At 70.9% G+C, this 56,558-nt stretch carries 51 protein-coding genes (2 of these 51 cut by a window edge); 25 read left to right on the top strand and 26 right to left on the bottom strand.

All coding sequences use genetic code 11. The features are described 5' to 3' along the window. The 15 genes from OK345_RS12335 to OK345_RS12405 form a co-directional block, all read left to right on the top strand. Positions 1-1,169: the 3' portion of an MMPL family transporter gene (locus tag OK345_RS12335; protein ID WP_265128280.1), read on the top strand. Its footprint begins 1,162 nt before the window's first position; 1,169 of the gene's 2,331 nt are visible here — the last part of the coding sequence; the start codon falls outside the window, past its left edge; its stop codon occupies positions 1,167-1,169. Further along, positions 1,166-2,107 (top strand): class I SAM-dependent methyltransferase, encoded by a 942-nt coding sequence (locus tag OK345_RS12340; protein ID WP_265128281.1) that lies wholly within the window; start codon positions 1,166-1,168, stop codon positions 2,105-2,107. Before OK345_RS12335 ends, OK345_RS12340 begins: the two co-directional genes overlap by 4 nt. Positions 2,108-2,141: 34 nt before the next feature. Continuing rightward, positions 2,142-3,383 carry an NAD(P)/FAD-dependent oxidoreductase gene (locus tag OK345_RS12345; RefSeq protein ID WP_265128282.1) on the top strand — a complete coding sequence of 414 codons (1,242 nt, stop codon included), beginning with the start codon at positions 2,142-2,144 and terminating at the stop codon, positions 3,381-3,383. Continuing rightward, the gene (locus OK345_RS12350) at positions 3,371-3,919 is read left to right on the top strand and encodes a DUF3261 domain-containing protein (RefSeq protein ID WP_265128283.1); all 549 of its coding nucleotides are present in this window, start codon (positions 3,371-3,373) and stop codon (positions 3,917-3,919) included. The genes OK345_RS12345 and OK345_RS12350 overlap by 13 nt, the downstream gene beginning before the upstream one ends. Positions 3,920-3,924: 5 nt before the next feature. After that, positions 3,925-5,103 (top strand): beta-ketoacyl-[acyl-carrier-protein] synthase family protein, encoded by a 1,179-nt coding sequence (locus OK345_RS12355; RefSeq protein WP_265128361.1) that lies wholly within the window; start codon positions 3,925-3,927, stop codon positions 5,101-5,103. A 2-nt stretch (positions 5,104-5,105) separates the two neighbouring features. Beyond that, on the top strand, positions 5,106-5,558 hold the full coding sequence (locus OK345_RS12360; protein ID WP_265128284.1) for a hotdog family protein: 453 nt from the start codon (positions 5,106-5,108) through the stop codon (positions 5,556-5,558). Further along, positions 5,555-6,289 (top strand): 3-oxoacyl-ACP reductase FabG, encoded by a 735-nt coding sequence (gene fabG, locus OK345_RS12365; protein WP_265128285.1) that lies wholly within the window; start codon positions 5,555-5,557, stop codon positions 6,287-6,289. The genes OK345_RS12360 and fabG overlap by 4 nt, the downstream gene beginning before the upstream one ends. A gap of 5 nt (positions 6,290-6,294) precedes the next feature. Beyond that, complete coding sequence (locus OK345_RS12370) at positions 6,295-7,530, top strand: beta-ketoacyl-ACP synthase (RefSeq protein WP_265128286.1); 1,236 nt, start codon at positions 6,295-6,297, stop codon at positions 7,528-7,530. Between the two features lie 46 nt (positions 7,531-7,576). Continuing rightward, positions 7,577-8,020: an excinuclease ATPase subunit gene (locus OK345_RS12375; protein WP_265128287.1), complete on the top strand. Its 444-nt coding sequence runs from the start codon at positions 7,577-7,579 to the stop codon at positions 8,018-8,020. A 197-nt stretch (positions 8,021-8,217) separates the two neighbouring features. Continuing rightward, on the top strand, positions 8,218-8,484 hold the full coding sequence (locus OK345_RS12380; RefSeq protein WP_265128288.1) for a YcgL domain-containing protein: 267 nt from the start codon (positions 8,218-8,220) through the stop codon (positions 8,482-8,484). Further along, positions 8,477-11,800: an ankyrin repeat domain-containing protein gene (locus OK345_RS12385; protein ID WP_265128289.1), complete on the top strand. Its 3,324-nt coding sequence runs from the start codon at positions 8,477-8,479 to the stop codon at positions 11,798-11,800. Before OK345_RS12380 ends, OK345_RS12385 begins: the two co-directional genes overlap by 8 nt. Positions 11,801-12,083: 283 nt before the next feature. Continuing rightward, entirely contained in the window at positions 12,084-13,454 is a 1,371-nt protein-coding gene (gene mgtE, locus OK345_RS12390; RefSeq protein ID WP_265128290.1) for a magnesium transporter, read from the top strand. 91 nt (positions 13,455-13,545) lie between these two features. Further along, a complete protein-coding gene (locus OK345_RS12395; protein ID WP_265128291.1) occupies positions 13,546-16,242 on the top strand; it encodes a bifunctional acetate--CoA ligase family protein/GNAT family N-acetyltransferase in 2,697 nt (898 codons plus the stop codon). 259 nt (positions 16,243-16,501) lie between these two features. Then, positions 16,502-17,380, top strand: coding sequence for a LysR substrate-binding domain-containing protein (locus OK345_RS12400; RefSeq protein WP_265128292.1), 879 nt, complete (start codon positions 16,502-16,504; stop codon positions 17,378-17,380). 28 nt (positions 17,381-17,408) lie between these two features. Then, on the top strand, positions 17,409-18,197 hold the full coding sequence (locus tag OK345_RS12405; protein WP_265128293.1) for an alpha/beta fold hydrolase: 789 nt from the start codon (positions 17,409-17,411) through the stop codon (positions 18,195-18,197). Between the two features lie 54 nt (positions 18,198-18,251). On the opposite strand, the gene dkgB is transcribed toward OK345_RS12405, so the two are convergent. Next, positions 18,252-19,055 carry a 2,5-didehydrogluconate reductase DkgB gene (gene dkgB, locus OK345_RS12410; RefSeq protein WP_265128294.1) on the bottom strand — a complete coding sequence of 268 codons (804 nt, stop codon included), beginning with the start codon at positions 19,053-19,055 and terminating at the stop codon, positions 18,252-18,254. An 84-nt stretch (positions 19,056-19,139) separates the two neighbouring features. Further along, on the bottom strand, positions 19,140-20,354 hold the full coding sequence (locus tag OK345_RS12415) for an MFS transporter (RefSeq protein WP_265128295.1): 1,215 nt from the start codon (positions 20,352-20,354) through the stop codon (positions 19,140-19,142). Between the two features lie 124 nt (positions 20,355-20,478). On the opposite strand from OK345_RS12415, the gene OK345_RS12420 reads away from it, so the two are divergent. Further along, on the top strand, positions 20,479-21,381 hold the full coding sequence (locus OK345_RS12420) for a LysR family transcriptional regulator (RefSeq protein ID WP_265128296.1): 903 nt from the start codon (positions 20,479-20,481) through the stop codon (positions 21,379-21,381). Positions 21,382-21,545: 164 nt separating this feature from the next. Here OK345_RS12420 and OK345_RS12425 read toward each other — a convergent pair whose 3' ends face one another. Together OK345_RS12425 and OK345_RS12430 are read right to left on the bottom strand one after the other, a co-directional pair. Beyond that, the gene (locus OK345_RS12425) at positions 21,546-21,845 is read right to left on the bottom strand and encodes a hypothetical protein (protein WP_265128297.1); all 300 of its coding nucleotides are present in this window, start codon (positions 21,843-21,845) and stop codon (positions 21,546-21,548) included. A gap of 78 nt (positions 21,846-21,923) precedes the next feature. Next, positions 21,924-22,883, bottom strand: a complete 960-nt coding sequence (locus tag OK345_RS12430; protein WP_265128298.1) for an aldo/keto reductase — start codon at positions 22,881-22,883, stop codon at positions 21,924-21,926. A gap of 176 nt (positions 22,884-23,059) precedes the next feature. Here OK345_RS12430 and OK345_RS12435 point away from each other — a divergent pair, with 176 nt between their 5' ends. Both OK345_RS12435 and OK345_RS12440 read left to right on the top strand, forming a co-directional pair. Then, positions 23,060-23,923 (top strand): class I SAM-dependent methyltransferase, encoded by an 864-nt coding sequence (locus OK345_RS12435; RefSeq protein ID WP_265128299.1) that lies wholly within the window; start codon positions 23,060-23,062, stop codon positions 23,921-23,923. Between the two features lie 75 nt (positions 23,924-23,998). Beyond that, positions 23,999-24,538 carry a pseudouridine synthase gene (locus OK345_RS12440; RefSeq protein WP_265128300.1) on the top strand — a complete coding sequence of 180 codons (540 nt, stop codon included), beginning with the start codon at positions 23,999-24,001 and terminating at the stop codon, positions 24,536-24,538. Positions 24,539-24,557: 19 nt separating this feature from the next. Here OK345_RS12440 and OK345_RS12445 read toward each other — a convergent pair whose 3' ends face one another. Further along, positions 24,558-24,935: a mitochondrial import receptor subunit TOM20 gene (locus tag OK345_RS12445; RefSeq protein WP_265128301.1), complete on the bottom strand. Its 378-nt coding sequence runs from the start codon at positions 24,933-24,935 to the stop codon at positions 24,558-24,560. Positions 24,936-25,622: 687 nt separating this feature from the next. Next, the gene (gene hrpB / locus OK345_RS12450; protein WP_265128302.1) at positions 25,623-28,127 is read right to left on the bottom strand and encodes an ATP-dependent helicase HrpB; all 2,505 of its coding nucleotides are present in this window, start codon (positions 28,125-28,127) and stop codon (positions 25,623-25,625) included. Positions 28,128-28,231: 104 nt separating this feature from the next. Between hrpB and OK345_RS12455 the strand changes: the two genes are divergently transcribed. The 3 genes from OK345_RS12455 to OK345_RS12465 all read left to right on the top strand — a co-directional run bounded on the left by OK345_RS12455 (position 28,232) and on the right by OK345_RS12465 (position 33,265). Then, entirely contained in the window at positions 28,232-29,032 is an 801-nt protein-coding gene (locus OK345_RS12455; protein WP_265128303.1) for a TatD family hydrolase, read from the top strand. A 79-nt stretch (positions 29,033-29,111) separates the two neighbouring features. Further along, positions 29,112-30,209: an efflux RND transporter periplasmic adaptor subunit gene (locus tag OK345_RS12460; RefSeq protein WP_265128304.1), complete on the top strand. Its 1,098-nt coding sequence runs from the start codon at positions 29,112-29,114 to the stop codon at positions 30,207-30,209. Continuing rightward, positions 30,206-33,265, top strand: a complete 3,060-nt coding sequence (locus OK345_RS12465) for an efflux RND transporter permease subunit (RefSeq protein ID WP_265128305.1) — start codon at positions 30,206-30,208, stop codon at positions 33,263-33,265. The genes OK345_RS12460 and OK345_RS12465 overlap by 4 nt, the downstream gene beginning before the upstream one ends. An 839-nt stretch (positions 33,266-34,104) precedes the next feature. Here OK345_RS12465 and OK345_RS12470 read toward each other — a convergent pair. Continuing rightward, positions 34,105-34,323 carry a TonB-dependent receptor gene (locus OK345_RS12470; RefSeq protein WP_265128306.1) on the bottom strand — a complete coding sequence of 73 codons (219 nt, stop codon included), beginning with the start codon at positions 34,321-34,323 and terminating at the stop codon, positions 34,105-34,107. A gap of 110 nt (positions 34,324-34,433) precedes the next feature. Then, positions 34,434-35,378: a 2-dehydropantoate 2-reductase gene (panE, locus tag OK345_RS12475; RefSeq protein WP_265128307.1), complete on the bottom strand. Its 945-nt coding sequence runs from the start codon at positions 35,376-35,378 to the stop codon at positions 34,434-34,436. 175 nt (positions 35,379-35,553) lie between these two features. On the opposite strand from panE, the gene OK345_RS12480 reads away from it, so the two are divergent. Further along, positions 35,554-36,444, top strand: a complete 891-nt coding sequence (locus OK345_RS12480) for a hypothetical protein (protein WP_265128308.1) — start codon at positions 35,554-35,556, stop codon at positions 36,442-36,444. A 109-nt stretch (positions 36,445-36,553) separates the two neighbouring features. Further along, positions 36,554-38,404 carry an XVIPCD domain-containing protein gene (locus OK345_RS12485; protein WP_265128362.1) on the top strand — a complete coding sequence of 617 codons (1,851 nt, stop codon included), beginning with the start codon at positions 36,554-36,556 and terminating at the stop codon, positions 38,402-38,404. Positions 38,405-38,416: 12 nt separating this feature from the next. Here OK345_RS12485 and OK345_RS12490 read toward each other — a convergent pair whose 3' ends face one another. The 18 genes from OK345_RS12490 to OK345_RS12575 all read right to left on the bottom strand — a co-directional run bounded on the left by OK345_RS12490 (position 38,417) and on the right by OK345_RS12575 (position 53,743). Next, entirely contained in the window at positions 38,417-38,935 is a 519-nt protein-coding gene (locus tag OK345_RS12490; RefSeq protein ID WP_265128309.1) for a hypothetical protein, read from the bottom strand. 112 nt (positions 38,936-39,047) lie between these two features. After that, entirely contained in the window at positions 39,048-39,722 is a 675-nt protein-coding gene (locus tag OK345_RS12495; protein WP_265128310.1) for a TadE/TadG family type IV pilus assembly protein, read from the bottom strand. Then, a complete protein-coding gene (locus tag OK345_RS12500) occupies positions 39,719-40,105 on the bottom strand; it encodes a DUF192 domain-containing protein (protein ID WP_265128311.1) in 387 nt (128 codons plus the stop codon). Before OK345_RS12500 ends, OK345_RS12495 begins: the two co-directional genes overlap by 4 nt. After that, on the bottom strand, positions 40,102-40,992 hold the full coding sequence (locus tag OK345_RS12505; protein ID WP_265128312.1) for a type II secretion system F family protein: 891 nt from the start codon (positions 40,990-40,992) through the stop codon (positions 40,102-40,104). The genes OK345_RS12500 and OK345_RS12505 overlap by 4 nt, the downstream gene beginning before the upstream one ends. Further along, positions 40,989-41,840 (bottom strand): type II secretion system F family protein, encoded by an 852-nt coding sequence (locus OK345_RS12510; RefSeq protein ID WP_265128313.1) that lies wholly within the window; start codon positions 41,838-41,840, stop codon positions 40,989-40,991. Before OK345_RS12510 ends, OK345_RS12505 begins: the two co-directional genes overlap by 4 nt. Then, entirely contained in the window at positions 41,837-43,540 is a 1,704-nt protein-coding gene (locus OK345_RS12515; protein WP_265128314.1) for a TadA family conjugal transfer-associated ATPase, read from the bottom strand. The genes OK345_RS12510 and OK345_RS12515 overlap by 4 nt, the downstream gene beginning before the upstream one ends. A gap of 8 nt (positions 43,541-43,548) precedes the next feature. Then, a complete protein-coding gene (locus tag OK345_RS12520) occupies positions 43,549-45,009 on the bottom strand; it encodes a type II and III secretion system protein family protein (RefSeq protein WP_265128315.1) in 1,461 nt (486 codons plus the stop codon). Positions 45,010-45,039: 30 nt separating this feature from the next. Continuing rightward, positions 45,040-45,819: a Flp pilus assembly protein CpaB gene (gene cpaB / locus OK345_RS12525; protein WP_265154896.1), complete on the bottom strand. Its 780-nt coding sequence runs from the start codon at positions 45,817-45,819 to the stop codon at positions 45,040-45,042. 5 nt (positions 45,820-45,824) lie between these two features. After that, the gene (locus tag OK345_RS12530) at positions 45,825-46,019 is read right to left on the bottom strand and encodes a hypothetical protein (RefSeq protein WP_265128317.1); all 195 of its coding nucleotides are present in this window, start codon (positions 46,017-46,019) and stop codon (positions 45,825-45,827) included. 1 nt (position 46,020) lies between these two features. After that, complete coding sequence (locus tag OK345_RS12535; protein ID WP_265128318.1) at positions 46,021-46,683, bottom strand: hypothetical protein; 663 nt, start codon at positions 46,681-46,683, stop codon at positions 46,021-46,023. Further along, complete coding sequence (locus tag OK345_RS12540) at positions 46,667-47,485, bottom strand: TadE/TadG family type IV pilus assembly protein (RefSeq protein ID WP_265128319.1); 819 nt, start codon at positions 47,483-47,485, stop codon at positions 46,667-46,669. The genes OK345_RS12535 and OK345_RS12540 overlap by 17 nt, the downstream gene beginning before the upstream one ends. Next, complete coding sequence (locus tag OK345_RS12545; RefSeq protein WP_265128320.1) at positions 47,482-48,267, bottom strand: hypothetical protein; 786 nt, start codon at positions 48,265-48,267, stop codon at positions 47,482-47,484. The genes OK345_RS12540 and OK345_RS12545 overlap by 4 nt, the downstream gene beginning before the upstream one ends. Before the next feature lie 11 nt (positions 48,268-48,278). Next, positions 48,279-49,805: a pilus assembly protein TadG-related protein gene (locus OK345_RS12550; RefSeq protein WP_265128321.1), complete on the bottom strand. Its 1,527-nt coding sequence runs from the start codon at positions 49,803-49,805 to the stop codon at positions 48,279-48,281. Between the two features lie 162 nt (positions 49,806-49,967). Beyond that, positions 49,968-50,237 (bottom strand): pilus assembly protein, encoded by a 270-nt coding sequence (locus tag OK345_RS12555; protein ID WP_265128322.1) that lies wholly within the window; start codon positions 50,235-50,237, stop codon positions 49,968-49,970. A 212-nt stretch (positions 50,238-50,449) separates the two neighbouring features. Continuing rightward, positions 50,450-51,487: an OmpA family protein gene (locus OK345_RS12560; RefSeq protein WP_265128323.1), complete on the bottom strand. Its 1,038-nt coding sequence runs from the start codon at positions 51,485-51,487 to the stop codon at positions 50,450-50,452. Between the two features lie 33 nt (positions 51,488-51,520). Next, positions 51,521-51,859: a hypothetical protein gene (locus OK345_RS12565; RefSeq protein WP_265128324.1), complete on the bottom strand. Its 339-nt coding sequence runs from the start codon at positions 51,857-51,859 to the stop codon at positions 51,521-51,523. A 133-nt stretch (positions 51,860-51,992) separates the two neighbouring features. After that, positions 51,993-52,787 carry an ABC transporter permease gene (locus OK345_RS12570; protein WP_265128325.1) on the bottom strand — a complete coding sequence of 265 codons (795 nt, stop codon included), beginning with the start codon at positions 52,785-52,787 and terminating at the stop codon, positions 51,993-51,995. Next, positions 52,784-53,743, bottom strand: coding sequence for an ABC transporter ATP-binding protein (locus tag OK345_RS12575; protein ID WP_265128326.1), 960 nt, complete (start codon positions 53,741-53,743; stop codon positions 52,784-52,786). The genes OK345_RS12570 and OK345_RS12575 overlap by 4 nt, the downstream gene beginning before the upstream one ends. 98 nt (positions 53,744-53,841) lie before the next feature. Between OK345_RS12575 and OK345_RS12580 the strand changes: the two genes are divergently transcribed. Together OK345_RS12580 and OK345_RS12585 are read left to right on the top strand one after the other, a co-directional pair. Further along, on the top strand, positions 53,842-54,591 hold the full coding sequence (locus OK345_RS12580; protein ID WP_265128327.1) for a ferredoxin--NADP reductase: 750 nt from the start codon (positions 53,842-53,844) through the stop codon (positions 54,589-54,591). A 735-nt stretch (positions 54,592-55,326) separates the two neighbouring features. Beyond that, positions 55,327-56,558: the 5' portion of an alpha/beta hydrolase gene (locus OK345_RS12585; RefSeq protein WP_265128328.1), read on the top strand. The gene runs 277 nt beyond the window's last position; 1,232 of the gene's 1,509 nt are visible here — the first part of the coding sequence; the start codon lies at positions 55,327-55,329; the stop codon falls past the right edge of the window.

Genomic DNA, 56,558 nt, shown 5'->3' on the forward strand with positions numbered 1-56,558 from the left:
CGGCGTTCCTGACGGTGATCTTCTGGTTCCCGTGGCTGGACGGCGGGCAGATCCGCAGCACCGGCTTCTCGCGCTGGCTGGGCGGCAGCCTGGAGCGCTGGCCGCGGCTGCAGGGCCGGCGTGCGCCGCTGGCGTTCTTCGTCGTGGTCGCGCTGGTGGCCGGTGCCGGGTTGTCGCAGCTGCGCAGCGACGACGACCTGCGCAGCCTGCAGTCCTCGCCGCCGGCACTGGTGGCGCAGCAGCTGCGCATCGGCCAGATGCTGGGCATGCCCAGCCCGGCGCAGTTCTACCTGGTGCAGGGCGCCGACGCCGAACAGCTGCTGCAGCGCGAGGAGGCGCTGGTGGCGAAACTGCAGGGACTGGTGGACCAGCAACGCATCGGCGGCTATCGCGCGATCAGCGACTGGCTGCCGTCGCAGCGGCGGCAGCAGGCCGACGCTGCGCTGACCGCGGCGGTCGAGCCGCCGGTACTGCGGCAGGTGGGCGAGGTGGTGGGCGAGGAACTGCCGCGTCCGGATTTCGTGGCGGCGCCGTTGCAGGCCGCCGCGTTCCTCGCCGCGCCGGTCTCGCAACCGTTCCGCCACCTGTGGCTGGGCCGGATCGGCGACGGCCAGGCCTCGGTGGTGATGGTCGACGACCTTTCCCGCGCCGACGCGCTGGCCGTGCTGCAGCAGCAGGCCGACGGCCTGGAGGGCGTGCGCTGGGTCGACCGCACCGCCGATTTCTCGCAGTTGCTCGGGCACTACCGCAAGCTGATGGGCGCGCTGCTGCTGGTCGGCATCGTGCTGGTGTTCGCGGTGCTGTACTGGCGCTACCGCGCGCAGGCGTGGCGGGTGTTCGCGCCGACCGTGGCCGCCGGCGTGCTGACCGTCGGCCTGCTCGGCCTGGCCGGGCAACCGCTGCAGCTGTTCAACGTGCTGGCGCTGCTGCTGCTGCTGGGCATGGGCATCGACTACGGCATCTTCCTGATCGAACACCGCGGCGATGCCAGTGCCTGGCTGGCGGTCTGCGTGGGCGCGGCCAGCACCTGGCTGTCGTTCGGCCTGCTGGCGCTGTCGGCCACCCCGGCGCTGCGCGCGTTCGGCCTGACCCTGCTGTTCGGCATCGGCCTGGTGTGGTTGATCTCGCCGCTGTTCCGGCCGTCCGCGGCCGCCACGGAGGTGCCGTGAACGGGCAGCCGGACCTGCAGCCGCATCGCGCGCCGCGCGGATCCGCCGCGCTGCGGATCGAAGCGTGCCAGGCGGCCGGCTCCGACGCGGCGGCCAATGCCGATGCGATCGACTGGGCCGCCGCCGAACTGCCGCGCGCCTGGCCCGACGCCGCGCCCTGGTGGCGCCCGGCGATGCTGCGGCAGGTGCTGCCGCGCTTCCTCGGCCGCCGTCGCGGCAAGGTGCGGCTACCGGCCGGGCTGCCCGGGCTGCAGCCGATTCCCAAGTACCTGCTGCAGGAATTCCACAACCTGCCCAACGGCAACTACTCCGACTGCGTCACCGGCGGCTACATGACCGGCTTCGACCGGGTGATGCTGGGGCACATGGCGCACGGCCGCCGGCGCGTGGCCGAAAGCCTGCGCGGTGCGGCGCGCGCGCTGGACGTGGGCAGCGGCGGCGGGCACCTGGCCGCGGCGATGAAGCAGGCCGGCATCGCCGAGGTATGGGCGCTGGAACCCTCGCCCTACCTGCTGCGCCAGGCCGCACGCCGCCATGCCGGCTCCGGCATCCGCTGGCGGCAGGGGCTGGCCGAGGACACGCGATTGCCCGACGGCCACTTCGACGCGGTCGGGGTGAGCTTCGTGCTGCACGAGATCCCGCCGCACTACCTGCGCCGCTTCTGCGCCGAGCTGCGCCGCATCACCCGCCCGGGCGCGCGGTTGGCGGTGCTGGAACCCTCGCCGCTGCAGTGGCGCCACGGTGCCGGCTGGATGCTGCGGCGCTTCGGCTGGCGCGGCCTGTACTTCCGCTGGTTGGCCGGGTTCGTGCACGAGCCGTTCCTGGCCGCCTGGCACAAGCTGGATTTCCCGGCGCTGCTGCGCGAGCACGGCTTCGAGCCGGTGATCGACGAGAGCGGCTGTCCTTCGCGCTTCCTCCTCGCCCGCCGTGGCGATTGATTCCCCTACGACCCCGACAAAAGGAAAGGTACGCATGACCGTTGCCATGGAAAGAACCGAAGTGCTGATCATCGGCGCCGGCCCGGCCGGCTCGGTGGCCGCGGCGATGCTGCGCCAGCAGGGACGCCAGGTGCTGATGCTCGAGCGCCAGCAGTTCCCGCGCTTCTCCATCGGCGAGAGCCTGCTGCCGCAGAGCATGGAGTACATCGAGGCGGCGGGGCTGCTGCGCGACGTGGTCGAGGCCGGCTTCCAGTACAAGAACGGCGCCGCCTTCGTGCGCGGCGAGCGCGCCACCGAGTTCGATTTCCGCGACAAGTTCTCCCCCGGCTGGGGCACCACCTACCAGGTGCAGCGCGCCGACTTCGACAACGTGCTGGCGCGCGGCGCCGAGCGCATGGGCGCCACGCTGCGCTTCGGCGACGAGGTGCTGGCGGTGGAGCCGGGCGCGCAGCCGCGGGTGACGGTCCGCCGCCCCGACGGCAGCGAGTACCTGATCGAGGCCGACTTCATCCTCGACGCCAGCGGCTTCGCGCGGCTGCTGCCGCGGCTGCTGGACTTGGAATCGCCGTCCAATTTCCCGGTGCGCGGCGCGATCTTCTGCCACGTGCGCGACCACATCCCGGCCGACGCCGGCTTCGACCGCAACAAGATCCTGATCACCACCCATCCCGAGCACGTGGACGTGTGGTACTGGACCATCCCGTTCTCCAACGGCTGCTGCTCGCTGGGCGTGGTCGCCGAGCCGTCGTTCTTCGAGCGCTACGAGGGCGACGACCTGCAGAAGCTGCAGGCCATCGTCGGCGAGGACCCGAACCTGACCCGGCTGCTGAAGGACGCCGAATGGGCGGTGCTGCCGGTGCGCCGCATCACCGGCTACTCGGCCAACGTCAAGTCGCTGTGGGGCGAGGGCTATGCGCTGCTGGGCAACGCCGGCGAATTCCTGGACCCGGTGTTCTCCTCCGGCGTCACCATCGCCTTCAAGTCGGCGCAGCTGGCCAGCGAATGCCTGGCGCGCAGGTACGCCGGGCAGCAGGTGGACTGGGAGGCCGAGTTCGCGATCCCGCTGCGCGCCGGGGTCAAGACCTTCCGCCGCTTCGTCGAGGCCTGGTACGCCGGCGGCTTCCAGCAGATCATCTTCCACCCCGAACAGCAGCCGGACGTGCGGCGCATGATCAGCTCGATCCTGGCCGGCTATGCCTGGGACACCAACAACCCCTACGTGGCCGACGACAGCGGCCGCCGCCTGCGCGTGCTGGAGCAGCTGTGCGCCGGCTGATCGCGCTGCTGCTGACCTGCGTGCTGGCGGCCTGCGCCAGCACCCGCGCGCCGGCTCCGGCGGTGCGGCTGCCGACCCTGCAGCTGCCGCCGGCGGCGTTGCCGCAGCCGTTGCAGCTGCAGCAGAAACTGCATTTCAGCTTCGGCCGGCACCAGCGCGAGCTGGATGCGCTGCTGGAAGCCGACGCCGGGTCGGTGCGGCTGGCGGTGCAGGCGATGGGCCAGACCGGCGTGCGCCTGCAGTGGGACGGCCGCGAGTTGACCCAGCAGCGCGCGCCGTGGCTGCCGCCGCAGGTGCGTGGCGAGCGGGTGCTGGACGACCTGCAGTTCGCGCTGTGGCCGGCCGCGGCGATCCGCGCGGCACTGCCGGCGGACTGGGAACTGCGGGAAGACGGCGGCGTGCGCCGGCTGCAGCGCGACGGCATCGCCTGGCTGGTGCTGGAAGCCGGCGAAGACGGCGTGCTGCGGCTGCGCAACCTGGCCGAGGGCTACGAACTGGAGATCGAATCGGTGGCGATGGACGGAAACGGACCGTGAACGGCATGGCGGTCTATCTGGGAGAACCGGGCATCGTCTGCGCGCTGGGCGCCGACCGCGCGCAGGTGCGCGACACCCTGTTCGCCGACGTGCCCGGCGGGCTGCGCGACAACCCCGACCTGCTGCCGGGGCGCACCCTGGCGCTGGGCGAGGTGGCTGGCGCGCTGCCGTCGATGGACGACCTGGCGCTGCCGCTGCGCGGCCGCAACAACGCGCTGCTGCGCGCCGCCTGCCGGCAGATCCTGCCGCAGGTACAGGCCGCGGTGGCGCGCTACGGCCCGGCGCGGGTGGCGGTGGTGGTGGGCACCAGCACCTCGGGCATCGGCGAGTCGGAGAACGCGCTGCGCCACCACCGGCGGCAGGGCGACTGGCCGCAGGACTTCCACTACGGGCAGCAGGAAATGGGCACGCCGGCCGAGTTCCTGCGCCGCGAGATCGGCGCCACCGGGCCGGCCTGGACCCTGTCCACCGCCTGCTCGTCCAGCGCCAAGGCGCTGATGTCGGCGGCGCGGCTGCTGCGCTCCGGCGCGGTGGACGCGGTGCTGGCCGGCGGTGCCGACTCGATGTGCCGCTTCACCGTGGCCGGCTTCAGCGCGCTGGAATCGGTATCGGCCGCGCGCTGCAACCCGTTCTCGCGCAACCGTTCCGGCATCAACATCGGCGAGGGCGCGGCGCTGTTCCTGATGACCCGCGAGCCGGCCGCGGTGCGGCTGGCCGGTTGGGGCGAATCCTCCGACGCCCACCACATGTCGGCGCCGGACCCGCAGGGCCGCGGCGCGATCGATGCGCTGCGGCAGGCGCTGCAGCGCGCCGGGCTGGTGGCCGCGCAGATCGACTACCTGAACCTGCACGGCACCGCGACCCCGCACAACGACGCGATGGAGAGCCGGGCGGTGGCCGAAGTGCTGGGCACGCAGGTGCCGGCCAGTTCCACCAAGCCGCTCAGCGGCCATACCCTGGGCGCTTCCGGCGCGATCGAGGCCGCGCTGTGCTGGCTGACGCTGGCCGACAACCCGGAGCGGCGGCTGCCGCCGCACTGGTGGGACGGCCAGGCCGATCCGGAACTGCCGGCGCTGGCGCTGGTCGCCCCCGGTGCGCGCGCGGCGCGCCCGCCGCGGCATGCGCTCAGCAATTCTTTCGCTTTCGGAGGCAGCAACGCGGTGCTCGCGTTCGCACGGGAATGAACATGCAGCAGTACGACATCGACAGTGTGGTGCCGCATCGCGGCACGATGCGCCTGGTCGACCGGGTGCTGGCGTGGGACGACGAATCGGTGGCGGTGGAAGTGACCGTGCCGGGCGACGGCCTGTTCGCCGGCGAGGCCGGCACCCCGGCCTGGGTGGGCGTGGAGTACATGGCGCAGACCATCGCCGCCTGGGCCGGCTGCCGCGCCCGCCGTGCCGGGCGCGAGCCGTCCATCGGCTTCCTGCTGGGCACCCGCCGCTATGTCGCCGAGCAGCCGCATTTCCGTGCCGGCGCGCGGCTGCGGGTGGAGGCGCGCTGCGAGCTGTTGGGCGAAAATGGGCTGGGAATGTTCGCCTGCCGGATCCTGGAAGGCGAAAACGTATTGGCGGTCGCCAACGTGTCGGTGTTCGAACCACCGGACGCGATGGCTTATCTGGAGAGTGGACAGGCATGACAGGGAATCTCACCGTGCTGGTGACGGGGGCCAGCCGCGGCATCGGCCGCGCCGTGGCGCTGCGCGCCGCGCAGGACGGCTTCGACGTGGTGGTGCATTGCCGCAGCCGCGTGCAGGAAGCGCAGGCGGTGGCCGCCGAGATCGTGGCGCTGGGCCGCCAGGCCCGGGTGCTGTGCTTCGACGTGGCCGACCGCGACGCCGCGCGCGCCGCGCTGGAGGCCGATGTCGAGCAGCACGGCGCGTACTACGGCGTGGTCTGCAATGCCGGCATCTCGCGCGACGGCGCGTTCCCGGCGATGAGCGCCGAGGACTGGGACGCGGTCGTGCACACCAACCTGGACGGCTTCTACAACGTGCTGCATCCGCTGGTGATGCCGATGGTGCGCCGGCGCAAGCCCGGCCGCATCGTCACCCTGTCCTCGGTGTCCGGGCTGGTCGGCAACCGCGGCCAGACCAACTACAGCGCGGCCAAGGCCGGCATCATCGGCGCCACCAAGGCGCTGGCGCTGGAACTGGCCAGCCGCGCGATCACCGTCAACTGCGTGGCGCCGGGGCTGATCGACACCGAGATGGTCAGCGGCGAGGTCGCCGACCACGCGCTCAAGCTGATCCCGGCCGGTCGCCTGGGGCGCCCGGAGGAAGTGGCCGCGGCGGTATCGTTCCTGCTGTCCGAGCAGGCCGGCTACGTCACCCGCCAGGTGATCTCGGTCAACGGCGGGCTGGTCGGATGAGCGGCATGACCGAACGACGCGTCGCCGTCACCGGCGCCTCGGCCATCAGCCCGCTGGGGCAGGACTGGCCGACCATCCGCGCGCACCTGCGCAGCGGCCGCAACGCCGTGCGCTACATGCCCCAGTGGGAGGTCTACGACGGCCTCAACACCCGCCTGGCGGCGCCGGCGCAGGAGTTCGCGCTGCCGCCGCACTACAACCGCAAGACCACCCGCAGCATGGGCCGGGTGGCGGTGATGTCGGTGCGTGCCACCGAGCTGGCGCTGGAGCAGGCCGGCCTGCTCGGCCACCCGGTACTGCGCAGCGGCATGACCGGCGTGGCCTACGGTTCCTCGTCCGGCAGCCACGAGGCCACCGCCGAATTCGGGCGCATGCTCAACGAGCACACCACCGAAGGCATCAGCGCCACCACCTACCTGAAGATGATGAGCCACACCTCGCCGGTGAACATCGGCGTGTTCTTCGGCCTATCCGGGCGCGTGTACACCACTTCCAGCGCCTGCACCTCCGGCAGCCAGGGCGTGGGCTCGGCCTACGAGGCGATCCGCAGCGGCAAGCAGACGGTGATGGTGGCCGGCGGCGCCGAGCAGCTGGACGCCACCGCCGCGGCGGTGTTCGACACCCTGTTCGCCACCAGCGTGCGCAACGACGCCCCGCACACCACTCCCAGCCCGTTCGCCGCCGACCGCGACGGCCTGGTGCTGGGCGAGGGCGCCTGCAGCCTGATCCTGGAGGACCTGGAGCACGCGCAGGCGCGCGGCGCCACGATCCTGGCCGAGGTGGTGGGCTACGGCACCAACAGCGACGGCCAGCACGTCACCCAGCCCAGCACCGACACCATGGCCCAGGCCATGCGCCTGGCGCTGGCCGATGCCGGGCTGCAGCCGCGGCAGATCGGCTACGTCAACGCCCACGGCACCGCCACCGACCACGGCGACGTCGCCGAGACCCAGGCCACCGCGCAGGTGTTCGGCAACGACATGCCGATCAGCTCGCTGAAGAGCTACGTCGGCCACATGCTCGGCGCCTGCGGCGCGTTCGAGGCCTGGCTGAGCATCGAGATGATGCGCGAAGGCTGGTTCGCGCCGACCCTGAACCTGAACCAGGTGGACCCGCGCTGCGCGCCGCTGGACTACATTGCCGGCGACGGCCGCCAGCTGCGGGCCGAGTACGTGATGAGCAACAACTTCGCCTTCGGCGGCATCAACACCTCGTTGATCTTCCGCCGCTGGCCCGAGTGATCCACCTGCCTGCGTTCCACCCCGTACCCCAACAAGGAGAAGTTCCATGCGCCGTTTTGCCCTGATCGCCACCGCCGCCGCCCTGCTGGCCGCGTCCGCCACCGCCTCGGCGCGCGATACCCGCGTCGAGCTGCCGCTGCAGGACCTGATCAACTCCCCGCAGGCCCGCGAGGCCGGCATCGACGGCAGTGTCCGCTTCTACCTGGCCGGCGCGCGCACCCCGGCGGTGGCGCAGCGCCTCGGCGAGGACGTGACCAACAAGAAGACCAACGCCGCCAACAAGTCCGACGTGGAAGCCTGCAACTGGGTGGCGCTGTCGGCGCTGCGCGCGCTGCAGGACGGCGCCAAGGCGCGCGGCGCCAACGCCGTGGTCGACCTCGTCAGCTACTACAAGAAGAACGAGTTCAAGAGCGCCACCAACTTCGAATGCTATGCCGGCGCCATCCTCGCCGGCGTCGCGCTCAAGGGCACCTACGCCAAGGTCAGGTGAGCCCTGCGCCGCCGCCTGCGGGCGGCGGTCGATGCGTGCGTGTGAAGGCCGTCATCGCCGCATGCCGGCTTTCGCATTGATGAACATGAACCTGCCGCGGCGTGTACGGACGGGCTTCCGGCCGCCTGCGGCGCTTCCGCCGGTGGCGCAATTCCGACACAATCGCTGCACTCCCATGCAGGGCAAAGCCCGCGGGCATGCAAGCCTACGTCTACAAAAGCCAACGCAAGCAGGACACCTACGTCTACCTCGCCAAACGCGACGATTTCAGCCGGCTGCCGCCGACGCTGAACGCGTCGCTGGCGCCGTTCGCGTTCGTGCTGGAAGTGGCGTTGACTCCCGAGCGCCGCCTGGCCCGGGCCGATGCCGCGCAGGTGCGCGTCGACCTGGTCGAGCGCGGCTTCCACCTGCAACTGCCGCCACCGCCGGTCGCGCCGGTGCCGATGCCGCGACGCGATGACTGATTCCGCGCGTTCCCGTGCCATTGCCGCGGTCGCCGTCGCCGGCGTGCTGCTGGCGCTGGGCGCCGCGTTCGGCGGCATCGCCGCGGCGCTGGGCGGCTGGCTGGCGCAGCCGGCGTTCGCGCTGGCGGTGTCGTGGCTGCGCCGCAGCCGCCGGCCGCAACCGCTGGCGCAGGTGCTGAAGCAGGATCTACCGCCGCTGCTGCTGCTGTGGGCCGCCGGTCCGTTGCTGCTGGCCGCGCTGGTGGCCTGGCCGCTGGCGGCGCTGCGCGACAGCGGCAGCCTGGCCGCGGCGATGGCGATGAGCGTGGCGGTCAGCGTCGCGTTGCTGGCGCTGTGGCGCAGCTGGCCGCTGTGGCACGAGCTCGAACGCGACGGCGGCCCGCTGGTCGCGCACTGGCAGGCACTGGCCGGCCGCGACGTGCAGTCCTGGCGCGGGCTGGGCGTGGCGGCGCTGGTGCTGCTGGCCAGCGCCACCGTGGTGCTGCCGGCCTGGCCGGGGCTGGTCGCCGATTTCGCGCGCTGGCCGCTGGCGGCGGCCTGCGTGGTCCTGGCTGCGCTGGCGCACTTCCTGCTGCAGCGGGTGCAACCGGCGCCGCGGGCGGAACCGCTGCCGGAGCCGGCGTTCGACCCGTTCGCCGAGATGTCCGAGCCGTTGCCGCTGGAGCCGATCGCCAACCACGAGCTGGTCCCGGCGCTGTACGAGGCCGCCCGCGGCGGCCGCGTCGACCGCGCCCTGCAGCTGCTGGAAGCCGGCGCCGACGCGCAGGCGCTGCCGGCGCCGGACTGGCGCGACCAGCGCAGCCTGGCGGTGCTGGCCGCGGTGCTGCCGGACCTGCGCCTGCTGCGCGCGCTGATCGGCCGCGGCGTCGACGTCAACCAGCCGCACCGCGGCATGACCCCGCTGCTGGCCGCGACCCGCGACAGCTGGCACGGCCGGCCGGAAGCGGTGATGACGCTGCTGGCCAACGGCGCCGACTCGCGCGCGGCCGATGCCGACGGCAACACCCCGCTGCACCACGCCGCCCGCAGCTCCGACCCGGGCGTGGCCGCGCTGCTGCGCGACGCCGCCGCCGAGGTCGATGCGCTCAACAACGACGGCCAGAGCCCGCTGGCGCTGGCCTGCCAGGCCGGCAACTGGCGCCTGGCCAGGTTCCTGCTGGAGCGTGGCGCCAAGCCCGAGCCGGCCGACGGCGTGCCGGTGCTGCTGGCCGCGGCCGGCACCGAGGAGGACGATCCGGCCGGGGTGCAGCTGCTGCTCAAGCACAAGGCACGGCTGGACGCACGCGACCGCCAGCGCCGCAGCGCGCTGCACGAGGCGGTGCAGGCCGGTCACGTGGGCATCATCGACGTGCTGCTCGATGCCGGCGCCAACCTGGAAGCGCGCGACGCGCTGGCGCGCACGCCATGGCTGGAGGCCGCCCGCCATGCCCGCGGCGACGTGCTCGAACACCTGCTGGTGCATCGCCCGGACGTGACCGCGGTGGATGTCGAAGGCCGCAACGCGGTGCTGCTGGCGTGCGCCGCCGAGCGCGTGTCGGTGGCGCTGGTGCGGCGCCTGCTGGAACTGGGCATCGCCGCCGACGCCAGCGATGCCTCCGGCCGCCGCGCGGTCGACTTCGCCGCCGGGGCCGGCCGCTGGGGCATCGTCTCGCTGCTGGACCCGGACTATCCGTTGCCGGCCGCGGTCAGCGACGTGCAGACGCAGGCCGCGGGCAGCGACGACGACGGCGGCGCCGCACCATTGCCCGACCGGCCGCCGCTGGCGCTGCTGCGCGAAGCGCTGGGCTTCGGCAATTTCGACGGCATGGCGCCGCTGGCGCGACTGTGTGCGGCCGACGAACTCGGCAGCCTGCTGCACGACCCGCAACTGGCGCTGCAGCCGGCCGCGGTGGACTGGCTGCTGGCGCAGGGCGCCGATCCCGAAGTGCTCGATGCCTGCGGCGACACCCCGATGTTCGCGCTGCTGTCGCGCGGCGTGGACGCCTTGCCGACCCTGCAGGTACTGCTGCGCCGCGGCGTTTCGCCGGCCGGCCGCGGCGGCCTGGCGCGGCTGCTCGCCGCCTGCGTGCAGCACGACCACGCCTCGCGCGGCATGGAGCAGTTCGCGCTGGAACTGCTCGAGCGCGGCGCCGATCCGTTCGCCGCTTCCCCGGCCGGCGACCCGCCGTTGTCGCTGGCGGTGCGGCTGGGTTGGCTGAAGCTGCAGCAGTGGCTGCTGGAGCACGGCGCCGACCGCGAAGCGCGCGACAGCCACGGCATGACCGCCCTGCACCTGGCCACCGCGCTGGCGCGCGAAGCCTCGTTGAAGCTGCTGGTGCAGCAGGGTGCCTCGCCCGAGGCGCGTGCCGCCGACGGCCAGACCCCGCTGGGGGTGGCGCTGTCGATCGGCCGCCGCGACCTGGCCGACTGGCTCGACTGGCGGGTGTGGACGCTGCCGCGGCGGCCGCTGCGCGCCGCCGACGTACCGGCCGCGGCGATGGCCGGCGATGCCGACGCGGTGCGGCGCCTGATCGATCTCGGCCTGCCGGTCGACGCCACCGACGCGCAGGGCTGTACCGGCCTGCTGCGTGCGGCCGGCGGCGGCCACCTGGCCGCGGTCGACCTGCTGCTGGCCCGCGGTGCCGACCCGCAACATGCCGCCAGCAGCGGCGCCACGCCGTTGTCGGCGGCGGTGAGCATGCGCCAGACCGACATCGTCTCGGCCCTGCTCGATGCCGGCGCCCAGCTCGAACACCGCCTGCCCGGCGGCGTCACCGTACTGATGCTGGCCGCCGCGCTGGGCCTGCCGGACATCGTCGCGCGCCTGCTCACCGCCGGCGCCGACGTGCATGCCGGCGACGCGCAGCAGCTGGTGCCGTTGCACTGCGCGGCGCTGTACGGCTTCACCGCCCGCGACCGCTCGCGCCTGCTGGCGTTGCTGGACACGCTGCTGCTGGCCGGCGCCGAGCCGGATCCGGTGGCGGCCGGCTCGGTGACGCCGCTGCTGCTGCTGCTCGGCGCCCGCGCCGAGCCGGGCACCGCCTGCGACGAGCAGGTGGTGCTGGCCGGCGTGGAACGCCTGCTGGACGAGGACGTGGCGCTGGACGTGCGCGATCCGCGCGGCTTCGGCCCGCTGCACCTGGCCGCGCTGCACGGGCTGTCGACGCTGGTGCAGTGCCTGAAGCGCGCCGGTGCCGACCCGGACATGCGCGATGCACTGGGCCGCACCCCGCGCGAGATCGCGGTGATGCGCGGCTTCATCGACGTCGCCGGCGAATTCGAACCGGCGCTGCCGGGCGTGGCGTCGATGGCCCGTTTCCTGCGCGACAACCGCTGATCGCCGGATCTCCCGCGGGCGTCCGCCAAGCGGATGCCCGCCAAGCGTGAACGTGGACCCCGCCGGCCAGCGCCGGAAGGTTGACCCCGTGCGCCTCCCGGTCCAGACTGCGCGCCGCTGCCGGCGCCCCTGCGCTGTCGGCAGTACACCCCTCCGGAGTCCCCGACCCATGTCCAGCGACAGTAGAAGTCGACCTTGCTCGACGCCAGCGATGGCCACCGCCTGACACGGGTCGGTTCGCCAGCGTTGGCGTCGCGCGATGCGACCCAGACAGGCGAACACGATGAACCAGAAAGACCTGCTGTGCCCGGTGGCCGATGCCGCCACCCTGAGCGCGCCCCTGGCGAATTTCAACACCGCCGATGCGGTGGAATACCTCAACACCCTGGAGCTGGCGCGCGCCGCCGACATCCTGGCCGCGCTGCCGTTGCCGCGCGCGGTGAAGATGCTCGAACAGCCCGAACTCGAGCGCGGCGGCGAGCTGGTCGCGGCGCTGCCGCCGGCCCGCGCCGCGGCGCTGCTCGGGTCGATGGCCGACGACCGCGCCACCGACATCGTCCACGAGCTGGACGAGGACGAGCGCGCACGGCTGATCCCGCTGCTGAGCGCGGAGGCGCGGCAGTCGATCCAGCAGCTGCTGGGCTACCCGGCCAACACCGCCGGCAGCCTGATGACCACCGAGTTCGTCAGCGTGCCGGCGGACTGGACCGTCGGCCGCACCCTGCAGCACATCCGCGAGGTCGAGCGCAGCCGCGAGACCGTCTACGCGATCTACGTGCTCGACCCGCACAGCCGCGCGCTGCTGCAGGTGGTGACCATGCGCCGGCTGATCACCGGCGCGCCGGAAGACCCGATCCTGGACGTGGCCCAGGTCAATCCGCCGGTCGCCGTCGACGCCCTGCTCGACCAGGAAGAGGTGGCGCGGCTGATCCGCCGCCACGACCTGCTGGCGATCCCGGTGGTCGACGCGCAGCGGCACGTGCTGGGCATCGTCACCGTCGACGACATCCTCGACGCGCTGATCGAGGAGTCCACCGAGGACGTGCACAAGTTCGGCGGCATGGAGGCGCTGGACAAGCCGTACATGCGCATCGGCTTCTTCGAGATGATCCGCAAGCGCGGCGGCTGGCTCAGCGTGCTGTTCCTGGGCGAGATGCTCACCGCCAGCGCGATGCAGCACTACGAGGAGGAACTGGCGCGCGCGGTGGTGCTGACGCTGTTCATCCCGCTGATCATGAGCTCGGGCGGCAACTCCGGTTCGCAGGCGACCTCGCTGCTGATCCGCAGCCTGGCGCTGCGCGAGCTGCGCCTGCGCGACTGGTGGAAGGTGGCGCTGCGCGAGCTGCCGACCGGCCTGCTGCTGGGCGGCATCCTCGGCGCGCTGGCGATCGTGCGCATCGCGGTGTGGCAGCTGGGCGGCCTGCACGACTACGGCGAGCACTGGCAGCTGCTGGCGCTGACCATCGGCGCGGCGCTGGTGGGCATCGTCACCTTCGGTTCGCTGTCCGGCTCGATGCTGCCGTTCGTGCTCAAGCGCCTGGGCTTCGACCCGGCCAGCGCCTCGGCGCCGTTCGTGGCCACGCTGGTGGACGTGACCGGGCTGGTGATCTATTTCAGCATCGCCGCGGCGATCCTCGGCGGCACGCTGCTGTAGCCGGCGGGCATCGCCGGACTTGCGCCGGATCATGCCGCCGGCAGCGCACTGCGTGTACCGTGTGCGCAGGCGCCACAACCCGCGTTCGACCATGAGCATCTACCACCTGCAGTCCGTGTTCCGCCCGCAGTCGGTCGCCGTGATCGGCGGCAGCCCGCGCGAACGTTCGGCCGGGCGCGCGGTGGTGCGCAACCTGCGCGCAGGCGGTTTCAGCGGGCAGATCGGCTGGGTCAACCCGCGCCACGGCGAGATCGACGGCATCCGCACGGTGCGCAAGCTCGCCGACCTGGCCTGGGTGCCGGACCTGGTGGTGATCACCGCGCCGGCGGCGATCGTGCCGCAGGTGGTGGCCGCGGCCGCCGAACGCGGCGTGGCCGCGGCCATCATCCTCACCGCCGGCCTCGGCGAGGGGCCGGGCTCGTTCGCCGCGCAGGTGGAGGCGGCCGCGCGCGCCAAGGGCCTGCGCATCCTCGGCCCGCACTGCCTGGGGGTGATCGCGCCGCATGCGCGGCTCAACGCCAGCATCGCCGCGCACTGCCCGCAGGCCGGCGACCTGGCGCTGATCTCCGAATCCAGCGCCATCGCCGCGGCGCTGGTGGAATGGGGCGTGGCGCGCTCGGTCGGGTTCTCGGCGGTGGTGTCGCTGGGCGATGCGCTGGACGTGGATTTCGGCGACCTGCTCGACTACTTCGCCACCGACTACCGCACCCGCGCGATCCTGCTGTACGTCGAGCACATCCGCGACGCGCGCAAGTTCATGTCCGCCGCGCGCGCCGCCGCGCGCGCCAAGCCGGTGGTGGTGGTCAAGTCCGGCCGCGACGCGAGCCCCAACCCCAATGCCGAAACCCACGTGCAGGCGCTGGCCGCCTCCGACGCGGTGTACGGCGCCGCCTTCAACCGCGCCGGCCTGCTGCGGGTGAACGCGCTGGACGAACTGTTCGCCGCGGCCGAGACCCTGGGCCGGCTGGGTACCTTCCCCGGACGCCGGTTGGCCATCCTCAGCAACGGCGGCGGCGTCGGCCGGCTGGCGGTGGACCAGCTGGCGGCGCTGGGCGGCACCCTGGCCGAACTGTCGCCGGCCACGGTGGAACGGCTGGACGCGGCGCTGCCGCAGGGCTGGTCGCGCGGCAATCCGGTGGACATCGTGGTCGACGCCGACGGCGAGCGCTATGCCGCCGCGATCGAGGCGCTGCTGTCCGACCCGGAGAACGACGCGCTGCTGGTGGTCAACGTGCCCACCGCGTTCACCTCCTCGGCCGACGCGGCGCAGGCGCTGACCCGCACCCTGGGCCTGCGCCCGCGCCACCACCGCGACAAGCCGGTGTTCGCGGTGTGGCTGGGCAACGACGACCGCGCCACCGCCACCCTCAACACCGCGCACGTGCCGACCTATGCCACCGAAGCCGACGCGGTGCGCGGCTTCCAGCATTTGGTGCGCTACCGCGAGGCGCAGGCGGCACTGATGGAGACCCCGCCCAGCCTGCCGGCCGACGTGGTGGCCGACGCCGCCGGCGCGCGCGCGCTGGTGGAGGCGGCGCTGGCGGCCGGGCAGGCCTGGCTCGATCCGCTGGCCACCCACCAGCTGCTGGCCGCCTACGGCATCGCCTCGGCGCCGGTGCTGCACGCGCGCGATCCGCACGAGGCGATGGAACTGGCGCAGCCGCTGCTGGAGCGCGGCGCCACCGTGGCGGTGAAGATCCTGTCGGCCGACATCCCGCACAAGTCCGACGTCGACGGCGTGCGCCTGAACCTGGGCACGCTGCAGGCGGTGCACGCGGCGGCCAGTTCGATCCTGGCGCGCGCACGCGAACTGCGCCCGCACGCGCGCATCGACGGCGTGCTGGTGCAGCCCACCGTGGTGCGGCCCAAGGCGCGCGAGCTGATCGCCGGCATCGCCGACGATCCGACCTTCGGCCCGGTGATCGTGTTCGGCCGCGGCGGCACCGCGGTGGAGGTGATCGACGACAAGACCCTGGCATTGCCGCCGCTGGACCTGCGGCTGGCGCACGAGGTGATCGGCCGCACCCGGGTGTCGCGCATCCTCAAGGCCTACCGCGACGTGCCGGCCGCCGACGAGCGCGCGGTGGCGCTGGTGCTGGTCAAGCTGGCGCAGCTGGCCGCCGACCTGCCGGAGGTGCGCGAGCTGGACATCAACCCGCTGCTGGCCGACCGCGACGGCGTGCTGGCGCTGGACGCGCGCGTGGCCATCGCCGCGCCGCGGCGGCTGCACAAGGGCCGCGGCCACCCGCGCTTCGCGATCTTCCCGTACCCGACCGAGTGGGAGCGCAGCATCGAGCTGTCCGACGGCGCGACCGCGTTCGTGCGGCCGGTGCGCCCGGAGGACGACGCGCTGTTCCGCGCCTTCTTCGCCCGCGTCACCGACGAGGACCTGCGGCTGCGCTTCTTCCAGTCGGTCAAGCATTTCAGCCACGAGTTCATCGCGCGCCTGACCCAGCTCGACTACGCGCGCTCGATCGCGCTGGTGGCCATCGACCCCCGCAACGGCGAGATGCTCGGCGCGGTGCGCCTGCATGCCGACGCCGACTACGACCGCGGCGAGTACGGCATCCTGATCCGCTCCGACCTCAAGGGCCACGGCATCGGCTGGAAGCTGATGCAGATCATGATCGAGTACGCCGCCTGGCTGGGATTGAACATGGTCGAAGGCCAGGTGCTGCGCGAGAACAGCACCATGCTGGCGATGTGCCAGAGCCTGGGCTTCAAGGTGAAGCCGGACCCGGACGACCCGACGCTGATGGACGTGACCCTGCCGGTGCGCGCCGGCTGAGCGCGGGCGTCGCGGTGCCGGCAGGGCGACGCGGCGCATCGCGCTCCGTGCCGGGCTCGAGCGGACCGGACGGCAGGTGGCCTTCCAGGAACATCAGGCCGCGGCTGATGGCGCCGAGCTGCTGCCAGAACGTGGTTCGGGTGGTCATGTCTGCTCCTCCGCTTGCGCATCGCTTGGACTTGAATGACATACAAGCTACGTCCATCCTCGGCACGGCAGAAGCGAGACTTGTACAAGCCAGGCTTGAGGAAAATTTGAAATGGGGCGATTGCCGCTGGAGCAGCTGGAGGCGTTCGTGTGCGCCGCGCGGCTGGGCAACCTGACGCGCGCGGCCGAGGCAATGAACCTGACCGTCAGCGCGCTGAGCCACCGCATGCGCCAGCTGGAGCAGCGGATGGGGCAGGTGCTGCTGCAGCGCGGCCCGCGCGGGGTGGCGCTGACGCTGGCCGGCCAGCGCCTGCTCGACGACGTCGGCGAGCCGCTGGACCGCATCGCCCAGGCGCTGCGCCGTCGCGCCACGGTGCCGGGCAACACGGTGACGCTGAGCCTGACCCCGTCGATGGCCAACGCCTGGCTGGTGTCGCGGCTGCCGCAGCTGGTGGCCGCGCATCCGCAGCTGAGCCTGAGCCTGCAGTCCTCCGCGCACCTGGTGGATTTCGAGCGCGAGCCGGTGGACCTGGCGTTGCGCCTGGGGCGGGGCCAGTGGCCCGGCGTGCAGGCCGAGTTCCTGTTCGACGAATGGATCTCGCCGGTGGCCAGCCCGGAGTTGCTGGCCCGGCACGGCAAGGTGCCGCTCGCGCGGCTCGCCGAGCTGCCGTTGCTGGGCGATCCGGGCGGGCGCTGGCCGCAGTGGTTCGCCCGGTTCGGCGGCGAGCCGCCGGCGCGCTACGTCGCCCACCTGGACGACAGCGAGGCGCTGCACCATGCCGCGGCCACCGGCATGGGCGTGGCGCTGGCGCGGCTGACGCTGGCGCAGCCGCTGATCGCGGCCGGCCGGCTGGTACGGCTGACCCGGCGCCGGCTCAAGCCCGACTTTGCCCACTACCTGGTGTATCCCGAACGCAGCCTGCGCCATCCCGGCGCGGTGCTGGTGTGCGACTGGCTGCGCCAGCAGGCCACACGGATGGAGGCGCCGTGAGCGGCCGCCGGAATTGCCGGTGGCGGCCGTGCACGGAAGGGTTTGGCGGGATGCCGGAGCCGGCCGCGATGGGGTTCCGGTCCGTTTCCACCGTCGCGGCACCGGGGCGGTACTGATGCGCCAGCCGCTGCTGTTGCTGCCCGGCCTGCTCAACGACGCCGCGCTGTGGCGCCACCAGATCGCCGGGCTGGCGGACGTGGCCGACTGCCGGGTGGGCGACCTGACCGCGCACGACACGCTGCGGGCGCTGGCCGAGGGCGTGCTGGCGCAGGCGCCGCCGGCGTTCGCCCTGGCCGGGTTCTCGATGGGCGGCTACATCGCCCAGGAAATCCTGCGCATCGCCCCGGAGCGGGTAAGGCGGCTGGCCCTGCTGGATACCTCGTACCGGCCGGATTCGCCCGAGCGCGCCGCGCAGCGCCGGGCGCAGCAGGCCAGCGTGCGCCTGCCCGGTACCTTCCACGGTTTCGGCGAGCGGCTGATGCGCAGCTACATCGACGCTTCGCGCTTGCAGGATCAGGGGCTGGTGGACAGCGTGCGGGCCATGACCACGCGCCTTGGCGCGGAGGTGTTCCTGCGCCAGAGCCGCATCGAACGGGTGGACGGCACCCGCGTGCTGCGCGACTGGCGCGGCCCGGCGCTGGTGGTCTGCGGCCAGAACGATGCGATCACGCCGCTGCCGGTCAGTCGGCAGATGGCGGCGTTGATGCCGCAGTCCACGCTGGTGGTGATCCCCGGTTGCGGACACCTGGCGCCGCTGGAAAAGCCGGAGGAGGTGAACGCGGCGATGCGCGCCTGGCTGCAGGCGGCGGTGGATTGATCCATGGGCGGCGAACCGGCGGCTCGCAGGCGGCCGGTTCGCGCAACCGCCCGCTCAATCCCAGGCCGGAGCGATGCCGTCCGGATTGGCCACCCGCTGCCCGCGGTCCAGCGTCGCGATCGTCGCCATGTCCCCGGCGTCCAGCCGCAGCCCGGCCGCCTCGAGGTTGCCGGCCAGGTTCTCGCGGCGGGTCGATGACGGAATCACCGAGTAGCCCTGCTGCAGCGCCCACGCCAGCGCCACCTGCGCCGGGGTGGCCCGGTGGCGCTCGGCGATGGCCTGGATCGCCGCGTCCTTCAACACCGCGCCATAGGCCAGGCTCATGAACGCGGTGACGTGGATGCCCTGGTCGCGCAGGTACGAGGTCAGCGCACGGTTCTGCAGGTAGGGATGCACCTCGACCTGGTTGGTGGCGATGGCATCGGCGCCAAGGATGTCGATCGCCTGCCGGGTCAGTCCGATGGTGAAGTTGGAAACGCCGATCGCCCGGGTCAGCCCCTGGGCCCTGGCTTCGGCCAGCGCGCCGAGGAACTCGCGCATCGGCACTTCATCGTTGGGCGAGGGCCAGTGGATCAGGGTCAGGTCGACCCGGTCGGTGCGCAGCTTGCGCAGGCTTTCGCGCAGGCTGGCCAGCAGGTCGTCGCGATGGAAGTTGCTGATCCAGATCTTGGTGGTGAGGAACAGCTCGTCGCGGGGCACGCCACCGCTGGCAATGGCCGCGCCGAGGTCGGCTTCGTTGTCGTAGATCTGCGCGGTGTCGAAGGCGCGGTATCCCAGCTCCAGTGCGTTGTGCACGGAGTCGGTGAGGGTCTGGCCCTTCAGGCGGTAGGTGCCAAGGCCAATGGCGGGAACGTTCATCGGGATTCTCCGGGAAGTGATTGCGATGCAGGCTACGCCATGCAGCGCGGACGGGAAGTGGCAGGGCGGCAACGCGCTGTTGCGTCAGTGCGCGGCCACGGCGATGCCGTCGGCACGGTCGTCGATGCCGTCGCGACGATCCAGGCGGCCGCTGAGCGCGGTCAGCGCGAACGCGCCCAGCACCACCAGCGCGCCCAGCCACGGCGTATGCATCAGGCCGATGTGGTCGACCACCAGCCCGCCGAGCGAGGCGCCCAGCGCGATGCCGATGTTGAACGCGGCGATGTTCAGGCCCGAGGCCACGTCGGTGGCCTGCGGCACGAAGCGTTGCGCCTGCTTGACCACATAGACCTGCAGCCCGGGCACGTTGCCGAACGCCACCGCGCCCAGTGCAAGCACGCTCAGCAGCATCAGCCAGGTGTTGTGGGCGGTGAAGGTGAGCGCGAACAGCACCAGTGCCAGCAGGGCGAAGATGCGCTTGAGCGCGGGCACCGGGCCGAGGCGGTCGGCCAGGCGGCCGCCCCACAGGTTGCCGATCGCCACCGAGATGCCGTAGACCAGCAGCACCAGGCCCACCGCGCTGGCGGAAAAGCCGGTCACGTCCTGCAGGATCGAGGCCAGGTAGGTGAAGGAAAGGAACGTGCCGCCGTAACCCAGCGCGGTCATCGCATAGACCAGCAGCAGGCGCGGTTGCGCCAGCACCGCGAACTGCTGGGCGAACCGGGCCGGCGCGCTGCGCGGCAGGCCGCGCGGCACGAACAGCAGGCTGCCGAGCAGCGCCAGCACGCCCAGCGCCGCCACCGCGAGGAAAGTGGCGCGCCAGCCCAGGTGCTGGCCGATGAAGGTTCCCAGCGGCACGCCGGTGACCAGGGCCACGGTCAGGCCGGTGAACATGATGGCGATGGCACTGGCGGCCTTGTCCTTCGGCACCAGCGAGGTGGCGATGATCGAGCCGACCGAGAAGAACACGCCGTGGGCGAGGCCGGTCAGCACCCGGGCGACGATCAGGGAGCCGTAGCCCGGCGCCATCCATGCGACCAGGTTGCCGGCGGTGAACAGCACCATCAGCGCGACCAGCAGCGCCTTGCGCGGCACGCGGCCGGTCAGCGCGGTGAGTACCGGCGCGCCGACCGCCACGCCCAGTGCGTACAGGGAGACCAGCAGGCCGGCCGACGGCAGGCTGACGTGCAGGTCGGCGGCGATGGTCGGGATCAGGCCGACGATGACGAATTCGGTGGTGCCGATGGCGAACGCGCCGAGCGTCAGCGCCAGCAGGGCGAGGGGGATGCCACGGGACATGGGCGTTACCGGTGGGGAGGGGTGGCGCAGTCTGGGCGCCGGACTGTTGCCGAAAAAGCGGCTTTCGCGCCAATGACTATTGATCTAAAGTCAATAGTGATCGACTCCTCGACCGGTACCGGCCATGAGAACCACCCTCGACGAGATGCAGGCCTTCATCGCGGTGATCGATGCGGGCTCGATCACCGCCGCCGCCGAACAGCTGGAGCAGACCACCTCCGGCGTCAGCCGCGCGTTGGCGCGCCTGGAAGAGAAGCTGGGCACCACGCTGCTGACCCGCACCACCCGCCGCCTGCACCTGACCGAGGAGGGCGCGGCGTTCCTGCAGCAGTCGCGTGCGATCGTCGCCGCGGTGGAAGCGGCCGAGGAGCAGATCGCCGCCCGTCGCGAACGTCCGTCCGGCCGGCTGCGCGTGGATGCGGCGATGCCGTTCGTGCTGCACGTGATCGCACCGCTGGTGGCCGGCTACCGCGCCCGATACCCGGAGGTGGCGCTGGAGCTCAACAGCAGCGAGCGCTACATCGACCTGCTGGAACGGCGCACCGACGTCGCCATCCGCATCGGGCCGCTGGCCGATTCCACCCTGCATGCGCGGCCGCTGGCGCACAGCCGCCTGCGGATCCTGGCCAGCCCCGCCTACCTGCAGCAGCACGGGGTGCCGAAGAGCGTGGCGCAGCTGCGCGAGCATGCGCTGCTGGGCTTCAACGAACCGGATTCATTGAACCATTGGCCGGTGCGTGACGAAGACGGCACGCTGCTGCACGTGCGCCCGGCCCTGGCGGTGTCCAGCGGCGAAACCCTGCGCCGGCTGGCGCTGGAGGCGGTCGGCATCGTCTGCCTGTCCGACTTCATGACCGAGCGCGACCGCGCGGCGGGCACGCTGCTGGAAGTGCTGCCGAAACAGACCGTGGAAGTGCGCCAGCCGATCCATGCCGTCTACTACCGCAACACCGCGGTCTCGGCACGGATCAGCTCGTTCCTCGACCATCTGGCGCAGGCATTGGCCAACGCGCCGTTCGCGCGCTGACGGACCGCAAGGCCGCTCCGCTCCGGCGGCTGGAGCATGGCCTGCGCGCGAGCGCGATGCCGGGGCGCAGGCAGGTCGAAGCCGATCGGCCGGAAGCGAGGCAAGCATCCCCATCACCCGCGCGGGAGTCGCTGGCAGACAGCTGGCAACGGAAGCGTCCGCGCTCAGTGATCCGCCTGTTCCTGCTCGGCGTGGTGCCAGGCGTGGCGCACCAGCCAGCGCGCCTCGTCCCACGGTACGGCCAGGGAGGGGGCGTGGCGGTGGTAGCTGTCCTGCAGCACCCGGTAGAGCTGTTCTTCGTTGGCGCGCGGATAAGCCTGGTAGACGTCGTAGCCGATTTCCAGCAGGCGCTGGTAATGGTCGAAGTCGTGGTGGCCAAGCTGGCCGATGGCGTGGACGCCGCGCCAGTAGGCCAGTTCGGCGTCACGGTTGATGCGGCGGCGGGCTGCGGATGTGGTCTGCATGGGTAGGACTCCATTCGCGGGCTACCCCCCTGTCCGGCCGATGCTAATGGCTGCGGCCGGGCGCGTCCAATCGCCGGTTCAGTCCGCCTCGGCGCTGGCCGCGTCCAGCTGCGCGATGTCCTGCGCGTCCAGCGCCAGCGTGGCCGCGGCCAGGATTTCGCGCAGCTGGGCGACGCTGGTGGCGCTGGCGATCGGTGCGGCGATGCCGGGGCGCGCGATCAGCCAGGCCAGCGACACCTGCGCCGGCGTGGCGCGGTGGCGCGAGGCGACGTCGTCGAGCGCGGCGAGGATGCGCAGGCCGCGCGGATTGAGGTACCTGTCCGCCACTTCCTGGCCACGCGCGCTGCTCTTGCCGGCATCCCCGGCGTTGCGGTACTTGCCGCTGAGGAAGCCCCTGGCCAGCGCGTAGTAGCCGATCACGCCCAGCTCCTGTTCGCGTGCCAGCGGCTCCAGTTCGGCCTCGTAGCCGGCGCGGTCGTACAGGTTGTACTCCGGCTGCAGGGTCTCGTAGCGCGGCAACCGGTACTGCTCGGAGACCAGCAGCGCGTCGCGCAGGCGGGTGGCGCTGTAGTTGGAAGCGCCGATGGCGCGCACCTTGCCCTGTTCCACCAGCCGCGCGAACGCGCCCAGGGTTTCCTCCAGCGGCACCGACTCGTCGTCCTCGTGCGCCTGGTACAGGTCGATCGTCTCGACCTGCAGGCGCCGCAGCGAACCTTCCACCGCCTCGGCGATGTTGTCGGCCGACAGTCCCGGCTGTTCGCCCCACTTGCCGACCTTGGTGGCGAGCACCACCTTGTCGCGCTTGCCGCTGCGCTGCAGCCAGCGGCCGATGAGGGTCTCCGACTCGCCGCCCTGGTTGCCCGGCGCCCAGGCCGAGTACACGTCGGCGGTATCGACCAGGTTGAAGCCGGCATCGACGAAGGCGTCGAGCAGGGCGAAGCCGGTCTTCTCGTCGACGTTCCAGCCGAGGACGTTGCCGCCGAAGGCGAGGGGCTTGACCTGCAGGCCGGAACGGCCGAGTTCGCGGGACTGGGACATGGGGGTTCCTCCTTGGGCGCAAGCGACACAGCATAGACGGCACGCCGGCGGATGCCGCGGCGGCCGCCGCGAAAACAGCGTTCCGCGCATTGCCGCGGCGCTAACGGAAATTGAACGGATCGGTCGCGCGATGCTGCGTGCTAGGCTCGCGCCACCAACGATCACGGAGATCCGCCATGCGTATCCGCACCTCACTGGCCTGTGCCTGCCTGCTCGTGCTTTCCCCGGGGGCTTTTGCCGCCCCGGCTTCGACGGCGGCCCCGGCGCAGCAGGAAGCCATCGCCGTCGCGCCGGAACTGCAGGCCGCGGTGGACGGCAGCTGGCGCGACCCGGCCAATGTCGCGCGCGACCGCTACCGCAATCCGGCGCAGACGCTGGCGTTCTTCGGCGTGCAGCCGACCCAGACGGTGGTGGAGATCACCCCCGGCGGCGGTTGGTACGCGGAAATCCTGGCGCCGTACCTGCGCGAAAGCGGCCGCTACGTCGCCGCCGTGGTCGACCCGCTGGCGGTGGCCGAAGGCCGCGGCCGCGACTACCAGCAGCGCAGCCGCGACGGGCTGGAAAAGAAGTTCGCCGATGATCCGGCCCGTTTCGACCGCGCCACCGTGGTGGCCTACGACCCGGCCGCGCCGGTGTTCGGCCAGGCCGGCTCGGCCGACGTGGTGCTGACCTTCCGCAACGTGCACAACTGGCGCAGTGCCGGCCAGGCCGAGGGCATGTTCCGCGGCTTCTTCGAGGTGCTCAAGCCGGGCGGCGTGCTGGGCGTGGTCGAACACCGCGCCGCCGGCGACGTGCCGGCCGACGACAGGAGCGGCTATGTCGGCCAGCAGCAGGTGATCGCGATGGCCGAGGCCGCCGGCTTCGAGCTGGCCGGCAGCAGCGAGGTCAACGCCAACCCGCGCGATACCAAGGATCACCCCAATGGCGTGTGGATGCTGCCGCCGTCCAACAACCATCCGGCGGAAGATGCGGAAAAATATGCGGCCATCGGCGAAAGCGACCGCATGACCCTGCGCTTCGTGAAGCCGCGCCAGGAATGAAGTGAATCGTGGCGCACGTCCGGGCCGCGCTGGCGGCCCACCGCGCCTGCATCCGTTTTGCCCGCAGTCCCTTCGATGCTGATCGCCTTCAACAAGCCGTTCAACGTGCTGTGCCAGTTCACCGACCGCAGCCAGCCGCCGCGGGCGACGCTGGCCGGTTTCGGCCTGCCGTCCGGCGTGTATGCCGCCGGGCGGCTGGACTACGACAGCGAGGGATTGCTGCTGCTCACCGACGATGGCGGGCTGGCGCACCGGCTGACCGATCCGCGCCACAAGCAGCCCAAGACCTACTGGGTGCAGGTGGAAGGCACGCCGGACGAGGAGCAGCTGCGCGCGCTGCGCGAGGGGGTGATGCTCAGCGACGGGCCGACGCTGCCGGCCCGTGTGCAGCGCCTGGAAACACCGCCGGCACTGTGGCCGCGCGATCCGCCGGTGCGCTTCCGCAAGACCGTGCCCGACGCATGGCTGGCGATCACCCTGGGCGAGGGCCGCAACCGCCAGGTACGGCGCATGACCGCGGCGGTGGGCCTGCCGACGCTGCGGTTGGTGCGGGTATCGATGGGGCCGCACGCACTGCAGGAACTGCAGCCGGGGCAGTGGCGGCGGCTGGCGTAGCCGCCGCGTGGGGCGCGGCTCAGGCGTCGCTGCCGATGTCGCTGGTCTCGTCCACGGTGGTGGCGGTGGAGCGATTGGGCGAAATCCGTTGCGCGCTGCCGTTCAGCGGTGCGTTGCGGTCGCGCTGGCGCTTGCGGTAGATGGCGTAGCCGATCAGGCCCACGCCGACCGCGGCCGCGGCGATGGTCACCGCCGGGTTGCGGCGCGCGAACCGGGTGGCGGCCTTGCCGCCGGTCTTGACCGCGCCGATGGCCGCGCCGGTCTTGATCCAGTCGCTGGCCTGCGGGCCCAGGTGGCGCAGGTTGCTGCCGGCGTGGCGGAGGCTGTCGCCGGCGTTGCCGGCAAGTTCGAGGGCGCGTTCCAGCGCTCGGTCGGTGATCACGGTCAGCTTGCTCATGGGGGTGGGGTCCTGGCCTGGGTGAGGGAATGCAGTGTCCTCTGGCCGCCGTATATGGCGCGTTAGATCCATGAATGAACACCGCCGCGCCCCATCGTAGCCACCGGCGCGCGGATCAGGAAGGCAGGGGCTGCCGATCGGTCGCAAGCGTCCGTCGGCTCCGCCGCGGGCCGGTGCCGGGATTGGCTCCGGCCGGGTGCCGGGTCGCGACTGACGTCGCTCCTACAAGGGTTGGGTGCGTTGTAGGAGCGACGTCAGTCGCGACCTTTCCCGGTGGGCCGCGCCGCGCGGACAGCTGCAAGACACGACCGTTGCCACGGGAAGGCATGCCTCACGTCCCGCGCGGTTCTGCACGATGGGTTGCAGGAGCACTCCATGGATCATCCGGCCGCGCCACGCATGACTTTGCAGGCCAGCCCTCGATCACCGTCGCCACGGGTCGGGGACGCATCACGTCCCGCGCGGTTTTGCACGATGGGTTGCGGGAGCACTCCGCGGATCATCCGGCCGCGCCACGCATGACTTTGCAGTCCAGCCCTCGATCACCGTCGCCACGGGAAGGTATGCCTCACGTCCCGCGCGGTTTTGCACGATGGGTCGCGGTAGCACTCCACGGATCATCCGGCCGCGCCACGCATGACTTTGCAGGCCAGCCCTCGATCACCGTCGCCACGGGCCAGGAACGCATCACGTCCCGCGTGGTTTGGCCCTGTGCGTGGCGGTGGCCGTCCAGGGGTCGTCCGGCCACGGATGCTTCGGATACCTCCCCTTCATCTCCTTCTTCACCTCGGCATAGGTGCTTCCCCAGAAGTTCCTCAGGTCGGCGGTGACCTGCAGCGGCTTGCCGCCGGGGGAGAGCAGGTGCAGCAGCAGCGGCACGCGGCCGTCGGCGATGCGCGGGGTGTCGGCCAGGCCGAACAGTTCCTGCAGCTTCACCGCCAGCACCGGCGGGCGCGGGGTGAGGCCGTCGTCGTCCAGCGCGTAGTCGATGCGCCGCTCCATGCCCGAGGGCACGCCGATGCGCACCGGGGCGTGGCGCTCCAGCAGCTGCCGCTGCGCCCACGGCAGCGGCGACTTCAGCGCTTCGCCCAGTTCCTCCTCGCCCAGCGCGTCGAGCCGGGTCTTGCCGGCGAAGGCCGGGCGCAGCCAGTCGTCCAGCGTGGCCAGCAGCGCGGCATCGGACAGGTCGGGCAGTCCCAGCTCCGGCATCCAGTGGCGCAGCGACATCGCCCGCCAGCGCCACTGCCGCAGGCTGTCGGTCCATGGCAGCGCGTCCAGCCCGAGTTCGCGCACCGCCTCGGTCAGTGCCGCGGCGGCGTGCGCCGGATCGACGCGGCCGGCGGGGCGGCTGTCCAGCACGATGCGGTCGAAGCTGGATTCGCGCCGCGCCACCAGGGCGCGCTTCTCCGCATCCCAGCGCACCACGTCCCGCTGCGCGAAACGTTGCGGGAAGTCGGCGCGCAGGCGTGCCTCGTCCACCGGGGCGGCGCGCAGCAGCAGTGCATCCTTGGCCTCGAAGCGCAGCTCGCTGGCCACCAGCCACGGTTCGCCGCGCAGGTCGCTGTTGTCGAACAGGCGCGCGCTGCGGCCGTTGGCCAGCAGGTAGCGCTGCGGGTCGCCGGGATGGCGGGCGGCGATGCGGTCGGGAAAGGCGTGCGCCAGCAGGTCGCCGAGTTCGTGCGCCTCGATCTCGGCCGGCGGCGCGGCTTCGCAGCGCAGGCGCCGCCGCCATTGCTTCGCCGCCGCATCGATGGCGGCCAGCGCGCCGCGGCTGGCATCGTGCGGCACGCGCCCGCCACGGAACGCGGCCAGCGCCCGCCAGCGTGCCGCCAGCGCGTCGCCGCCCTGGCGCAGCGGATCGCGCGCCTCGACCAGCGCCGCCAGGTCCGCGGCCAGCGCCTGCGCGCGGGGTCCCCGGGCCGCCAGCAGCATCGCCGCCAGTCGCGGGTGGGTGCCCAGCGCCAGCATGCGCCGGCCGTCGGCGGTGATCGTGCCGCCGTCGCCGAGCGCGCCCAGCCGCTGCAGCAGCTCGCGTGCGGCGGCCAGCGCACCGGGCGGCGGCGGGTCGACGAAGCGCAGTTCGTCGCTGCCCCAGGCGGCCAGCTCCAATGCCAGCGCCGCCAGTTCGACCTGCGCGATCTCCGGCCGGCGCTGCGCTTCCAGCCGTTGCGACTGCGGCCACAGCCGCCAGGCCCAACCCTCGGCGACGCGGCCGGCGCGGCCGGCGCGCTGGTCGGCCGAGGCCTGCGAGACCGGCACCACGTCCAGCCGCGAGAAGCCGCTGTTGGGGTCGTAGCGCGGCTCGCGCGCCAGCCCGGCGTCGATCACCACGCGCACGCCCGGCAGCGTCACCGAGGACTCGGCGACGTTGGTGGCCAGCACCACGCGCCGCTGGCCGTCGGCGGCGGGTTGCAGCACCTGCGACTGCTGTTCCACCGGCAGTTCGCCGTGCAGCGGCAGCACCGCCACCGCCGGGTCCAGCGACTGCGCCAGCGCCGCCTGCACCCGGGCGATCTCGCGCTGGCCGGGCAGGAACACCAGCACGTCGCCGGGATGCTGGACCAGCGCCTGCTCGACCGCCCGCCGTGCCTGCGCTTCCAGCGCCTCGTCGCGGCGGGCCGGGAAATGCGCGATCTCCACCGGAAAGCCGCGGCCGGCGCTGCTCAACCGCGGCGCCTGGAGGAAGCGGGCCAGCTTCTCGCCGTCCAGCGTGGCCGACATCACCACGATGCGCAGGTCTTCGCGCAGCTGCGACTGCACGTCCAGCGCCAGCGCCAGGCCGAGATCGGCGGCCAGGTGGCGCTCGTGGAACTCGTCGAACAGCAGCGCGCCCACGCCTTCCAGCAGCGGGTCGTCCTGCAGCATCCGGGTCAGGATGCCTTCGGTGACGACCTCGACGCGGGTACGCGCGGAGACTTTGTTCTCGAAGCGGATGCGGTAGCCGACGGTCTCGCCGACCGGCTCGCCGAGCTGGCGCGCCATGAACTGCGCGGCGCTGCGTGCGGCCACCCGGCGCGGTTCCAGCATCACGATCCTGCTGCCTTCCAGCCATGGCGCATCCAGCAGCGCCAGCGGCACGTGGGTGGTCTTGCCGGCGCCGGGCGGGGCTTCGAGCACCAGCCGCGGATGCGCGGCGAGATGGTCGAGGATCTGCGGCAGCAGCGGGGAAATCGGAAAATCGGGGGAGGCCATGCGCGCCAAGGATAAGGCCTGCGGCCGCGTGGCCGGCAGCGACAGCGGGCCCGGTTCCGCACCAGCCACTACAATGTGCGATTCCCGCGATGCCAGCCCCTGCGATGCAACTGATCGATATCGGCGCCAACCTCACCCACGACTCCTTCGATCGCGACCGCGACGCCGTGCTGCAGCGCGCGCGCGCTGCCGGGGTGGTGCAGATGGTGGTGACCGGCGCCAGCCGCGAGCATTCGCCGCTGGCACTGGAGCTGGCGCAGCGGCATCCGGGCTTCCTGTTCGCCACCGCCGGCGTGCATCCGCACCACGCGGTCGACTACACCGACGAATGCGATGCCGAGATGCGCGCGCTGCACGCCCACGCCGAGGTGGTGGCGGTGGGCGAGTGCGGGCTGGACTACTTCCGCGACTTCTCGCCGCGCCCGGCGCAGCGCCGGGCGTTCGAGCGGCAGCTGCAGCTGGGCAGCGAGAACCGCAAGCCGCTGTTCCTGCACCAGCGCGACGCGCATGCCGACTTCATGGCGATGATGCGCAACTTCGACGGCCGGCTCGGCCCGGCGGTGGTGCATTGCTTCACCGGCGAGCGCGACGAGCTGTTCGACTACCTGGACCGCGACTGGTACATCGGCATCACCGGTTGGCTGTGCGACGAGCGCCGCGGCGCGCACCTGCGCGAGCTGGTGAAGCACATCCCGGCCGAGCGGCTGATGATCGAGACCGACGCGCCGTACCTGCTGCCGCGCACGCTCAAGCCGATGCCCAAGGACCGCCGCAACGAACCGGCCTACCTCGCCCACATCGTCGAGGAGCTGGCGCGCGACCGCGGCGAGACCGCCGCCGCCGTCGCGGCGCAGACCACCGCCGCCGCCCGCGGCTTCTTCCGGCTGCCCGCGGCAACGCACTGATCCCCCCGCGCGACGCGCGACGGTTCCTGACAGAATGGCGTCCGCGCCGCTTCCGGCGCGGCTCTTCCGGAACCCCCGCATGCCCGTCCGTTCACTGCGGTTCGCCGCATCCGCCTGCCTGCTCCTTGCCGTCGCCGCCTGCGGCACGTCCGACGATGCCGCCGAACAGGCCGGTGCCTCCACCCTGGCGGTAACCCTGGTGCCGGCGCAGGCCAGGTCGTTGCAGCGCAGCGTGCTGGTCTCCGGCCCGGTCTCGGCCTACGAGGAAATGCAGCTGGGGGTGGAAATCAGCGGCGCGCGGGTGACCGCGCTGAACGTCGATGTCGGCCAGCAGGTGCGCAAGGGGCAGGTGCTGCTGACGCTGGACCACCGCACCCTGGACAGCGAACTGGCGCAGGCGCAGGCGGCCACGCGCGAGGCCGAGGCATCGCTGGCGCTGGCGACGGTCAACCATGACCGTGCGGCCACGCTGGCGCGCGAGCAGCTGGTCAGCGCCGCGCAGGTGGACGAGCTGCGCGCCGCGCGCACCCAGGCCGAGGCGCGCCTGAGCACCGCCCGCGCACAGCGCGATGCGGCACAGCTGCGGCGCGATTTCGCCGAGCTGCGGGCACCGGCCGATGGCGTCATTTCCAAACGGCTGGTACAGCCGGGGCAGGTGGTGGCCGCCGGCAGCGAACTGCTGCGGCTGATCCGCGACGGCCGCCTGGAGTGGCGCGCCGAGCTGCCCGAGGCCGAGCTGGCGCAGGTGGCGGAAGGCGCGGTGGTGCAGCTGCCCGTCGCCGGGGGCACGGTCGAAGGCCGCATCCGCGCGGTCAGCCCGGGCGTGGACAGCCAGACCCGCACCGGCACGATCTACGCCGACCTGCCGCAGCCCGGTCCGCTCAAGCCGGGCACCTACCTCGAAGGCCGCATCCTCGCCGACCAGGCGCAAGCGCTGATGGTGCCGGCGGCCTCGGTGGTGCAGCGCGACGGCCATCCCTACGTGTTCACCGTCGACGACAAGCAGGTGGCGCACCGCCAGCGGGTAGCGACCGGGGCGCAGGCGGACGGCATGGTCGAGATCCGCGAGGGACTGGCCGCCGGCGACCAGGTGGTCGAGCGCGGCGCGGGCTTCCTCGGCGACGGCGACAGCGTGCGCGTGGTCGCCGCCGACGCGGCCCAGGACGGCGCCCGATGAACTTCTCCGCCTGGGCGATCCGCCGGCCGCTGCCGGCGCTGATGGTGTTCTTCGTGCTGTGCGTGGCCGGGCTGTGGGCGTTCCACAAGCTGCCGGTGGCGCGCTTCCCGGACATCGCCTTCCCGATGACCACGGTCACCATCACCCAGCCCGGCGCGTCGCCGAGCCAGCTGGAGGCCGAGGTCACGCGCCGGGTCGAGGACTCGGTGGCCACCATTCCCGGCATCAAGCGGGTGATGTCCTCGGTGACCGAAGGCGTGAGCACCACCAGCATCGAGTTCCTGCTGGAAACCGACCTGGCCACCGCGCTGGACGACACCCGCGACGCGGTCACCCGCATCCGCACCGACCTGCCGCAGGACATCCAGGAGCCGGTGGTGTCGAAGGTGGACATCGGCGGTTCGCTGATGACCTACGCGGTGGTGGCGCCGAAGATGCGGCCGGACGAACTGAGCTGGTTCGTCGACCGCGAGGTGGCGCGGGCGATGTACGGCGTGCCCGGGGTGGCGGTGGTCACCCGCGTCGGCGGCATCGAGCGGCAGATCCGCGTCGACCTGGACCCCAATGCGCTGCAGGCCTACGGCGTCACCGCCGGCGACGTCTCGCAGCAGCTGGCGCGCATCCAGGTCGAGCGCGCCGGCGGCAAGGCCGAGCTGGACGGCAGCCAGCAGGTGATCCGCACGGTCGGCACCATCGCCGACGCGCAGGCCCTGCGCGACTACTCGATCAGCCTGCCGGACGGTCGCGCGGTGCGGCTGTCGGCGGTGGCCAGGATCAGCGACGGCGCTGCCGACCCGACCGAGGTGGCGCTGCTCGACGGCGAGCCGGTGGTGGCGTTCTCGATGTCGCGCACCCGCGGCTCCAGCGAACTGGAAGTGGCCGAAGGCGTGGAGAAGGCGCTGGCGACGCTGGCCGCGGCCCATCCCGGGGTGCGCTTCCAGCTGGTCACCACGGTGATCGACGAGACCGAACGCTCCTACGGCTCGTCGATGACCATGCTGTGGGAAGGCGCGCTGCTGGCACTGGTGGTGGTGTGGCTGTTCCTGCGCGACTGGCGCGCGACCTGGGTGTCGGCGGTGGCGCTGCCGCTGTCGATCATCCCCACCTTCGCGGTGATGTACTGGTTCGGCTTCACCCTCAACCTGATCACGCTGCTGGCGCTGTCGGTGGTGGTCGGCATCCTGGTCGACGACGCCATCGTCGAGATCGAGAACATCGTGCGCCACCTGCGCATGGGCAAGACCCCGATCGACGCCGCGCGCGAGGCCGCCGCCGAGATCGGCACCGCGGTGATCGCCACCTCGATGACGCTGGCCGCGGTGTTCGTGCCGGTGGCGTTCATGCCCGGCATCGCCGGCAAGTTCTTCCGCGAGTTCGGCTGGACCGCCGCCACCGCGGTGCTGTTCTCGCTGCTGGTGGCGCGGCTGCTGACGCCGATGATGGCCGCCTACCTGCTCAAGCCGGATCCGGAGGAACACCGCGAGAGCCGGCTGATGACCTGGTACCTGGGCTGGGTGGACGCGGCGCTGCGGCATCGCGCGCGCACGCTGTGGATCGCCACCGGCCTGTTCGTCGCCTCGCTGGCGCTGGTGCTGCTGATCCCGACCACCTTCATCCCGTTCTCCGACCTGGGCCGCAGCAACCTGAGCCTGGAACTGGCGCCGGGCACGCGGTTGCAGGAGACCACCGCGGTGGCCGAGCGCGCCCGCGCACTGCTCGCGGACATCCCCGAGCTGAAGCAGGTCTACACCACCGTCGGCAGCGTGCTCGACCTGGGCGATCCCTCCAAGTCCGGCGTTGGCGAACCGCGCAAGGCCACCCTGGTGCTGGACTGGGGCAAGCCGGAGGATCGCGACCGCGACCAGAAGGCGCTGGAGCGCGAAGCGCGGGCGCGGCTGGCCGACCTGCCCGGCGTGCGCGTGAGCTACATCAGCTCCGAGCCGGGCGAACTGATGCAACTGGTGCTGGCCGGCGACGACGCGCAGCGCCTGCAGGACGCGGCGACCCGGCTGGAGCGCGACCTGCGCACCGTGCAGGGACTGGGCAGCGTCACCTCCTCGGCCTCGCTGCTGCGCCCGGAGATCGTCATCACCCCGGACCCGGCGCGCGCCGCCGACCTGGGCGTGGCCACCGCCGACATCGCCGAGGCCGCGCGCATCGCCACTGCCGGCGACTACACCCAGCGCCTGGCCAAGCTCAACCTGCCCGAGCGGCAGCTGCCGATCCGCGTCGGCTTCGCCGAGAGCGCGCTGGCCAACCCGGCGCTGATCGGCCAACTGCGCGTGCCCGGCAAGAACGGGCCGGTGCCGCTGGCGGCGGTGGCCGAAATCGCCGAGGGCAGCGGCCCCTCGCAGATCTCGCGCTACCAGCGCCAGCGCAACATCACCTTCACCGCCGAGCTCAACGGCCGCCCGCTGGGCGAGGTGATGCAGGAGGTACAGGCGTTGCCCGGCGTGCAGCAGCTGCCCGACGGCGTCAGCTTCCTCAACGCCGGCGACGCCGAGGTGTTCGTCGAACTGTTCGTCGGCTTCCTGCTGGCGATGGCCGCCGGCCTGATCTGCATCTACATGGTGCTGTTGCTGCTGTTCAACCACCCGCTGATGCCGCTGACCATCCTCACCGCGGTGCCGTTGTGCGCCGGCGGCGCGTTCGGCGCGCTGCTGTTGACCCAGAACCTGTTGTCGTTGCCGGCGCTGATCGGCCTGCTGATGCTGATCGGCATCGCCAGCAAGAACTCGATCCTGCTGGTGGACTACGCGGTGATGGCCGAGGACGAGCACGGGCTGAGCCAGCACGACGCGCTGGTCGATGCCTGCCGCAAGCGCGCGCAGCCGGTGATCATGACCACCCTGGCGATGGGCGCGGGCATGATGCCCATCGCCCTGGGCTGGTCGGGCGACTCCAGCTTCCGCGCGCCGATGGCCATCGCCGTGATCGGCGGCCTGATCACCTCCACGCTGCTGAGCCTGATCGTGATCCCGGCCGCGTTCACCGTGCTCGACGACCTCGGCAACTGGGTGGCGCGCCGCTTCCACCGCAAGCCGGCGACGGCCTGAGCCCCCGCGCCGCTTGGCGCAGGGCCGGCCTATGAACAAACCTGCTCTTGTAGGAGCGACGCAAGTCGCGAAACCCGGGCTACAGCTGGTCGAGGCGATGCCGACTCCCGGACAACGTACGGCCGCTGTCCGGCGTCGCCTCGAATCGACGCGACCGCGACGCCGCGCACTGTCGGCTTCGCGACTTGCGTCGCTCCTACGACGGCGGTGGGGCCTGGACGACACGGCGCCGCATTGGAGCCTTGGAAAGGAGGGGCCGAAGCCCGTCTTCTCCGTTTCCGGGAAGACCCACGCCGCATGGCACGCGCCACCCATGAACGGACCTGCTCCTGTAGGAGCGACGTAAGTCGCGAGACCCGGGCTGCAACCGGCCGCGGCGGTATCGACGCCCGGCCAATGCGTGGCCGCAGTTCGGCATCGCCTCGAATCGACGCGACCGCGACGCCGCGCACTGTCGGCTTCGCGACTTGCGTCGCTCCTACAACGGCGGTGGGGCTTGGACGACACGGCGCCGCATTGGAAAGGAGGGGCCGAAGCCCGTCTTCTCCGTTTCCGGGAAGACCCACGCCGCATGGCACGCGCCACCCCATGAACGGACCTGCTCCTGTAGGAGCGACGTAAGTCGCGAGACCCGGGCTGCAACCGGCCGCGGCGGTATCGACGCCCGGCCAATGCATGGCCGCAGTTCGGCATCGTCTCGAATCGACGTGACCGTGACGCCGCGCACCGTCGGTTTCGCGACTTGCGTCGCTCCTACAGCGGCGGCGGGGTCTGGGCGGCACGGCGCACAATGGAAAGGCGGGTCTCGGCCCGCCTTTCCGGATTCCGCTGGTGGTGGCTCAGTACTTCCATTCGAACGCGAGGTTGTAGCGCCGGCCGAGGATGTCGTAGTTGCCGATGCCGGCGCCGAATCCCGGGAACGGCGGGTCCTTGTCCAGCAGGTTGGTCACCGCCAGGCGGATGACCGCGCTGCTGTCGAAGGTGTAGCTCAGGCCGCCGTTGAGCAGCCAGTAGCTGCCCACGCGCAGGATGTCGCGGGTCTCGGCCGTATCCAGCACATTGAAGGCCGCGCCGTCGGCCGTTGCGCGGGGCGGGCCGCTGCCGGGTGTGGAAATGAATGGCGCCCGCGCTTGCTGCGGTGCGGCGTGGCCGCTGCGCAGGTCGCCGGTCAGCGCTGGCGTGCGCGCCCGGCTTCGTAGGCCTGCAGGTGGCAGTACGCCGCCTGCAGCAGCGGCGCCGGCTGGCCGGCGGCCTTCGCCCGCGCCAGCATGTCGCCGACGATGTGCGCGGCTTCCACCGGTTGCCCGGCTTCCAGGTCGCGCAGCATCGATGCCTTCAGTGCCGAACCGGGTTGGGTCAGGGCCTTGAGCGCGGTCTGTCGCGCCGGCTCCGGGATCGCTTCGCCGGCCACCGCAGCCACCGCCAGGCACTCGTCGTGGAGCGCGCGGATCAGCGCCTCGCCGTCGTCGCTGGCGACGATGGTGCCCACGTCGGCGCGCATCAGGCAGGTGATGGCGGCCAGCGCGGCCAGGAAGGTGTATTTGATCCACTGCTCCTGGGCGATCTGCGGCGACGCCACGTGGTCGATGCCGGCCTGCGCGCAGGCCGCGGCCAGCGCCCGCACGCGCGCGCTGGAGGGATCGCCGTCGCGCTCGCCGAAGGTCAGCCGCGCCGGGCGGTCCAGGTGCAGGATCGCGCCGTCGTCGGCCTTGGTGGCGCTGATGAAGCACAGCCCGCCCAGTACCTTCCCGCGTCCGAAACGCGCATCCAGCGCTGGGTAGTGGCGCAGGCCGTTGAGGATCGGCAGCACACTGGTCGAGTCGCCCACTGCCGGTGCGATCGCCTCGATCGAACTCTCCAGGTCGTAGGCCTTGCAGCTGAGGATCACCAGGTCGAACGGTTGCGCTGCCGCCAGCGCGGGCAGTGCCGCCGCGGTGACGTGCGCCACCGGCAGCGTGGCATCGCCCAGCGGACTGCGGATGACCAGCCCGTCGCGCTGCAGCTGCGCGGCGCGGCCCTCGCGGACCAGGAAGGTGACATCGACGCCGGCCTGGGCCAGGCGTCCACCGAAATAACCGCCGGTACCGCCGGCGCCGAGGACGAGAATGCGCATGGAATTGCCGATCGTGCTGGAAACCCGCACAAGCATAGCGCGCCGCAACGTACCGGCCTTGCCATGGCATGGCCGCCGGTGCCCCCGATGGCTTGATCCGGTTGTGGCGCCAGTCACGTCAGCCGCGGCATGAGTGAGCTAGACTCGGCCGGCCTTTCAGTCAGGGACGTCAATGATGAGATTGCTTCGTTCGCTTCCGCTTGCTGCCGCACTGGTTCTGCTGGTCGCCTGCGATGCCCGATCAGGCGACCCTGATACCGTGGCCGGCGACGCGTCTGCGCCGGCGGCCCCTTCTTCAACTGCGGATACGGATGTCGTGAAAGCAAACGATTCGAACAACGACCTGAGCAAGATTCCCCCCCCGCGCCCGGACAGCGTGCTGTACCTGATCAGCGACGTGGACGGCAATGGTGCACTGTCCTACGAAACGGCCAACGGCAGCTACATCAACTACTGGTACGGCCTCCAGTACGAGTCGCTCGGCAAGCAGCACTACACCGGCTTCGCCTGGAGCACACCGGCGCGCTATGGTGCCGACGAGGAGGAAAACTATCCCGATCCGGGAACCAAGGTGGTGCTGTCGCACGCGAGCTTCGTGGCGACCGGCGACCCGGAGAAGCCCTGGAAATGGGAGGGCAGCGAGCCCTACATCGGCGAGTTCGGCGGCAACGAACGCGGCAACGAGGTCGACACCTCGCGTCAGCACCAGCTGTGGCGCGCGCCCGACGGCGATGCGCTGCTGGCCGTGCCGACCACCTACTTCGTGTCCGGCACGACGATGCGCACCATCGAAATACTCCACTTCCACGCCAAGCTGCCGCTGGGCATCGACGACAAGCGTTGGCGCTACCTGGGCACGCTCGAAGTCGGTAGCGAGAACGATGCCAGCTGCGGTCCGGAAGTGAATCCCCGGATCGCCTGCACCGATGTCACCGGAAAACTCGAGTTCGTCGAGCAGCCCGCCGGCGCCTTCCCTGTGCTGTCGGTTACATTTCCGGAAGGATCGGGTGAAAAATCCCAGCAATACCGGTACGATCCGCAGACCAAAACCTATCGACCAACCTGACGGTAGCGGGCCAACGGAACTGGCCTGGGTGGGTCTTCCGCGGCGGCTGTGAAGCCGCCGCCCGATCGCAATGGAGAACGCGATGGCACGTGACTACCCCAGGTCCGAGATCCTGGACATCATCGAACGCGAAGCGAACGAGCGTGGCATTCCACGCGATGACTTCCTGCGCTTCGCCTACATCGAGACCGGCGGCGGCTTCGACGAGACCGTCAACCGTGGCCCCAACGGCGCCAAGGGCCTGTTCCAGTTCGTACCCGGTACCGCCCGGGCCTACGGCATCGAAGGCCGCGAGCTGGATCCGATCGCCAACACCGATGCGGCGGCGCAGCTGTACCTGGACAACCGCCGGATCCTGATGAACCGGCAGGCCAACGATGGCGTGCCGTACCTGTCGGGCAAGGACCAGCCCGACGGCTTCGACATGTACATGGCGCACCAGCAGGGCGCGGCCGGCTATCGCTCGATCCAGACTGCGATCCAGACCGGCGAGTTCGCCCGCAGCGACACCCGCTCCAACATCCTCAACAACGTCAGCAGCCGCGACCTGGAAGCGGTCACCGGCGTGGAATACGCCACGTTCCGCAACATGTCCGACCGCGACCTGGCGCAGACCTTCACCCGGTACTGGGACACCAAGTTCGACCGCATCAGCATCCCGGAGAAGGGGATCGAGCCGCTGACCGCCGAAACCGGTGCACGCACGCAGCAGCCGACCGCCCAGCAGCCGTCCGCGCAGCAACCGGCGGAGCAGGCCGCCGCCGGCATCGCGCTGGAGAAGGCCCATGCGCTGACGCTGCAGTACGACCACGTCAAGTACGGGCTGGGCGCCAAGAACCCGGACAGCGGCAAGGTCGACTGCTCCGGCTGGGTGGTGGCGCTGCAGAACGCGACCATGGAGGAGATCAACACCAAGGCCGGTCGCGATGTCTTCTCGAAGTCGGAGCGGTTCAGCCCGGGCTACGACGGCGCGGCGATGATCGTCGACAAGGCCCAGCAGCGTTCCGGAGTGCTGCTGGAAGGCAAGGCGGTGACTGCCGATGCGCTCAGGGAAGGCATGATCATCGGCGAGGACAACGGCCCCAAGAGCTGGGACGCCGGCCGCTACAAGGGTATCGACCACATCGTGATGGTGGTGCGCGACCCCACCGACGGGCAGCTGAAGGTCAGCCAGTCGCGCGGCGGCGAGGGCGTGGAACTGAGCTCGCTGGACACCTACCTGAGCAACAAGCAGTCGCGCGGGGTCAAGCTGTTCGCCACCGACCCGCTGCACAACGCGCGCGAGCTGCTGCAGGACAAGGCGGTCGTGCGCGGCAACGATGCTCCGGTCCAGTCCGGCGCGCAGGAAGCGCGTGCGACGAATACCGTGCTGCGCGAGAACATGCGCGGCGAAGAGGTGAAGCAGCTGCAGGCGTCGCTGGCGCGCATGGGCTATGGCGATGCCGAGGGCCGGCCGCTGGTGGCCGACGGCGCGTTCGGCGCGCGCACCGCCGCCGCGCTGAAGGAGTTCCAGCGCGACCACGGCCTCCAGGTCGACGGCGTCGCCGGGCCGAAGACGTTCGAAGCGCTGCGCGCGGCGGAAAAGGTGCCGCTGATCTCCGATCCGACGCACCCGCAGCATCCGCTGTTCCAGCAGTCGCGCGAGCGCCTGCAGCAGCTGTCGCCGGCGCCGTACGGCAATGCCCGCGAACTGGACAACGCCGCCGGCGCGCTCGCGTTCCAGGCCCGTGCCAACGGCCTGGAGCGGATCGACCACATCGTTCCCAGCCGCGACGGCAACAGCCTGTTCGCGGTGCAGGGAGCGCTGGACGACCCGGCGCACCGGCGCGTCCACGCCGACAACGAGCGGCTGGCCGAGCAGACGCTGGTGCAGAGCAGCAGCCGGATGCAGCAGATGGACAACGAGACGATCCAGACCCAGCAGCAGGACCAGCAGCGTCGCAGCATGCAGATGGCCTGAACGGCCACCGGGTCAATGGTCGGCGGGTGATCGGAGTTCCCCGGGCAGCTCGAACAGCTCCCGGGGTTGCGGCTCGAAACCGACGGCCGTCACCCGCAACGTACGCTCGCGGCCGCCGTTGCCGGCGCTGCCGCGGTAGCCCAGCAGCAGACCGGTCTGCGTATCCACCCACAGCGTGCCGCGGGTGGTGCCGTCGGGGCCGCGGTCGGCGCGCTCGTAGCGCCAGCCGCGCGCCAGCCGGCCGGCGATGAATTCGCCGTGGGCCGGCGAGCAGCGGCCACCGATATGCGCGCACGGCTGCTGCGGATCCAGCCAGTAGGGACCGCTGGCATCGGCGATCGGCAGCCGGTAGTTGCCGGCCGGGTTGACGATCCAGCCGCGACCGAAGGTGCCGGTATTGAGCAGGTAGCTGCCGGCGTCGGGGCCGTCGTCGAACTCGATGCGGATCGCGTCGCCGTGCAGCCGCACGGTGGCCTGCAGGGTCTCGGCGGTGTTGCCGCGCGCCCACGCCAGCGCGCCCCCGACCCGCACCTGCAGGCGTGCCTGTGGCGGCGCTGGATCCTCCGGTGCCGGGCCGGGCGCCGCCGTCGCACTCGCGCCGCACAGCAGTACGACGAGCAGTGCATGCCGCCAAGGGACGGGATCAGCGCAGGTTGGCCTGGTCATGGATCGGCGACTGCATGCGGACCACCGCATAGGATTCGATGGGCAGGCGGCGATGGCCGCTGACCGGTTCCTCGACCAGCATCGACGGTGGCGCGTAGCTCTCGCCGCCGGTGACGAGCTTGGACAGCCCCACGATCACGCGGTCGGCGAAGGGCACGATCAGCGGGTAGTGGTAGGTCACCTTGATCTTGAGGATGTTGGCGTCCTGCACGCTGAGGTTGCTGCTGCCCACGGTGTTGCGGCGGAAGGCCAGGCTGTCGTTGGGCAGGGCGTAGCGACCGTCGTGCTGGCGTTCGCGATGTTCGGTCCAGGCCTGCGGCGTGGGGCTGATCACGTCCAGGTTGGCGAACAGGCGCACGTCGGCCTGCGCCTTGACCAGGGCGGTGGCCACGCCGCCGGCGTCGGGCGAGGTGGCGAACAGCGGGACCATGCCGTTGGCCAGCGCGGTCTTCATCTTGCCCTTGTCGGCGCCGGCAAGGGCGCCCTTGCGCGCGGCCTGGAAGGTGGCGTAGTCCAGCGTGCTCTTGGCGCGGTAGATCAGGATGAACTGCAGGGTGACCAGGATCAGGAACAGGAACGCCGGCACCACGATGCAGAATTCCACCAGCGATTGTCCGCGTTGATACCGGCGCGGCAGGAAAGAACGCTTCATCCGGCACCTCCATTCGGTGGCATGGCGGGAACGTCGCCGGCGGCGCGCCAGCCCAGGGTTTCGCCGGCGGACGGGGCGATGCGCGCGAGCGAACCGGCCGGCAGTTCCAGGGTGGAACGCGCGCCGCGCTGGGCGGCGGCACGCCATGGCGGCAGCGCCTCGCGCCAGCCCAGCACCTGGCCGCCGCGCGACAGGAACAGCAGGTCCAGCGGATAGCCCATCGCAAAGGTGTGCACGCTGGCGCAGGGCTCGATCAGCAATCCCTGCCCCGGCCGCAGCGGCGCCCGGCCGAGCAGGCCGCGCAGCCGTTGCGGCCAGCGGCGCGCATGCCAGACCTGCGGCACCAGGCACTGCTCGCCGCGGTGGAGGGCCAGCAGCTTCACAGGATCCCCTGCTGCTTCATCTGCAGGTAGATGAAATAGGCCAGCACCACGAAGATCAGCGGGAAGAAGAACATCACCAGCGGCAGCATCATCTTCACCGGCGCCTCCAGCGCCAGCTTCTCGGCGCGCAGGAAGCGTTCCTCGCGGCGCTGGCTGGCCTGGGCGCGCAGGGTGTCGCTGAGGCTGGCGCCGACCTTGTCGGCCTGGATCAGCGCGCTGGTGAAGCTGGTGATCTGGGAGATGTCCATGCGGTCGGCCATGCGCCGCAGCGATTCGCTGCGCGGCAGGCCGGCGCGCAGGTCGCGCAGCATGCGCGAGAACTCCTGCGAAAGCGGGCCGGCCGGGCCGCGCTGGACCGACTGCTCGATCGCGCCGGTGATGTTCAGGCCGGCCTCCACGCCCATGGTGATGAAGTCCAGGAACACCGGCAGGTCGCGCACCACGTACTTGGTGCGCACCTTGCGGCGCTCGCCCAGCCACAGCGACGGATACATCCAGCCGATCGGCAGGCCGAAGGCCAGGCAGAACAGCAGCGCGCTGAAGCTGCCCTTGCCCAGCATCACCACGAGCAGCAGCAGTACCACCGCCACCGCGCCGGCGGAGACGATCCGCGTGCCGTAGAGCTCCTCGGGGGTGAGCACGAAATCCTGCCCGGCCGACTGCAGGCTGCGGTGCGCGCGCTCCAGCTGCGAGGACTTCAGCCGCGGCCCCGCCAGGTGCGTGGCGGCCACCACCAGCGGCCACAGCAGGCGCAGCGCCAGCGGCAACGGGTCCTGATAGTCGCGGTCGCTTTGCGGCACCGCCTGCAGCAGGCCGCGCAGGCCCAGCATCACCAGCAGCACCGCGGCCATGGCCATCAACGCGACGAGGGCGATCATCCAGCTCATATGTCGATCGTCATGATCTTGCGGCACATGCGGTAGCCCAGGTATTCGAGCACGAACACCAGGGCGATCACGCACCACCCCTGCCAGGTATGGAACATCGGCTGCATCGTCTCCGGGTAGAACAGCACCAGGAAGCCCACCAGCCCGGCCGGCAGCATCGCCATCACGATGCCCTGCAGCCGTCCCTGCGCGGTCAGCGCCTTGACCTTGCCCTCCATCATCAGCTTGCGGCGCAGGGTCTCGGCCAGCGTGGCCAGGGTCTCGGCGAGGTTGCCGCCGATCTCGCGCGAGATGGTGACCGCGGCGACGAACAGCCGCGCGTCGTCGATCGGCACGCGCTGGGCGAAATGCTCCAGCGCCTCCTCGGTGCGGATGCCCATGTGCTGCTCGCGCAGCACCAGCGACAGTTCCTGGGCCAGCGGCGGTTGCCCGTCCTGGGCCAGGGTTTCCAGCGCGGGGTTGAAGCCGACGCCGGCGCGCAGGCTGCTGGCCAGCATCAACAGGCCGTCCGGGAGCTGCTGCTGGATGCGGTCGAGCCGGCGCTGCTTCAGCCACAGGTAGATCTTGCGCGGCAGCACCGCCAGCAGCACCAACGCCACCACCGGCAGGAACAGGTTGCCGGTGACGATCCACAGCAGCGCCGGCACCAGCACCAGCAGCAGCGCGTTGCCCATGAACAGCGCCTGCGGGTCCACGAACAGGAACATGTCGGCCAGGTTCAAGCGCGCCTGGCTGAGGAAGTTCTCGCGATAGCGCTCCATGAAGCCGGCGCTGCTGCGTGCGACCAGCACGCCGGCGGTGGCGAAGCTGGCGAAGGCGAGGACGGCCACCAGCCACAGTTCGCTCATTGCCCCGCTCCGTTGCGGAAGATGCCCAGATCCACCGGCACGCCGCGTTCGGCCAGGTCCTCGTAGAACTCCGGCACCGCGCCGGTGGCACGGAACTCGCCCACCACCTTGCCGTCGCGGCCGCTGTGCGAGCGCGCCTGGAACAGGAAGATGTCCTGCAGCTGGATGGTGCCGCTCTCGATGCCGGTGATCTCGGAGATGTGGCTGACCTTGCGCGAGCCGCAGGGAAAACGCTTCTGGTGGACGATCAGGTCCACCGCCGAGGCGATCTGTTCGCGCACGACGGTCATCGGCAGCTCCATGCCGGACATCATCACCATCACTTCCAGTCGCGACAGCGCCTCGCGCGGGTTGTTGGCGTGGGCGGTGGTCAGCGATCCCTCGTGGCCGGTGTTCATCGCCTGCAGCATGTCCAGCGCCTCGCCGCCGCGGCACTCGCCGACCACGATCCGGTCCGGGCGCATGCGCAGCGCGTTCTTGACCAGGTCGCGGATGCTGATATGGCCCTTGCCCTCCATGTTCGGCGGCCGCGCTTCCAGCGCCACCAGGTTCGGCTGCACCAGCTTCAGTTCGGCCGCGTCCTCGATGGTGACCACGCGGTCGCCGTCGGGAATGAAGTTGGAGAGGATGTTGAGCAGGGTGGTCTTGCCCGAGCCGGTGCCGCCGGTGACGACGATGTTGCGCCGTTCCTTCACCGCCATGATCAGGAACTCGAGCATGGCCTGGTTGATCGAGCCGAAGGTGATCAGGTCCTCGCCCTGCAGCTTGCGCTTGGCGAACTTGCGGATGCTGATGCTGGGCCCTCGCAGCGCCACCGGCGGGATCACCGCGTTGACGCGCGAGCCGTCCTTCAGGCGCGCGTCGACCATCGGCGAGCTTTCGTCGATGCGCCGTCCCAGCGGGGTGACGATGCGCTCGATCGCCGAGAGCACGGCGCGGTCGCTGGTGAAGTTGACGCTGGACTTCTCGATCTGGCCGCCGCGCTCGATGAAGATCTGGTCGTAGCTGTTGACCATGATCTCGGTGACGCTGTTGTCGTCGAGCAGGTCCTCCAGCGGTCCCAGCCCGATCGCCTCGTCCAGCACCTCCTTGGCCAGCCGGCGGCGACTGATGGCCTTGGGCAGGTCGGCGAACTCGCGCTCGAGTACCTCGTCGATCAGCTTGATGGTGGTGGTGCGCAGCACATCGTCGGCCATGCCGCGCACATCCACGCGGCGCAGGTCCATCTGCTTGACCAGCGCGGCATGCACGCGCGCGCGCCACACCGTGGAGTCCGGCGGCAGCTCCTGCGGCCGTGCCAGCGCACGCGACTCCTCTTCCTCCTCCGCGACCGCACGCGGCCGCGCCGGGGCGGCGGCCACCGTCTCGGCGACCGGCGGCAGTTCGCTGTTGGCGGCTGGCGGCGGGTCGTCGTCGATGACCTGCAGCCGGTAGTCGCCGATCTCCACCCGGTCCTGGCTGCGCAGCGGCCCGTGGCTGCCGGCCACCGGCTGGCCGTTGACCAGCACCGCCGCCCGCCCGCCGTAGGTCTCGATGAAGATGCCGGCGGACTCGCGCTTGAACGCGGCGTGGCGCTGGGCGATGGTCCAGCCCTGCAGCACGATCAGGTTGCCGTCGCCGCGGCCGATGCCGCACTCGCGATGCAGGCAGCGCACCTGGCGCTGGTCGCGGTTCGGAGTGTCGATGAGGATGTTGAACATGGGCGGCCCTACTGCACGTACTCTTTGTTGCGGCGGGGCATGGCTTCCTGGCCGCGCTCCTGGATCTGGCGCCCGCGTTCCAGCCCGTCCAGGTTCTCCTGCGAATCCGGGGTCAGGATGCGCGGGGTGACGAACATCACCAGCTCGGTGCGGTTGCCGCGGAAGCCGTCGGAGCGGAACAGCTTGCCGAGGATCGGGATGTCGCCCAGGATCGGGAACTTCTCCGCGTCCTTGGCCGCGCTGGTATCGACCAGCCCGGACACCACCAGCGTCTCGCCGGCGCGGACGTTGATCTCCGATTCGGTGCGGCGGGTCAGGAAGCCGGGCACGCCCAGCACCGAGACCGAGGGATCGACCCGGCTGACCTCGGCCAGGAAGCGGGTGGAGATCTCGTCGTTGGCATTGACCAGCGGCTCGATGTCCAGCTTGATGCCGTACTCCTTGTAGTCGATGGTGACCTGGCCGAAGCCCTGCGGAATCGGGATCGGCACCTCGCCGCCGACCAGGAACTTGGCCGAGCCGCCGCTGCGCGCGCTGAGCTGCGGCGAGGCCAGCAGGAACGCCTTGCCCTTGTTCATCAGCAGGTTGATGCTCGAGCCGATGGTGGTGGCGATGCCGAAGTAGGCCTGGGTACCGCGCACGGACGGCGGCAGCGGCGGTTGCAGGTTCCCGAACGGACTGTCCTCGGGCAGCACGCGGTAGTAGTCGTTGGTGGTGAAGTCCTTCAGCAGCCCGCCCACCGGGCCGCGGATCACGTTGTCCCACTGGATGCCGAGTTCCTCCAGCGCGTTGGAATCGAACTCCATGATCTTCACGTCCATCAGCACCATCGGCCGCATGCCGACCGGGTCGGCGCTGGTGAAGTCCAGCAGCTGCGGATAGATCGCCTTCAGTTCCTGCAGGCGCGCGGCGATGCCCGGATGCACGTCCTGGCCGGTGACCACGACCCGGTCGGACACCGTGTGTACCTGGATGTTCTGCGCGTCGGCCAGCAGCGTGCGGACGATCTCGGCGACGCTGTCGGTGTCGCCCTCGCCGATGCTGACCGGGACGCTGAGCTGGGTGCCGTCCTGCATCCACAGGTGCAGGGTGCTGTCGCCGGCCTTGTTGCCGATGACCACGATCTCGTTGCGGCCGATGTTGGTGACCTGCAGCATCTCGCCGCTGCCCACCGCCACGCGCTTGAGCGGGCGCGACAGCCGGTGCACCACCGCCTGGCCCACGTACAGGTGCAGGCGTTCGGGCAGCGGGGTCGCGGCGGTGTCGGTGGCCGGGCGCGAATAGGCCGGATTGCCGGCCGGTGCCGGGAACGGACGGGAAGGGATCGTCGCGGCGGTGCTCCCAGGCGCGGTCGCTGCGGCCGGCGCGCGCTCGGCCGGCGGGGTCGTGGCCGGCGTGCCGGCGATGATGTCGGCCTGCTGTGCGTGGACCGCGGTGGTCTGCGAGATGGCGATGAATGCGCCCAACATGGAAATTCCCAACCTGCGTGTGCGCATACGTCAGCCTTTGCCTCCGATGATGAAGTGGACGCCGCCGCTCTGGCCGCCGCCCTCGTTGCCGCCGGTACCGAGCAGCTGTTTCTGGGTCAGGCCGTTGAGGCCGAATTCGCTGCGGTCTTCGTTCTGGCGCAGGATCACCCGCAGGCTGCCGGCCTTGCCGGCGACAGTGAGGCGCTCGGCCTCGCGCGGCGACAGTTCGAGGGTGATGTTGGAGAAGCCCTGCGCATCCTCGTCGGCGGGGGTCTCGCCGACCCGGTTGCCGGTGGCCAGCACGTTGACGTTCTCCAGCAGCGGCAGCACCCGCGCGCCGCCCTGTTCCTGGTCGACGGTCAGCAGGATGTCGACATGGTCGCCCGGCGCGATCATCCCGGAGATCGAGTTGGTCTCGTCCACCGACATGGTGTAGCCGACGTTGCCGGCCTTGATCACGCTGGAAAACTGGTCGTACAGCGGCACCAGCGCCGCCCCGGGCACCGGCGCGCCCTGGCGCACCGGCGCGCGCAGGATGCGGCCCACGTAGTCGCCGTAGTTGTCGGGAGTGATGGCATCGGCCGGTACCAGGTCGACCGGCACCGGACGCGCGGCCAGGTCGTCGCTGCCCACCAGCATGCCCGCTTCCATGTCCTGCTTGGGCACCGCCACGACGATGGTCTCGCCTTCGTCCTGGGTCCGCGCGTCGACTGCCTTCTGCACGTAGTTGACCGCCACCACGGCGGCGACGACGCCCAGGGCCAGGGCGACGAGGATGAAGACGAGGTTGCGGTTGGGTCTGAACGTCACGGGTTTCATAGCCATCCCAGGGACAGTGCGTAGACGAAGCTGGAATAGGCCTTGCGCATCGCCTGGACCAGTTCGAGGATGATGTTGGGTTCGGCCACCAGCACGATGATTCCGAGCGCGGTGACGATGCTGTATTCGACCAGCGCCGAACCGCGCTGGGTGCGGGCGGTGACCGGGGGACGGAATCGCGGCAGCTTCATCTCACCTCCGTACCTGGTTGACCACGATTTCGGTGGTGTCGCCGTTGCGGTTGAACGTCAGCGTCATCTGCTCCTTGTCGCGGCTGTAGTCGGCGGTGCAGCTGCGCGCGGCCATCGAGCAGGGCTGCGGCCGCTCGTGGCGCCAGCCGGCGGCCGGCAGCCGCGAGCGGTAGAAGGATTCGCTCTGGAACGGCGACAGCGGGGCTTCCATCGACAGCGTGCGCCCGGGGTTGTCCAGGTAGCGGGTATCGGTGATGACGCGGGTGCCGGACGGTTTGAGGAAATCCGAACCGGGCGGGGTCTTCGGCGTTTCCCTGAGCAGCTCGACGATGCCGATCTGCCCCTCGCTGCCGGAGGCGCCGCCGCTGATCTCGATGGTGGTGAAGTGGGTGGCGGTGCCGTGGCCGACGATGCGCTTGCCGCCCAGCTCGCTGACCGTGGTCTGCCCGGGCCACTTGCGTTGGTAGAAGTCCACCAGCTGCTGCGGCGCCAGCGCGCTGGTGAAGCGCGCCGCGCGCATCGGGATGCCGTTGTGGATCATGTGCCGCGACACCCATTCGCCCTGCGCGCCCTCCGGCAGCGGCAGTTCCGGCCAGTCGGCGGCGGCGCCGGTTCCGGCGCACAGCAGCAAGGCGATGCCGGCCAGCTCACGGAGACTTCGCATACGGCTTCAATTTGTCCATCGGCACCACGTCCGGTTCGACGTGGCCCACTTCCAGGTCGCCCAGCACGCCGAACAGCGGCAGGAAGCTGACGCCGTCCAGCACCCTGCTGGCCTGCTCGCCGTGCGAGGTCGGCACCAGGCTGCGGACCTGCGACTTGACCGAGCGCGGCGAATTCCCGGTCAGCCCGGAGCCGGCCGCGTTCCAGGGATCGGCCAGTACCGTGCTGGTGGCGCTCATGCGCAGGCCGAGGGTGTCGAACGGTTCCAGGAAGGTGGCCGCGCTGCCGTCGGCCAGGCGCAGGTCGCGCAGGCTGAGGTCCAGCTGCGAAGTCACCAGGCCGCGTTCGTTGGGCGGGAACGGTCCGGGCAGCAGGCCGGTCAGGCTGTTGAGCCAGCCCATCATCCCGGGCGCGGCCTCGTTGCGGTAGTTGCCCAGCTGCACGTCGCTACGCTGCAGCAGCGGCTGGTTGGAGAACGTGTTGAGCAGCGGCGCATCCAGCCGTTCGTCGCTGGCGGTCGGCGGCCGGCTACTGATCGGCGCGTCGGCGGCGCCGAAGTGGCGCGCGATCAGTTGCGGCCGCACCTGGGCAACGGTGGGAACCGCGTAGTCGGGGGACACCGTGGCTTCCCAGGCCGCCGCGCGCGCGGTCTGCTGCGCGAGCTGGCGCACGTGGATGTACTTGCCCAGGATCGGGATCAGCAGGAACAACGGCACCAGCACCAGGCACAACACCACCATCTCGACCATGCTCTGCCCGCGCTGCAGGCGCGGGGAACCGTGTGCGGAAGCGGGAGACGTCATCGGCTGCCCTCCTGCGCGGGGGCCGGCAGCTCGAACGGCTGGCCGACGGTCATGACCTGGGTGGTCACCCGGTAGCCGTTGCCGTTGCCGGGCTGCTGCTCGAGCACGATGTGGTCCGGACCCGGGCGATGGTCGTTGAGCGCGGTGGAACCGAACCCCCACTGGCGGCCGGCTGCCCACAGGCACTGGCGGTCGCCGGTGAGGGTGGACACCCATTCGCGGCAGGGCTGCCCGGCGACGCTGCGCTCGCTGGGGCCGTTGAAGCCGGGCGCGACGGCGTCGTCCTCCGCGGCGATGGGATAGCGCAGCAGGGCATCGGGCGCCTGCGCGGACTGTTGCCGCACGCCGGTGGCCAGGTCGATCGCGATGCGCGTCGTGCGGCTCTCGCTCTCGTAGCTGCCGGTTTCTTCCAGGCGGAACAGGCACGAACCCGCGGGACCGTCGCTGGCCACTTCCCACGACCGGGTGCGGAATATCTCCGCATCGCCGGTGAACCACATCTCGTAGCGCGTGGTCCCGATCTTCTCCACCTCGGCAGGGCTCAGGCGACGGGTGGGGAGGCCGCCGGCCTCGCAGGCGTCGACGGTCTGCCGGTAGAACGCGCGCGCCTGGTTGTCGCCCTCCACCAGCAGCTCGGCGGTCTGCTCGACATGGATCGGCGGCAGGTCGGCGACGGGCGCCTCTTCGCCGATTCCCGCGCTGCCCGCCGCGGTGCCGGTGCAGGCCGGCAGCAGCGTGCCGAGCAAGGCCAGGGCCAGCAGCGATCGCAGTGCGTCGGGCATCGAGGGCGTCCTCACAGGCGGGTGATCCCCAGCAGCAGCTCGACCGAGGTCGGGGTATCCACCAGCCGCGCCTGCCAGTAGGGGCTGAACAGGTTGCCGACCTCCACGCGTCCGTCCTTGCGCTGGAACAGCGAGTAGTTCGATGGCCGGCTGAAATAGACCTGGCCGGAGGCGAGCGCGGCGATCTTGCCGTTGGCGGCCCTGTCCTCCATCGCCATCGGCGAACCGGCCGGCCCGCCGATGCCGTCGATGGCCGCGCTGGTGCGGGCGTTGGCGACGTCGGTCTCCACGTGCACGGTGAAGATCGGGCCGGTGGCCTTGCCCGGGTCGTCGCGGCTGCCCGGCTCGGTGTACGGCGTGAGCGCGTGGTTGGGCTTGACGTCGTAGTAGTCGCGCAGGCCGTCGTAGCCGGTGAAATAGGCGCCCTGCTTCTTGCCGCCGTCCAGCGCCACGTTGGGGTCGCCGTCGACGAAGCTGCTCGGTATCCGGTTCTCCCGGCGGATGTCGCCGTAGGGACGGAAGCGGCGGTTGTTCTCGAACTCGGAGACCCAGCCGTAGCCGTTGTCGAAGCCGGGCATGAAGGCCTGCTGCTGGTAGCGCTTGACCGCCTGCGCGCCGCCCCAGCCCAGCGGGGCTTCGATGTCGCTGAGGAACGGCAGGTTGACTTCCAGCCCCAGCGTGTCGGCTGCGGCCCAGCGGTTGTAGTCCACCATGTCGGTGCCGCCGGACTGGTTGAACTTGATCAGGAACAGGTTCCAGTCGTGGTTGCCCCGGTCCTTGGAGAACGGGTCGCGCGACTGCATGACCACGTTGCGGAAGCGGTCGGCCGAAGCGCGGTCGGTCGCCGAGCCCTGCGTCGCGCCGCCGTTGCGCGAGCGCGGAATCCTGTGGGTGTCGATGAAGCTGCGCTTCGCGGTCAGCAACTGCGAGGTGAGTACGCCGCTGCCCACGCCGCTGAGATCGGCGTCGGGTGCGTTGCGGCGGACCACCTCGCGCGCCACCAGCACGCCGTCCACGCGCGCGACGCCGTCCAGCACCGCGGTGGCGGATCGGGCCAGCGCACCGTTCAGTCCGTCCAGCGCCGGCAACGCCACGTTCTGCACCGTCGCGTGGAAGGTCCTGCGCGCGATCTTAAGCCCCTGTCCGGCGGCCTTGAAGACAGTGGCCAGCGCCTTGAATACCGCGCCGACATAGGGGATGGCCGAGAGCACGTTCATCGTCTTCTCGAAGACGATGGTCGTGGTGTGCATCTGGTTCATCCACGAATACAGGCCGATCAGCTGGGCGATGGCCACCTCGTTGGCCACCCGCGCGCGGTTGGTGTAGGCGACGAAGTTGAGCGCGCGCGCCTGCTGCACCGCCACGCTGTAGGCCGCCGCATCGGCGGCGTTCACCAGCTGGACCTTCTTGTTCACCGTCTGTCCGGTGTCGAACAGGATGATCGTGCCGACGCACAGCACCAGCAGCATCACCAGCCCCAGCACCATTGCCTGTCCGCCCATGGTGCGGCGGTTGGCGAGGGTGTTCAGGCGGCGCATGTACCGTTTGCGGACAAGGGACGGATTCATGGGATGACCTGGGCAATAGCCGATCCACGGCGACCGCAGGCGGGCACCGGTGATCTTCTGCATCGGGAAGGAACGGCGGGACGCGCGCGGCGGGTGGCCGCGCGAACCCCGGTCAAGCAGGGCCGGGCGGCCTTACTTGTTCTCGTAGGCGTCCATGCCCTTGTCCTTGTCGGCCTCCTGCTGGGCCTTGTTGGACACGTTCTTGGCGCGGTTGATCGACTGCGTGGCGCTCTGGCCGGACAGTTCCTTGGCCATGCCCGCGACCTGGCTGCGGGCGGTGCCGCCGAAGTAGGTGAAGGCGGCGATGGCGGCAATGGCGACCAGCGCGGTGATGATGATGTACTCGGTCATGCCCTGACCGCGCTGCTTGAAGCCGAAACGACGGGACGTACGAATGCTCATGTTCCTCTCCTTGGGAGCCGCCGAGGATCCATGTCGACGAAGGACGGGGTCGGCAGCCAAGCTGTGGCGGATGAAAAACCGGAGGTATCGGCCGCGTACTTGCCCCCTGTGCCGATGATTCGAGCCTATTGGCGTCCCATGACAGGAACAATACGTTTGGTCGGAAAATTGACGGTACTGCGGGCTGGTTCAATGTGAAAACGGAATGGGGTTTACGCTTTCACGAGTTCTACACGCCGGTTTTTCGCCTTTCCTTCCTCCGTAGCGTTGTCGGCGACCGGTTGCGAGTCGCCGAATCCGGCCGATTCCAGGCGCTCGCCGGCGATGCCGGCGGCGATGAGCGTATCGACCACGGTGCGCGCGCGCGCCTGCGACAGCCGCAGGTTGTGGTCGGCGTTGCCGGTGTTGTCGGTGTGCCCGTTGACTGCCAGCCGCAACGCAGGATCCTGCCGCAGCAGGGCGACGACCTGCTCGATCTGCGGTTTCGACGTCGGCAGCAGCACCGCCTGGTCGGTGGCGAAGTTCACTTCGATGGCGACCTTGCCGTCGCGCTCCAGCGATTGCCTCAGGGCATCGGCGGGCAGGACCCGGGCGGTGATCTCGACCGGCCTGGTCTCGGCGATCATCCAGCTGCCGTTGTTGCCGCTCCTGGCCAGGTGGATCCAGATATCGCGGTCGGCGCGACGGATGACGAAGGTATCCATCGGGTCGTTGTAGATGTCGCCCAGGCCGTCGACCAGCTCCACCGCGACGCTGGTCTGCTGGATGGCGTCGGTGGCCTCGCGCGGCATCTTCGCGCTGGCGATGTGATGGCCGCCGAGTCCGGTCACCAGCGCCTCGATGTTGCGGACCAGCTCCAGGTGCGAGTACTCGGCGCCTTCGGCGGCGGAGATGCCGGCGCCGTGGACCCGTCCTTCCACCCATTCCAGGCGGTCGCCGGTCCAGAACGGGACGCGCTCGAACTTGCGCGCGGTGGTCTTGCCGGCGCGGTAGCCGTCGGGCAGGCCGAGATACGGGAATTCGCCCAGCGGCGCTTCGGAAACCGACAGGGTCCGGATGTCGAATGCGGCCGCCTGCGGCTGGCCGTCGTCCTGCGCTGCCGGTGCGGGCGCGTCGTCGCGGAAGGTGGAGGTTTCGGCGCTGTCGGCCGGGGCGGCGGCCTGGTCGTCGCGCTTGCAGGCGCTGCAGGCAAGCACGGTGGCGCAGGCGATCAGGGCGGCGCGCTGCGCCGCGAGGGTGAGGAAGGTCATCGTGTGGTCATCCGGAAGCGATGGTGGAGGAAGTCAGCGGGCGTCCTGCAGCAGCTGCTGGAAGGTGTCGGGGGCGGGCCTGGGAGCGCCGCGCTGCTGCGCCTGCTCCATCTGCGCCAGGCCCTGGCTGAAGCCGGTCTCGAAGTCGGCATCGAAGTCGCCGGAAGCCTGGCCGTAGACCGACTTGCCGACCTGCAGCTGCCTGGCCTTGTACGCCGCGACCTGTTCCGGCGTGGCGCCGCAGAGACGGGCGTTGACCGTGTTCAGGCCGACCAGCTTGCCCCAGTGCACGGCCGAGCCGTTCGCCGCATGCGCGACCGTTGCGGCCGCCGCCAGCGTCGATGCCACGGCCGCGAGGGTAAATCGATTCATTCCGCCCTCCTTGTGCGGCCCGCTCCTGCGAACGGGCCGGTCAACCCCTGCGCGGCGAGCATAGCAACGCCGGCGCGGCGGTCCCAAGCCGCAGCGCCGGAGGGTATTCGCTTTTGCGCAGTGGTTCGCGGAATCAGCTGCGCAGGCCGACGCCGCGCCGCAGCAGCCACAGCGCCAGTGCGCCCAGCACCGCGACGAAGCCCAGCATCAACGCGTAGGCCACCCACAGCGGCACGTCGCTGCTGCCCAGCAGGCCGTAGCGGAAGGCGTTGACCATGTAGAAGATCGGGTTGGCGTGGGTGGCGGCTTCGGCCCAGCCCGGCAGCAGCGTGACCGAATAGAACACGCCGCCCAGGTAGGTCAGCGGGGTCAGGATGAAGGTCGGCACGATCGCCACGTCGTCGAACTTCTTGGCGTACACCGCGTTGATGAAGCCGGCCAGCGAGAAGATCGTCGCGCCCAGCAGCACCGTGCTCAGCGTCACCAGCGGATGCGGGATGCGCACCGGGGTGAAGAACATGGCGATGATCAGCACGATCACGCCGACCATCAGCCCGCGCAGCACCGCACCGGCGACATAGCCGCCCAGGATCACCCAGTTCGGCATCGGGCTGACCAGCAGTTCCTCGATGTGGCGGCCGAACTTGGCGCCGAAGAACGAGGAGCTGATGTTGCCGTAGCTGTTCTGGATCACGCTCATCATCACCAGCCCGGGGACGATGAACTGCATGTAGCTGTAGCCGCCCATGTCGCCGATCTTCGAGCCGATCAGGCCGCCGAAGATCAGGAAGTACAGGGTCATGGTGATCGCCGGCGGCACCAGGGTCTGGCCCCAGATGCGCAGGATGCGGTTGATCTCGCGGCGGACGATGGTGCCCAGCGCCACCCAGTTGCGCTGGCGGTCGGTGATCGGTGCGGCGGCGCTCATGCGGCGTTCTCCGGGGCGCCGGTGAGGCGCACGAACAGCTCCTCCAGGCGATTGCTCTTGGTGCGCATCGAACGCACGCGGATGCCGGCGGCATCGAGCGCGTCGAATACGCGGTTGAGGTCCATCGCCCGCGGCATGTCCAGGTCCAGCGTGTGCGCGTCGGTGGCCACCAGCGTGGTGCCCTCGATCAGCGGCAGCTGCGCCGGCAGCTCGCCGTCGATGTCGAACACGAAGCCTTCCACGTCCAGCTTGGCCAGCAGCGTGCGCATCGGCCCCTGCTCGACGATCCGGCCATGGTTGATGATGGCCAGGTTGCGGCACAGGTGCTCGGCTTCCTCAAGGTAGTGCGTGGTGAGGATGATGGTGGTGCCGGCGGCATTGATCTCCTTGAGCACCCGCCACATGTCGCGGCGGATCTCGATGTCGACGCCGGCGGTGGGCTCGTCCAGGATCAGCAGCTGCGGCCGGGTCATCATCGCGCGGGCGATCATCAGCCGCCGCTTCATGCCGCCGGACAGGGTGCGGCTCATCATCTGCGCTTTTTCCCACAGGTGCGCGCGCCGCAGCTCCTCCTCGGCGCGGCGTTCGGCCTCGGCGCGGGCGATGCCGTAGAAGCCGGCGTAGTTGACCAGGATGTCGAACGGCTTCTCGAACAGGTTGAAGTTGATCTCCTGCGGCACCAGTCCGATCAGGCGCATGGCGGCGCTGCGCTCGCGCACCAGGTCGGTGCCGAACACCTGCACCTGGCCCTCGGACAGGTTCACCAGCGAGCTGACGATGCCGATCAGGGTCGACTTGCCGGCGCCGTTGGGGCCGAGCAGGGCGAAGAAGTCGCCCGGCGCCACTTCCAGCGACACGCCGCGCAGCGCCTGCACGCCGTTGTCGTAGGTCTTGCGGAGTTCGTGCGCCCGCAACGCGGGCGCGGATGCGGGGGAGAACGGGGATGCGGGTATCAAGCTCAGGCCTTCGCGCCCGGGTTGCGGCGCCGGATAAGTGCAGCGGCTATTATAGAAGCCCGCGCGGGCCCGGCCCGGCTACACACTGTTCCTTCTTCGTGCCCGTCCAATTCCCGCTCAAGCTGGTCGACCGCCGCATGCTGGCGCCGACCGTCGGCCACTACCAGTTCGTCCGCGACGACGGATTGCCGCTGGATTTCCTGCCCGGGCAGTTCATCCAGGTGCATTTCCATTACGCCGACGGCACCGCCACCCGCCGCAGCTACTCGCTGGCGACCATCCACGACCACGCGCTCGGCCCGGGCGATGCGGTCGAGATCGCAGTCAGCTTCGTGCCCGGCGGCGCCGCCACGGCCCTGTTCGAAGGCCTGGAGATCGGCGGCCACGTCACCGCCAGCGGCCCGTTCGGCCGCTTCTGCCTGCAGCCGGGCGACCACAACGCCCGCTACCTGCTGATCGCCACCGGCACCGGCGTCACTCCGTACCGCTCGATGCTGCCGCAGCTGCAGCAGGCCATCGCCGCGCGCGGCATCGAAGTGGTGCTACTGCAGGGCGCGCGCACTCCGGCCGAACTGCTGTACAGCGAGGACTTCCGCGCCTTCGCCGAGGCCAACCCGGCGTTCCGCTACGTGCCCTGCCTGTCGCGCGAACTGCCGCAGAACCCGCACCCGGACGTGCGCCATGGCTACGTGCAGCAGCACCTGGCCGAGTTCGCGCCCGACCCGGCCCGCGACATCGCCTACCTGTGCGGCAACCCGGACATGGTCGATGCCTGCTTCGAAGCACTGAAGGCGGCTGGACTGCCGGTTCCGCAGATCCGCCGCGAGAAATACGTCAGCAGCAAGTAAGGCATCGCGGCGGATCCCCGGCCGCGCGCAGCGCGCACGGCGCTCGCCGGTGCACGGGCCGTTGGCCCGTAAGCCGCACCTGCTCGCCCACCGCGAGAAATACGTCAGCAGCAAGTAAGGCGTCGCGGCGGATCCCCGGCCGTGCGCAGCGCGCACGGCGCTCGCCGGTGCACGGGCCGTTGGCCCGTAAGCCGCACCTGCTCGCCCACCGCGAGAAATACGTCAGCAGCAAGTAAGGTATCGCGGCGGATCCCCGGCCGTGCGCAGCGCGCACGGCGCTCGCCGGTGCGTGGGCCGCTGGCCCCGCAGATCACGCCCGCAGCAGGGACGTTGTAGGAGCGACGTCAGTCGCGACCGCGAAGCCGACGCCCCCGCCGGCAGGCAGCGCAGCCTGGAAGCCGATACGGGCCCGGCGGAAGCGCCGCTTCCGGCATCCTTGCCCGGATCCGGGTGGATGGGTGTCCGGGGAAGCGTGCTTGGGGGGCGAACAGCTCGCGACTGACGTCGCTCCTACAGCCAGCGGGGGTGTTGCAGGAGCGACGTCAGTCGCGACCGCGGAGCCGATGCCTCTTCCGGCAGGCAGCACCGCCCGAACCCCGTTGGGGGCCGCGGGAGCACCGCCCCCAGCCTCCATGCTCCCCGGCGCTCGCCGGCATCCGCCCCGACTTGTGTCACATCCGGCGCGGCCCGGCGTCATGTCATGCTGAGAGTCTTCAACCAAGGACGTGATCGAGCATGCGACATCCCCGCAGAACCCTGGCCGCCGGGGCCACCGCGCTGCTGCTGGCGGCGTGCCAGCCGCTGCCGGAAACCGCCGAGACCGCCGGGCGCAGCTTCGGCCAGGTGCAGTTCCAGCCGTGCACGCTGACCAGCCCGCAGGCCAGCGGCAACGTCGAGGCGCAGTGCGGCACGTTCGAGGTGGCGGAGAATCCGGCCGAGCCGCAGGGCCGCCGCATCGCCCTCAACATCGCCTGGCTGGAGGCGGACAAGAACAGCGTCGGCAGTCCCGACCCGGTGTTCTTCCTGGCCGGCGGGCCGGGGCAGGCGGCCACCGAAGTGGCCAGCGTGATCAACCAGGCGCTGCGCGAGGTGCGCAAGCAGCGCGACGTGATCCTGGTCGACCAGCGCGGTACCGGCGGTTCCAATCCGCTGACCTGCCTGGGCGCCGACGGCAAGGAGCTGCCGGTCGACGAGAGCGTCGCGCCGACCCCGGAAGCGATGGCCGACTATGCGCGCCGCTGCGCGGCGTCGCTGCAGGACCGGGCCGACACCCGCTTCTACACCACCACCCAGGCCATCGCCGACCTGGATGCGGTGCGTGCGGCGCTGGGCGTGGAGAAGATCAACCTGATCGGCGGCTCCTACGGCACCCGCGTGGCCCAGCAATACGCGGCGCGCTACCCGCAGCACACCCGCGCGCTGGTGATCGACGGCGTGGCCCCGAACGAACTGGTGGTGGGCGGCGATTTCGCCAACACCTTCGAGGATGCGATCGGCCTGCAGGCCGCGCAGTGCCGCGGCACCCCGGCCTGCGCCAAGCGTTTCCCGACCGATACCGGCGACCAGTTGCGTGCGGTGATGGCGCGGCTGCGGCAGGCGCCGGTGGAGGTGGAATACCGCGACCCGGGCACCGGCCAGGCGCGTCGCGACACGCTCACCGCCGAGACCGTCACCGGACTGGCATTCGCGTTCTCCTATGTGCCGCAGCTGTCCTCGCTGCTGCCGCTGGTGCTGGACGAAGCGGCGCAGCAGCGCTACGCGCCGCTGATGTCGCTGGCACGGATGGCCGGCCGGCAGGTGGGCGGGCAGATCAACCGCGGCATGCAGTGGTCGGTGATCTGCGCCGAGGACGCCGACCGCTACGTGGCTCCCGAGCACAGCGACCGCCTGCTGGGCCCGGAGGTGGCGCAGATGTTCTTCGCCGCCTGCCAGGCCTGGAACGCCGGCGAGCGGCCGCAGGATTTCAA

The organism is Xanthomonas chitinilytica (assembly GCF_026107455.2).
Lineage (GTDB): Bacteria > Pseudomonadota > Gammaproteobacteria > Xanthomonadales > Xanthomonadaceae > Stenotrophomonas > Stenotrophomonas chitinilytica.

Coding starts and splice junctions, on each gene's coding strand:
- mgtE (WP_265128290.1), top strand. CDS start 12,084: ATGAACCAGAAAGACCTGCTGTGCCCGGTGGCCGATGCCGCCACCCTG.
- OK345_RS12375 (WP_265128287.1), top strand. CDS start 7,577: ATGCGCCGTTTTGCCCTGATCGCCACCGCCGCCGCCCTGCTGGCCGCG.
- OK345_RS12380 (WP_265128288.1), top strand. CDS start 8,218: ATGCAAGCCTACGTCTACAAAAGCCAACGCAAGCAGGACACCTACGTC.
- OK345_RS12455 (WP_265128303.1), top strand. CDS start 28,232: ATGCAACTGATCGATATCGGCGCCAACCTCACCCACGACTCCTTCGAT.
- OK345_RS12480 (WP_265128308.1), top strand. CDS start 35,554: ATGAGATTGCTTCGTTCGCTTCCGCTTGCTGCCGCACTGGTTCTGCTG.
- OK345_RS12520 (WP_265128315.1), bottom strand. CDS start 45,009: ATGTTGGGCGCATTCATCGCCATCTCGCAGACCACCGCGGTCCACGCA.
- OK345_RS12370 (WP_265128286.1), top strand. CDS start 6,295: ATGACCGAACGACGCGTCGCCGTCACCGGCGCCTCGGCCATCAGCCCG.
- panE (WP_265128307.1), bottom strand. CDS start 35,378: ATGCGCATTCTCGTCCTCGGCGCCGGCGGTACCGGCGGTTATTTCGGT.
- OK345_RS12560 (WP_265128323.1), bottom strand. CDS start 51,487: ATGACCTTCCTCACCCTCGCGGCGCAGCGCGCCGCCCTGATCGCCTGC.
- OK345_RS12545 (WP_265128320.1), bottom strand. CDS start 48,267: ATGCCCGACGCACTGCGATCGCTGCTGGCCCTGGCCTTGCTCGGCACG.
- fabG (WP_265128285.1), top strand. CDS start 5,555: ATGACAGGGAATCTCACCGTGCTGGTGACGGGGGCCAGCCGCGGCATC.
- OK345_RS12550 (WP_265128321.1), bottom strand. CDS start 49,805: ATGCGCCGCCTGAACACCCTCGCCAACCGCCGCACCATGGGCGGACAG.
- OK345_RS12430 (WP_265128298.1), bottom strand. CDS start 22,883: ATGTCCCAGTCCCGCGAACTCGGCCGTTCCGGCCTGCAGGTCAAGCCC.
- OK345_RS12360 (WP_265128284.1), top strand. CDS start 5,106: ATGCAGCAGTACGACATCGACAGTGTGGTGCCGCATCGCGGCACGATG.
- OK345_RS12530 (WP_265128317.1), bottom strand. CDS start 46,019: ATGAAGCTGCCGCGATTCCGTCCCCCGGTCACCGCCCGCACCCAGCGC.
- OK345_RS12570 (WP_265128325.1), bottom strand. CDS start 52,787: ATGAGCGCCGCCGCACCGATCACCGACCGCCAGCGCAACTGGGTGGCG.
- OK345_RS12465 (WP_265128305.1), top strand. CDS start 30,206: ATGAACTTCTCCGCCTGGGCGATCCGCCGGCCGCTGCCGGCGCTGATG.
- OK345_RS12435 (WP_265128299.1), top strand. CDS start 23,060: ATGCGTATCCGCACCTCACTGGCCTGTGCCTGCCTGCTCGTGCTTTCC.
- OK345_RS12555 (WP_265128322.1), bottom strand. CDS start 50,237: ATGAGCATTCGTACGTCCCGTCGTTTCGGCTTCAAGCAGCGCGGTCAG.
- OK345_RS12510 (WP_265128313.1), bottom strand. CDS start 41,840: ATGAGCGAACTGTGGCTGGTGGCCGTCCTCGCCTTCGCCAGCTTCGCC.
- OK345_RS12445 (WP_265128301.1), bottom strand. CDS start 24,935: ATGAGCAAGCTGACCGTGATCACCGACCGAGCGCTGGAACGCGCCCTC.
- OK345_RS12415 (WP_265128295.1), bottom strand. CDS start 20,354: ATGTCCCGTGGCATCCCCCTCGCCCTGCTGGCGCTGACGCTCGGCGCG.
- OK345_RS12540 (WP_265128319.1), bottom strand. CDS start 47,485: ATGACGTCTCCCGCTTCCGCACACGGTTCCCCGCGCCTGCAGCGCGGG.
- OK345_RS12400 (WP_265128292.1), top strand. CDS start 16,502: ATGGGGCGATTGCCGCTGGAGCAGCTGGAGGCGTTCGTGTGCGCCGCG.
- OK345_RS12345 (WP_265128282.1), top strand. CDS start 2,142: ATGACCGTTGCCATGGAAAGAACCGAAGTGCTGATCATCGGCGCCGGC.
- OK345_RS12385 (WP_265128289.1), top strand. CDS start 8,477: ATGACTGATTCCGCGCGTTCCCGTGCCATTGCCGCGGTCGCCGTCGCC.
- OK345_RS12355 (WP_265128361.1), top strand. CDS start 3,925: ATGGCGGTCTATCTGGGAGAACCGGGCATCGTCTGCGCGCTGGGCGCC.
- OK345_RS12425 (WP_265128297.1), bottom strand. CDS start 21,845: ATGCAGACCACATCCGCAGCCCGCCGCCGCATCAACCGTGACGCCGAA.
- OK345_RS12565 (WP_265128324.1), bottom strand. CDS start 51,859: ATGAATCGATTTACCCTCGCGGCCGTGGCATCGACGCTGGCGGCGGCC.
- OK345_RS12395 (WP_265128291.1), top strand. CDS start 13,546: ATGAGCATCTACCACCTGCAGTCCGTGTTCCGCCCGCAGTCGGTCGCC.
- hrpB (WP_265128302.1), bottom strand. CDS start 28,127: ATGGCCTCCCCCGATTTTCCGATTTCCCCGCTGCTGCCGCAGATCCTC.
- OK345_RS12420 (WP_265128296.1), top strand. CDS start 20,479: ATGAGAACCACCCTCGACGAGATGCAGGCCTTCATCGCGGTGATCGAT.
- OK345_RS12515 (WP_265128314.1), bottom strand. CDS start 43,540: ATGTTCAACATCCTCATCGACACTCCGAACCGCGACCAGCGCCAGGTG.
- OK345_RS12495 (WP_265128310.1), bottom strand. CDS start 39,722: ATGAAGCGTTCTTTCCTGCCGCGCCGGTATCAACGCGGACAATCGCTG.
- dkgB (WP_265128294.1), bottom strand. CDS start 19,055: ATGAACGTTCCCGCCATTGGCCTTGGCACCTACCGCCTGAAGGGCCAG.
- OK345_RS12460 (WP_265128304.1), top strand. CDS start 29,112: ATGCCCGTCCGTTCACTGCGGTTCGCCGCATCCGCCTGCCTGCTCCTT.
- OK345_RS12535 (WP_265128318.1), bottom strand. CDS start 46,683: ATGCGAAGTCTCCGTGAGCTGGCCGGCATCGCCTTGCTGCTGTGCGCC.
- OK345_RS12505 (WP_265128312.1), bottom strand. CDS start 40,992: ATGAGCTGGATGATCGCCCTCGTCGCGTTGATGGCCATGGCCGCGGTG.
- OK345_RS12440 (WP_265128300.1), top strand. CDS start 23,999: ATGCTGATCGCCTTCAACAAGCCGTTCAACGTGCTGTGCCAGTTCACC.